Below are 57,671 nucleotides of genomic sequence, written 5' to 3'. Positions count from 1 at the left end.
TTGGCTATGGCGAATATCAGCCAGTTGCTTCTAATGCAACCGAGGTGGGGAGGTCGCAAAATCGCCGTGTAGCTATTATGGTTGCAAAGCGCAAAATGGATCGCCCCAAAATCAATGTGCAGCCGGCAGTGGCTCCTCAATAATATTGCTTCTCCAATAACAAACGAGTGATTATCATTGGCTAGATGTAGTGAGTTGAATAATAGTGCGATGTTTTTCCTCCAATATTTTTTCTCCCCAACGTAAATTATCGATGTGATTGAAAAGCTCATTGAAACTGCCATCTTCAATGGCGATTTTTAATCCGGTTGCTATTCGTTCGGCGAGTTTTTGGTTATCTTTGTGTACATAAAAATACACTGGATTGTCGTAGCGCAAGAATAAGTGTTTTTCCAGCACAATACCCTGGTCTGCGTAAGCATCCGCTTCGGCTTTCACCTGATAGACGCCCCGCGAAAAGTAATCAAACCGGTTTGATTTCAACATTTTGAATAAATTGAAATAACTCAAGCTTAATACCAGCGGTAAGTTATTTTCTTCCATGACTTGTCGATCTGGCCAATGCGAACCAATACCGCCTTTAAATTTGCGCAAATCATCAAGGTTTTTCACCGCTGAAAATTTTTCTGCATCCTGGGCGCGAATTAAAAACACTCGATAATCACTCAGGTTTTTGAGCAAGCGAATGTTGATCGGGCTCAAATCATATTTAAGGTCTTTGGTGAATGGCATCCAGGTGACGTCGACCTGGCCGCGCTCAATATCGCGCAATAACCGGTTGGTTATGGGCCTTACTGGAATAAATTTAAGTTCATAGTGGCCGTGGGTGGGCACTGTTTTGGTTAACGCCAGTTTCAATAAATTGCTGTAGTAGTAATCATCATGATCCTGTTTCAGGTTTTGCTCACAGGAGATCGTGACCTGTGTAACCGCAACTTTATTGGATGGCAGTTCTTTGGCGAGCAAGCCAGACGTAAAGATAATTAATAGAAGGCCGATATTAAGGGTTGGCCTTATGGATAGAGAACGATTTCTGGACATCATTACCACGTCAGAATGTGCTTGCCGATAAACGGCATTCTGGTTTTTGGCTGCGAAAAGGCAGGGCTTCAGTTAATTCTAGCTTCGATATTCCGGTTTACTATTGAGAAGTGTTAACGCGCTGCTATAGCCAAAATAATAATGCGATGGTTAATCTTGGTTAGGGAGCTTGAACTTGTCTATCGCTGGGCAATACTAAATATCCGCTGGCTGAAAAATAAGCGGCGAAAAAACTGTATCGCAACGACTGGCGATAATGGATTTTGCGGATGATAATTGTGCCAATGATAGTCGTTATTGTCCGGCATAGAGATTGCTTTAAGCAGTATCAGTGCGATTATTAATGGTTAATGTGTCTGGTATTTGACGCCAGCGAGGTTCTATCCGTGCGGATCTTGGCAATTGCAAATCAAAAAGGCGGGGTAGGTAAGACGACTACCACTGTGGCGTTGGGCGGGCTTATCGCCAGCGCTGGCTACCGGGTACTGCTATTGGATATAGACCCGCACGGTTCGCTCTCAACCTGGTTTGGTATCGATCCCGATAACCAGGCGTTGAGTAGCTATACGCTGTTCCAGGAACGTAAGGAACTTGGTTATCAATCAGTAAAACGGTTGGTGTTGCCTACACAATTTGCAAATATTGAGGTTATCCCGGCCACCACCGCGCTGGCCACATTGGAGCGCCAGGCAATCGGCCAGGATGGCATGGGGTTGGTGCTCAGTCGCGCCCTCGGGTTATTGGCGGATGATTACGATTATGTTCTGATTGATACGCCACCGCTTTTAGGCGTTTTGATGGTTAACGCCCTGGCCGCCTGTCAATATCTGGTTATTCCTGTACAAACCGAGTTTCTGGCATTGAAAGGCCTGGAGCGAATGGTAAATACCCTGAATATGATGTCTCGCTCTCGTAAAAAGGCGCTTGATTACACTGTAGTACCAGTGATGTTTGACCGTCGTACCCAGGCATCCGTGACCAGTTTGCGCACTATTCGCAATACTTATCCCGAGCAGTCATGGCCGGGTCATGTCCCGGTGGATACCCGTTTTCGCGACGCGAGCAAGGCAGGTATTCCGCCCCATTTGTTTGATCCGACAAGCAGGGGTGTTGAGGCGTACACATCACTCTGGCACTGGTTGGAAAAAAAATTCAAACAACGTGAATCAACTGTGCCATCGACTATTCCATTGGTGGCCAGCAAGGCAGGTGCAGTGTCGTGAGCTCTAAACAATCATCGGGCGACGGGATTGAGTCACCCGATGACATACTTAACAGTTATCTGGATGATCTGCTCGGTGGTGAAGATCCATTGGGTTTTGCATTAGAGGCACTGGATACCCAGATAGCACCGCTTGCTGCCAACGCAGGTTCGGCGCGGGTAGTACCATTGCCGACGAAAAAAACGGTTGAAAAACCGGTTGAGAAAATACCAGCAGAAAGGTCGGAAAAATCGCGCCTGCGCGCCGAGTTACCTCATCGTGCTTCAGCGGAAACACAATCAAAAGCGCCACCAAAAACATCTTCCAGGCCGCGCTCAGTTACCCAATCAAAGTCTTCTTTTGCTGACCCTGAAATTGTTCAAACCCAGGAACAAAAGCTAAAGCTGGAAAAACTGCTGCAATCTGCCCGCACGCAATTGCTGGTAGAGACGCCAGCAGAAGTGCCAACCCGAATAGAAACAAAAACCAGCTTTATCAACAATCCGGAAGAAATTCAGGATTGGATCATTGAAACACCCGAAATTACTATTGCACCTGAAATAACGCCGGTTATTGAGCTTACTCCCACAGAACACTTACAGCCCACTCATTTTCAGCTGGAAGGTTTGGAGTGGCTTGAAAATGGTCGCCCACAATGGGCGCAATCGCGCTTTGATGTATTGCTATTCCAGGTATCAGGGTTAACTTTGGCGGTACCGTTGATTTCCCTCGGGCAAATCCAGCCATTGACCGATGAGCTAACGCCATTGTTTGGCCAGGCCGATTGGTTCATGGGATTGCAACCTACGCCCGCCGGAAAGATCCGTACGGTTAACACTGCAAAATTTGTGATGCCGGAACGTTACGATGAATCTTTTGTGAAGACCGCAAAATATGTCGTTTCTATCGATGGTGTGCCTTGGGGATTGGCGGTAGATTCCGTAAACCAACCAATTACACTACAGCCTGACGATGTGAAATGGCGTGGTGATCGCAGCAAGCGCCCATGGCTTGCCGGTACGGTTAAAGAGCATATGTGCGCATTACTGGATATTCCTCGTATCGGGCAAATGTTGATCGATGCGGATAAGAATTTTATTCCAGCCCAAGTATTTAATTAGTGCTTCGGCAAAAGTGGCATAGGAAAAGTCCTCGGCTATAGTTATAACGACATTTATCGATTTGCCGCCCGCAGCAGGTGGCTCCAGAGGAATATGACGATGGCAACTGATGTAGCAAAAAACAAGAGTACGGATGATCCGGTATTGCAGTGGGTGACATTTCGCCTGGACGGTGAAACCTATGGCATCAATGTAATGCAGGTGCAGGAAGTGCTCCGTTATTCGGAAATTGCGCCGGTACCAGGTGCGCCATCTTATGTGCTGGGTATTATTAATTTGCGCGGCAACGTTGTGACTGTTATTGATACCCGTCACCGTTTTAATTTATCCAGTGGCGAAATTACCGATAATACCCGTATAGTCATCATTGAAACGGATCGTCACGTCATTGGCATTTTGGTGGACAGCGTTGCCGAAGTGGTTTACTTGCGCCAGTCAGAAATTGAAATGGCACCAAACGTCGGTAACGAAGAAAGCGCGAAATTTATCCAGGGTGTGTGCCACAAGAACAATGAATTATTAATTCTCATTGATTTAAACAAGTTGCTGACCAGCGAAGAATGGTCAGAGTTGGAAGATGTATAACCGCTGATTTGCGTGCAATTATTTTTACGGATATGAAAAGCACCGGAATAACCCGATGACATTGTTGGAAATTGGTTTACTTGTTTGTTTGACGATTAGCGCGATTGCTCTTGCGGTCGCGCTTTTTACTTTTAAACGCCTGCGTCAGCAAGCGCTGGATACTGAAAAATTAATCCAGCGTTTAACAAAAGAAGTTGCTGCATCCAGTAGCGGTTCTGTTGGAATGGGGCAACGTTTGCTGGCGATGGAAAAACGCCTGCAAACATCCGGCGATAAAAAACCGGAAAAAATCGATTACTACAATGACGATGAATTCCAGCCTTATTCGCAAGCGGCACAAATGTTTAAGATGGGAATGGATGCTGAAGAAGTTGCGCGACGCTGTGGTTTGTCGCGTGCAGAAGCGTCCTTATTAGAGATGATGCAAAAATCCAGTCGATAACATTGTTGCGTTTGTGATTGCATAAAAAAGGAGATCATTTGATCTCCTTTTTTATTGGCTGGTTTTACAGTTGATCAATAGTGGAATGATTGGCCGCTCACACCCAGCGAATCATCACTTAATAAATAAACATAGGACGGCATTAATTTATCCGGTGTTTTTACCGTTTCCGGATCTTCAGCGGGATACGCAGCAGCGCGCATCGCCGTGCGAGTTGCGCCGGGGTTGATGCTGTTGGCGCGAATACGCGTTGCGCCTTCCAATTCATCATGAAGTGTTTGCATAAAATTTTCGGCAGCAGCTTTGGATGCCGCATAGGCGCCCCAGAATGCACGGCCTTTAAACGCAACGCTGGAGCTCGTGAACAGAATGCTGGCATTATCCGCACGTTCGAGCAGTGGCAATAATGCCTGGGTTAACATGAAAGGTGCGTTGACGTTAATTTGCATGCAGCGCAGCCAGGCGTTAACGGAATAATTGGAGATGGGTGTGCGCTCGCCCAAATCGGCGGCGTTAAATAAAATGCCGTCTAATTTACCGAAGGTATCTTCAAGCGCATTACACATATCGTCATAATCTTTTTCCTGCGCGCTTTCAAAATTGATTGGGTATATCGCTGGTTGGGGATAACCCTCTGCTTCAATTTCGTCATACACCTGCTCAAGTTTGCTCATGGTACGACCGGATAAGATCACGGTAGCACCGCAAGCAGCAAATGTCTTTGCCGCAATTTTACCGATACCGTCACCGGCGCCGGTAACCAGAATAATTTTATCGGCGAGCGAATCGGGATGGATTACATAATCTTGTGGGATTTGAATCGTCATGGTTTTCCTGTCACAAATATTTTTCAATAATCGGCCAGATTTCATCGGCGTGATTTACGTAATAATCGGCATTCCAACTGGCGGGATCTTCGCTTTCATCCACATAACCATAAGTTGCCGCAATCGTGATACTGCCTGCACCCTTACCGCAATCAATATCGCGTTTGTGATCACCGATATAAATAATTTCCTGCGGGCTGCAATTGAGTTGTTTCCCCGCCAGGAATAACGATTCCGGATCGGGTTTGCTGCGCGATACGTGGTCCGGGCAAATAACACTCAGCGGAGCAGGGTGGATATTCAACGCGGCCATTAACGGCAATGTGTAAGTCGCCGGTTTATTCGTGGCGATGCCCCACAAAATATTGTTGTCAGCCAGTTTATCCAGCAACGCGGAAATGCCTGGAAAAGGTTTGGTGTATACCGCAATGTGCGCTAAATACAATTCCAGTAAACGTTGGCGTAATGGTTCAAATTGTTCGTTATTTTCTTCAATGCCAAACGCCAGTTTAATCAGCGCTTTGGAGCCGTTGGAAACGCCGGCACGAATCGTTTCTGCTGGCAATGTCGGCCGGTTCTGCTCGACCAGTAATTGGTTTACGACAACGATGAAATCCGGTGCGGTATCCAGCAGGGTTCCATCGAGGTCAAACATCACTGCGCGTATCGGTTTTGCCATTATTCAACAACCTTTTTAGCGTGGATCAAATAATTGACACTCACATCGTTGGCATCGAGCTTGTAGTGTTTGGTGAGCGGGTTGTAAGTCATACCGGTAATTTCTTGCAGTTCCAATCCCGCAGCGCGCAACCATTGGGCTAATTCAGAAGGACGAATAAATTTGCTGTATTCGTGCGTGCCTTTGGGTAAGAGTTTTAAAATATATTCAGCACCGAGAATGGCAAACGCATAGGCTTTGGGGTTGCGATTGATGGTGGAAAAATACACATCGCCACCGTCCTTCACCAATTGTGCGCAGGCTTTTACTACAGACGAGGGATCAGGAACGTGCTCCAGCATTTCCATGCAGGTTACTACATCAAATGCACCGGGCATTTGTGCGGCTTTATCTTCAGCGGTTATTTGCTCGTAAGTGAGTGCGACGCCGGTTTCCAGTGCATGCAAGCGCGCCACTGACAGCGGCGCTTCGCCCATATCGATGCCGGTAACCTCTGCACCGCGCAGTGCGAGTGATTCGGCCAGGATGCCACCGCCGCATCCCACATCGATTAATTTTTTTTGTGCGACCGGTGAGCGTTGATCGATAAAATTGGCGCGCAACGGGTTAATGTCATGCAGTGGTTTGAATTCACTGTTTTTGTCCCACCAGCGGCTGGCGAGTGCTTCAAATTTTGCTATTTCGGCGGTATCGACATTGGCCATAATCTGTATCTCTGTTGAATTTAATGGGTGGCAATTTGTTTCCGCCACCAATTGGCTTTGCCTAAAATTTCGCGCTCATTCAGCGTTTGTAATTCGCGATTTTTGAGCAAACATTTTCCTTCTACCCAGACATGGGTTACCGCTTGCCCTGAATGGGTGTAAACGAGTTGCGATGCGGGATTGTAAACCGGTTGCATCGCGAGTTCGCCCAAATCGATGGCGGTAATATCAGCCGCTTTGCCAATTTCCAGGCTGCCGATATATTCCTCCAGGCCGAGCGCTTTGGCTCCATTAAGGGTGGCCATCCGCAACGCAGTATGGGCGCCCAGCGCTGTGGCATCCCCGGCAACGGCTTTGGCGAGCAGCGCCGCGGTTTTAACTTCGCTGAATAAATCCAGATCGTTATTGCTGGCGGCGCCATCGGTGCCTATCGCAACATTGACGCCTGCTTTTATCAGGCGATCAACCGGGCAAAATCCGCTCGCCAGTTTTAAATTGGATTCCGGGCAATGGATAACATGCGCACCGCTAGTCTGGAGCAGATGTATATCGCTGTCATCAATTTGGGTCATGTGTACGGTTTGTGTAAGCGGTGAGAGCAAACCCAGATCCATCAGGCGCTGGCTGGGTCTGCAACCGTATTGCTTGATGGAGTCGCTAACTTCCTGTGCCGTTTCATGCAGGTGAATATGGATGGGCATATCCATTTCATGGGCTAATACGGCGATCTTTTGCAAGGGCGCATTGGATACGGTGTAAGGTGCATGCGGGCCAAATGCGATATTGATTAAATGATTGCCGCGAAATGTATCGTGCAGGCTTAATCCCTTGCTCAGGTATTCGTCCGGACCCAGGCCCCAGGCGGTCGGAAAATCCAGGATCGGGAAGGCCAATTGGCAGCGAATACTGGCATCCAGACAGGCTTGTGCCGCTTGCTCGGGGTAAAAATACATATCGGCAAAACAGGTGGTACCGGTCTTGATCATTTCGGCGATGGCCAGGTCAGTGCCGTCGCGCACAAAATCCTCGCTTACCCAGCGGCCTTCGGCGGGCCAGATGTGATCGTTGAGCCAGGTGTGCAGTGGATGATCATCGGCATAACCGCGCAGCAAGCTCATCGCCGCGTGGCCGTGGGCATTTACTAATCCGGGGATCACCGCGTGGCTGCCCAGGTTAATGATTTCGCGCGCGTGGTAGCGCTGCTCGGCCCCTTCGGCGGGAATGATCGCCAGTATTTTCCCCTGATGGATTGCCAGGGCACAATTTTCCAGTATCCGGTTTTCGGGAATTACCGGGATTATCCAGCGCGCTTTTATCAGTAAATCAATATCAGGCAGGGTAGTAGACATAATGAGCAGTCAGGATGAAAAGCAGGGGCGGACAGTATACTGGAATGACAGGCTTCGGCCATGCCCGATTTGGGTATTTCACGGATTGTGATTTTGATGATGAGAATTGATTCCCTATCTGCATAACCACCGGATTTTATGGTACCATCGCGCCCCTGAATTGTGCCTCAGACGCATTTTTAGCCAACCCGCTACTGGGGTAGCTGTTTTTGCCTCTAATCGATTTATGCCCAGTTACGGCGCTTTTTGCGCAATAGCTGCCAATCGATACCGCCAATTTTAACTAACCAACATAAGACTAGCCGAAGCCTTAATAAAAAAGGAAAGCTGTATTCCCATGGTCGAATTCGCCAAAGAAATATCACCGGTCAGTATTGAAGACGAACTCAAGCAGTCCTACCTCGATTACGCCATGAGCGTTATCGTTGGCCGCGCCTTGCCCGATGTGCGCGATGGCTTGAAACCTGTGCACCGTCGTGTGTTGTTCGCGATGAGCGAACTGAACAACGATTGGAACAAGCCTTACAAAAAATCTGCCCGTGTGGTGGGTGACGTAATCGGTAAATACCATCCCCACGGCGATTCGGCGGTGTACGACACTATCGTTCGTATGGCCCAGCCATTCTCGTTACGTTACATGCTGGTAGATGGTCAAGGTAACTTCGGTTCGATTGACGGCGATAACGCGGCAGCCATGCGTTATACCGAAATCCGTATGGCCAAGATCGCCCACGATTTGCTGGCCGATCTGGATAAAGAAACTGTCGATTTCGTGCCCAACTATGACGGCACCGAACAAATCCCGGCAGTTTTGCCAACCCGTATCCCCAATTTATTGATCAATGGTTCTTCTGGTATCGCCGTGGGTATGGCGACCAATATTCCACCGCACAACCTGAAAGAAGTCGTGCAGGGTTGTTTGGCGGTGGTCGATAACCCGGACGTTACTATTGATGAACTGATGGAATTTATTCCAGGCCCCGATTTCCCAACAGGCGCAATCATCAACGGTCGCGCAGGTATTGTTGAAGCTTATCGCACTGGCCGCGGTCGCGTGGTGATGCGTGCGAAAGCGGAAATTGAACGCGATGATAAGTCCGGCCGCGAAACCATTATCGTCACTGAAATTCCATATCAGGTTAACAAGGCCCGGTTGATTGAGCGCATTGCCGAGCTGGTTAAAGAAAAGAAAATTGAAGGCATTAGCGAGTTGCGCGATGAGTCTGACAAAGACGGTATGCGCATCGTTATTGAAGTTAAGAAAACCGAATCCGGCGATGTACTGCTGAACAACTTGTTTGCACAAACGCAATTGCAAACAACCTTTGGCGTAAACATTGTCGCGCTGGATGATGGCCAACCAAAAATTCTGAATCTGAAAGAGTTGCTGGTTGCTTTTATCAAGCACCGCCGTGAAGTGGTTACCCGCCGTACCGTTTATTTGCTGCGCAAGGCACGTGAGCGCGGCCATATCCTGGAAGGTTGGGCGGTGGCAATTTCCAGCATTGATGAAGTGATTGATTTGATCAAACGCTCATCGTCGCCCGCCGAAGCAAAAGAAGGTTTGATTGCGCGCGGTTGGGATGCAAGCGCCATGACTCCATTTGTGGAGCGCGCTGGAAAAGATGCTTGCCGCCCTGAAGATTTGGGACCTGAGTTTGGAATCCGCGATGGCAAATATTATTTGTCCGCTGAACAAGCCCAGGCAATTCTGGATTTGCGTTTGCATCGCCTCACCGGGATGGAGCACGACAAAATCCTGGCCGAGTACGAAGAGAAGTTGGCGCAAATCGCCGAGTTCCTCGAAATCCTGGGCAATGCAGTGCGCTTGATGGAAGTTATCCGCGAAGAATTAACGCAAGTTATCGCTGACTATGGCGATGCGCGGCGCACAGAAATTATTGCTTCTACGCTCGATTTAACCACTGAAGATTTAATCAACGAAGAAGATCGTGTAGTGACGATTTCCCACGGTGGTTATGCGAAGAGCCAACCACTGGCTGACTATCAAGCCCAGCGTCGCGGTGGCATGGGTAAATCGGCAACTGCAGTGAAAGACGAAGATTATGTTCAGCATCTGTTGATCGCCAGCACCCACGACACTGTTTTGTTATTCACCAACGCTGGTAAGGTTTACTGGTTGAAGGTTTACATGATTCCGGTAGCGGGGCGCCAGGCACGCGGTCGCCCGGTTGTGAACTTATTGCCGCTGGAAGAGGGCGAACATATCACCTCGATTTTGCCGGTTAAATCCTACGACGATGATCATTTTATTTTCATGGCCACCGCCAACGGTACCGTGAAGAAAACAGCGTTGACACAATTTGCGCGTCCGCGCAGCGTTGGTCTGCGCGCGATTGAATTGGATGAAGGCGATACCCTGGTCGGCACGGCAATTACCAACGGTGCATCGGATGTAATTCTGTTCTCCAGCTCCGGTAAAGCGGCGCGTTTCCGTGAATCACAAGTTCGTGCAATGGGCCGTACTTCGCGCGGTGTTCGCGGTATCCGTTTGGCCGAAGGCCAGCGCGTCGTGAGCATGGTAATTCCATTAGCGGGCGGCCAGGTGCTGACCGTGAGTGAAAATGGTTACGGCAAGCGCACTGAAGTCGGCGAGTTCCCGGCAAAGGGGCGCGGTTCACAAGGCGTCATCGGCATGCAAACGACTGAACGTAATGGTCAGTTAGTAGGTGCGGTACAAGTATTTGATGGCGAAGAAATCATGCTGATTTCTGATCAGGGCACCATGGTTCGCACCCGTGTTGATGAAGTATCAGTGCTTAGCCGTAATACCCAGGGTGTGCGTTTGATCAAGCTGAAAGATGGCGAGCGCATGCAAGGTCTGGAGCGTATCGAAGAAAGTGCAGATGAAAATGCCAAGCGTGAATTGGCAAATGCCGAAGGCGGCGACGTTGAAGAGTTGCCAGATGATGTAGCCGCAGAAGATTCTGCTGGCGATGACTCTTCAGACGAGTAATCAAGCGAGGCGATTATTCATGTCATCTGAAAAAACGGAAGCAGAAAAATTACTGGAGTTGCGCAATAAAATTGACGCAATTGATGACGAGATCGGCCGGTTGATCTCGGCGCGTGCATCTTGCGCCCAGGAAGTTGCTGAAGTTAAAAAGGCCAATCTTCCCGCCGATGCCAGTATTCTTTTTTATCGCCCGGAACGCGAAGCCCAGGTTTTGCGTAAAGCGATGGAAAACAATACTGGCCCATTGAGCAACGAAGAAGTTGCGCGCTTGTTTCGCGAAATTATGTCGGCGTGCCTGGCGTTGGAAAATCCGATCAAGGTCGCTTACCTCGGCCCTGAGGGGACATTCACCCAGCAAGCGTCGTTAAAGCATTTTGGTCACTCCGCGGTGGTCATACCGTTCTCTGCCATTGACGAAGTATTCCGTGAAGTGGAAGCCGGTGGTGTCAACTACGGCGTTGTGCCGGTAGAGAATTCTACCGAGGGCGTGGTTAACCACACCCTTGATAATTTTATGGGCTCCAACCTTAAAATCTGTGGCGAAGTGGAATTGCGTATCCATCACAATTTGATGGTATCTGATGTGACCAATGTGAGTAGCATCAGCCGCATTTATTCACACTCGCAGTCGCTGGCTCAATGCCGTAAGTGGCTGGATGCACATTATCCAAAAGCTGAACGTATTGCGGTGAGCAGTAATGCGGAAGCGGCAAAGCGTTTGAAAGGCGAGTGGAATGCAGCTGCTATTGCGGGTTCCATGGCGGCGGAATTGTACGGCTTGAAAATGATTGCCGAAAAAATTGAAGACCAGCCTGATAACTCCACACGTTTTTTGATTATCGGCCAGCAAGCGGTCCCGCAAAGCGGCGTAGATAAAACATCAATTGTTGTCGCTATGCGCAATGAGCCGGGTGCTCTGCATAATTTGCTCGAGCCATTCCATCGCCACAACATTGATCTCACGCGTGTGGAAACCCGCCCATCACGTACCGGTGCCTGGACGTATGTATTTTTCATCGATTTTGTTGGTCATGTGGATGATCCATTGATTAATGCCGTGATGAAAGAAGTGGCGTCCCGCTGTGCCGATTTGAAATTACTCGGCTCTTATCCCAAAGCGGTGTTGTAATTTGTATGTCAGCGCCGTTACTCAATAAATTTGTCGTCGTAGGGATTGGCCTGATTGGCGGAAGCCTCGCAAAAGGTTTAAAGCAGCGTGGTGCCTGTGTAGAGGCTATCGGGATCGCACGCAAAACGGAAACCTGTGCTGAAGCAGTAAATTACGGCATTGTTGATCGCGCTTATACCTCGCTACAAGAAATTGCGAATGAGTTAGGGGCTGGCGATGTTATTTTTATCGCGGTACCAACGCTTTCCGTAAATTCCGTCTTCGAAGAAATCAAAGAATTTATTTCGCCTGAGGTAACTATTACGGATGGCGCGAGTGTTAAAGGCAGTGTGCAATTGGCTGCTGAAGCGGTGTTTGGCGCAGTTCCTCCGCAATTGGTGTTGGGGCATCCGATTGCCGGCTCTGAAAAAAGTGGTGTTACTGCCGCTAATCCCAACCTGTACGAGCATCACCGGGTTATTTTGACCCCGTTCGCGACCACGGATGGCACACACGTGGAATTGGTAACACGTATGTGGCAAGCCGTAGGGGCTGAAGTGTTATCGATGTCAGTTGAAGAGCACGATGAAGTCCTGGGAGCCACCAGCCATTTGCCCCATGTTATTGCATATTCACTTGTCGATACGCTTGCCCGGGATATCAATAATCCCAATATTTTTCGCTATGCCGCCGGTGGTTTCCGCGATTTCACCCGCATTGCCTCCAGCGACCCGGTAATGTGGCATGACATCATGCGCGCGAATAAATTGGCGATTTTAAAATCGATGGACTTATTTATCGATAATCTGTCCCGCCTGCGCAGCGGGATTGAACAAGGTGATAGCGATTACTTGCTGGATGTATTTAGCCGGGCCAAGGAAGCCCGTGATGAATTCACGTTGATGCTTGCCCGGCGGCAAGCGGCGCCCAAAGAGGATTGATCACTGATAGCTATTTACACAAACTTTCCGGAATAAACTTAGAAACATTTAGTCATTAAACCCTACGTCGCAGATCTATATAATTGCTGCTGATTTTTAAACACTTTGTGTAAATCCGACGCCGTTTTCAAATTGGTATTTATTGAATGTCAAACTACAACTTGACTCACCTCAAGCAGCTCGAAGCTGAAAGTATCCATATCATCCGCGAAGTCGCGGCTGAATTTGATAATCCTGTAATGCTTTATTCGATTGGTAAAGATTCAGCGGTGATGATGCATCTCACCATGAAAGCTTTCTTCCCCGGTAAACCGCCGTTTCCGCTGTTGCATGTGGATACCACCTGGAAATTTCGGGAAATGATCCAATTTCGCGACCAGCGTGTAAAAGACCTCGGTTGGGACTTGATTGTGCACATCAACCAGGAAGGTGTTGATATGGGCGTTGGCCCATTCACCCATGGCAGTGCCAAGCATACCGACATTATGAAAACCCAGGCCCTGAAGCAAGCGTTAAACAAATACGGTTTCGATGCGGCCTTTGGTGGCGCGCGTCGCGACGAAGAGAAATCGCGTGCGAAAGAGCGTGTTTATTCGTTCCGCGACAAAAACCATCGCTGGGACCCAAAAAACCAGCGCCCTGAGTTATGGAATATCTATAACGGTAAAGTAGACAAGGGCGAAAGCATTCGCGTATTCCCTTTGTCCAACTGGACCGAGCTGGATATTTGGCAATACATTCATTTGGAAAATATTCCCATTGTTCCGCTGTATTTTGCCGCCAAACGCCCCGTTGTGGAGCGCGATGGGGTAATGATTATGGTTGATGACGACCGTATGCCCATAGGTCCTGACGACAAAGTCGAGGAAAAAATGGTGCGTTTCCGTACGCTGGGTTGTTACCCGTTAACCGGTGCGGTTGAATCCGAAGCGACTACGCTGCCCGAAATTATTCAGGAAATGCTGCTGACGACTACGTCAGAGCGGCAGGGCAGGGTTATTGATCACGATAGTTCCGGATCTATGGAGAAGAAAAAACAGGAAGGTTATTTCTAGTTTTTCTTTGCCCCTGTTTTTTTACGTCTTGCGAATGTAAATAGAGAATTTTATGAGTCATCAGTCAGAATTAATTGCACAGGATATTAATGCTTATCTTGCGCAGCATGAGCAAAAAGAACTGCTGCGGTTTTTAACCTGCGGTAGCGTGGATGATGGTAAGAGCACCCTGATTGGCCGCTTGCTCCACGACTCCAAAATGATTTATGAAGATCAATTGGAAGCAATCAAATCCGACAGTGTAAAACATGGCACTACCGGCGAAAAAATAGATCTGGCATTGCTTGTGGATGGCCTGCAAGCAGAGCGCGAACAAGGCATTACGATTGACGTTGCCTACCGTTATTTTTCTACCGCAAAACGTAAATTTATTATTGCCGATACTCCCGGCCATGAGCAGTACACGCGCAACATGGCAACGGGTGCATCCACCTGTGACCTTGCGATTATTTTGATTGATGCGCGTTATGGCGTTGTTACCCAAACCCGTCGCCATAGTTACATTGCATCGTTATTAGGTATTAAACACATTGTTGTTGCCGTCAATAAAATGGACTTGTTGGATTTCGATCAAACTGCCTTTGAAAAAATCAAGCAGGATTATCTGGATTTTTCCAGCAAGCTGGCGATGAAAGATGTGATGTTTGTACCTATCTCGGCGTTGGATGGTGATAATGTCGTCAATCGCTCGGAGCGCTCGCCTTGGTATCAAGGTCAAACGCTGATGGAAATTTTTGAGAGCGTTCCTATCGCAGGTGATAAAAACTTTACTGATTTCCGCTTTCCGGTTCAGTACGTTAATCGTCCCAACCTGGACTTCCGCGGCTTTTGTGGCAACGTTGCTTCAGGCGTTGTAAAAGTTGGCGATCAGGTTCGCGTTCTGCCCTCAGGAAAAACCAGCCACGTTAAATCCATCGTGACGTATGATGGCAACCTTGACGAGGCTTTCACCGGCCAGGCTGTGACATTGACCTTGACCGATGAAGTTGATGTTAGTCGTGGCGATGTGTTGGTGTTAGCAAAAGACGATGTTCCTCAATCCAATTATTTACATGCTCATTTGGTGTGGATGACTGAGAAGGCGTTGGTTCCGGGCACAGAATACTGGTTTAAATTTGCCAGTAAATTGGTGACTGGAGAAATCGAAGCTATTAGTTGCCGCATCGATGTAAACACCCAGGAACAAACGAGTGTTAGCCAATTGCAATTAAATGACATTGCAATTGTTGATCTTCTATTAACCCAACCTGTCGTAGCTGACGCGTACAAACAAAATCGTGCAACTGGTGCATTTATTGTCATTGATCGTTTAACCAATTTGACGGTAGGGGCTGGCATGGTTATTGATCAACTGGCATCCAAAGCGGTTGCACAAACAAATTACAGTGAGTTTGAATTGGAATTAAATGCCCTGATTCGCAAGCATTTCCCACATTGGGGTGCCGCTGATCTTGGTCGCCTGCTGAAATAATTCAATCTTCGTTCCTGTAAATAAAAAAACCCGACATGTTCGGGTTTTTTTTCACATTTTTTCTGCGAAAACTGTAGTCAATATCCCACAAGACGAGTGGCAGATATCTACTATTTGATCATTTTCTTTCTGCATATCTTATGTTCGCGCTCAACGGTAAATCTTCCGGCGCAAAACTGTTGTTTATTTATTTTGATTTTTTAATACATGGAGTTCTTTATGAAAAATTTGTTATCCGCTATTTCTTTTGTGGTGTTAATGATTTGTGGTGTTTCAACTGTCTGGGCGGTTGAAGCAGCACCAGCAGAAAAAACCACTAAAGCAGAAACCAAAACTACCATTAAGGCTGAAACTGCAGTTCCCAAAAATGTAGTCAACATCAACACGGCGGATGTTCAGGAGTTAACCAGGCTTAAGGGAATCGGTGAAAAGAAAGCGGAAGCCATTATTGCCTGGCGTAAAGAAAATGGTAATTTCAAAACGGTTGAAGATTTGTTGGAAGTAAAAGGTATTGGTGAGGCTACGTTGGAAAGCAATCGAGCGAATATAAGCATCTAGAGTGTTTGCCTTATGCCAAGGCGTTAATGAATGAATTTTACGGTGTTTTTTGCTTTAATAGAGGCCCGGACTTAAGCGTCCGGGCTTTTTTCTTTTTAAGAGGTCAAGAAATGTCCGAGCTGGGGCCAAGAATTGTTGTTGCCATGGATTTTGATAATGCAGATCAATGCCTTGCAATGGCAAAGCGATTATCACCGGAATATTGCCGCCTGAAAGTTGGAAAAGAACTTTTTACCGCCTGTGGTCCTAAAATAGTTGAACAACTTATGAGCCTCGGTTTTTCGATATTTTTGGATCTGAAATTCCATGATATTCCAAATACGACAAGCAAAGCTGTAAAAGCTGCCGCGGATTTGGGGGTATGGATGGTAAATGTGCATGCCTCAGGCGGTGAGAGAATGATGAAAGCTGCTAGAAACATTCTGGAACAGCAATCAGGTCATAAGCCTTTGTTGATAGCGGTCACAGTTTTGACCAGCATGGAGGCTTCAGATCTCAAATCTATTGGAATTGAGTGTAGCCCGGAAGAACAAGTGTCAAAGTTGGCACGATTAACGCATGAATGCGGCTTGGATGGAGTAGTGTGTTCAGCTCAGGAGGCTCAATTAATGCGATCCCAATTTGGTGGCCAGTTCTGTTTGGTAACTCCCGGTATTCGCCTGGAGTCTTCCCCCGTTGATGATCAACGTCGAACGCTTACTCCCGCTGCCGCTATTGCTGCGGGCAGTAGTTATCTGGTTATTGGTAGGCCAATTACTCAATCGGCAGATCCAATCGCGACTTGCCAATCTATCGTCCAGTCGCTTGTGTGATGTGTTGAGGAAATTTACTCATGAGTAATAACAAGCCAATGGTGGTAACCATTGATGGCCCAAGTGGTTCAGGAAAGGGCACGCTTAGCCAAATGCTGGCCAAGCATCTTGGTTACCACTTATTAGACAGCGGTGCCTTGTATCGTTTAGTTGCGTTGGCCGCGATGAAACGGAGTATTGATTTAACAAATGAAGTGTTGGTTGCCGCTATTGCGCAAAATTTGAATGTTGAATTTAGTGTGAAGGGCGAATCAATGCTTGTGTTGTTAGATGGTGAGGATGTGACTGATGCTATCCGCCAGGAAGTTGTAAGCATGGGTGCATCCAAGGTTGCCGCACATCCGGCTGTGAGGGCTGCATTATTGGATCGTCAGCGCGCATTTGCCCGGGCCCCGGGTTTAATCGCTGATGGTCGTGATATGGGGACGGCAGTATTTCCTTCAGCGCCCACAAAAATATTTTTAACTGCAAGCGCCGAAGCGCGGGCAGAGCGACGCTTTAAGCAATTGCAGGCAAAAGGCGAAGTGATTGATATGGCTAAATTGGTGGCAGATATTCGTGAGCGAGATGAGCGTGATTCAAAACGTGCGGTATCGCCCTTAGTGCCTGCGGCAGATGCCACAATTATTGATAGCACCAATATTGGTATTGCAGATGTTTTTGCTAGGATGCTGGCATTAATCAAACAGAATTGACGATCAATTTTTTGCAGTGTCAACAAATGGTAAAAATATTTCTTTAGTTTGCATCGGCTACAAATTAAAGATTTATGTGAGTCTACCAGTAGAACTAAATATAGCAGCGGGCTTAGAAATAGTTATTTTTCAGATGGGATTCATATATGACCTTAACTTGTTTTAAAGCCTACGATATTCGCGGAAAATTGGGTGAAGAGCTCAATGAGGATATTGTGTACCGTATTGGTCGTGCTTATGCGCAATATATAAAACCAAAAAATGTGGTGGTGGGTGGGGATGTCAGGCTTACGAGTAAAGCCTTGAAAACGGCATTAAGTAATGGCTTGCGTGACGAAGGTGTTGATGTAATCGACATTGGTATGTCCGGGACGGAAGAAATTTATTTCGCCACCAGCCACCTTAAAACTGATGGTGGGATTGAAATTACAGCTAGCCACAATCCAATCGACTACAACGGCATGAAGCTTGTCCGTGCTGGCTCAAAGCCAATCAGTGGTGATACTGGTTTAAATGAGATAAAGCGCCTGGCAGAGGTTAATCAATTTCAGGTGGCCGACTTTTCGGCGCGTGGAAGTCTCACAGAAGTAAATATTCTCGATGCTTATGTGCAACACCTTTTGTCTTATGTTGATGTCTCTGCGCTAAAACCGTTGAAGTTGGTTGTTAATGCGGGAAACGGTGCGGCGGGCCATGTTATAGACGCAATTGAAAAATATTTACCCTTCACATTTATAAAAATCAATCACGAGCCTGACGGCACTTTTCCTAATGGTATTCCCAATCCTTTATTATTTGAGAACCGTGCTTCAACCTCTGAAGCGGTAATCCAGCATCATGCAGATATGGGAATAGCCTGGGACGGTGATTTTGATCGTTGTTTCCTCTTTGATGAGAAAGGCGAGTTTACCGAGGGGTATTACATTGTTGGATTGCTTGCGGAAGCATTTTTATTGAAGAATCCAGGTGCAAAAATTATCCATGATCCGCGATTGACTTGGAATACGCTTGATATAGCGTCTGTTAATGGTGGCCAGGCTATTCAATCCAAAACCGGCCATGCGTTTATTAAAGAGCGCATGCGCACAGAGGATGCTGTTTATGGTGGTGAAATGAGTGCTCACCATTATTTCCGCGATTTTTTCTATTGTGATAGCGGCATGATTCCCTGGTTATTGGTTTGTGAGCTTCTTTGTCGCAAACAACAAACCCTATCTTCCATGCTCGCTGACCGTATTGCGAAATTCCCTTCACCCGGTGAAATTAATAGCCATGTAGCCGATGCAAAAGCTGCTATTGAAAAAGTGCTTGCGCACTACGAAGCGGATGCAAAATTTATCGATAAAACAGACGGTATAAGTCTGGAATTTGATGATTGGAGATTTAATTTGCGAATGTCCAATACCGAGCCTGTGGTGCGCCTGAATGTAGAGAGCAGGGGCAATAAGCAGTTAGTCGAACGAAAAACAACAGAAGTCCTTCATTTACTTAATAGCTAACTAACAAATATTTAATAGGGCGACAATTATGCAAGTTAAAAAAGCTGTGATTCCAGTGGCTGGTTTGGGAACTCGTATGCTTCCTGCAACTAAAGCTATCCCCAAGGAAATGCTGCCAGTTGTTGATAAACCGTTAATTCAATATGTAATTGAAGAGGCGGCTGCAGCGGGAATCAAGGAAATTGTACTGGTCACGCATGCGAGTAAAAATGCGATAGAAAACCATTTTGATACCAGCTTTGAATTGGAGGCTCAACTTGAGGCGCGTTTGAAGCGTTCGCTACTTGCAGAAGTTCGTTCGATTACACCTCCTGGTTTGACAGTTATTTCTGTGCGTCAGGCTGAAGCAAAAGGTCTTGGTCATGCAATTTTGTGTGCAAAACCTGTTGTAGGTGATGAGCCTTTTGCCGTGCTCCTTCCTGATGTGCTGGTTGATAATGCGGAATCAAATCTCAGGCAAGATAACCTGGCAGGTATGACCAGGCGCTTTCAGGAAACTGGAAATAGCCAGATTCTTGTGGAGCAGGTTCCTCACGATCAAGTTGATAAATATGGTGTTGTTGATTGCTCTGGAGTGGAAATTCCATCTGGGAAAACTGCCGCAATTAAAGCAATGGTAGAGAAGCCTCCGGTAGATGAAGCGCCTTCGAATATGGCTATTGTTGGGCGTTATGTTTTGTCCAAAACGGTTTGGGATTTGTTGGCAAAGACCCAGCCAGGTGCAGGTGGTGAAATTCAATTGACCGATGCATTGGATGCATTGTTGGGCTTGGAAACCGTCGAAGCTTATCAGTTGATTGGCCGTAGCCATGATTGTGGAACCAAGCTGGGTTATCTCATGGCGAATGTTATTTACGGTGAGCGCCATAACGATGTCGGCAATAATTTCAAAACATTTTTGCAGAAGCGTTATACGAAGTAACTGGCACCGGATTATTCCGGAAATGTAATGATGGATAAGGAGTGCTAATTGATTATTCCCGTCATACTCGCAGGTGGATCCGGGACAAGGCTGTGGCCTATGTCCCGTCAACATTACCCTAAACAGTTGTTAAAACTGTTTGGTGATAAAACAATGTTGCAGCAGACGTTATTGCGGCTTGAAGGTGTGGCAAATCTTGCTCCTCCGATAGTTGTTTGTAATGAGGAGCATAGATTCATGGTTGCTGAGCAATTGCATGAAATTGCTCAAGCGAAAGCCTCTATTATCCTTGAACCAGTTGCGCGTAATACCGCCCCTGCATTGGCGTTAGCTGCATTACACGCAAAGACCCTGGCAGAGAATCCAATTCTTTTAGTGTTGTCTGCTGATCATATGATCAAGGATGTCGGTGCATTTCATGTTGCTCTTGAAAATGCCATCACTGCGGCAAAGGCTGGGCATCTCGCTACTTTTGGTGTGAATCCAACCAGGCCTGAAACCGGTTATGGTTATATTAAAACTAAAATGGATTCTGCAGCTGCAACTGGAATTTTTTATCCGGTGGTTCAATTCGTTGAAAAGCCTGATTTGGTAACGGCTGAAAAATATCTCGCTGAAGGTTGCTACTACTGGAATAGTGGCATGTTTGTTTTTCAAACAGAGGTTTTTTTAAATGAGTTGCAAGGGCAGAGCCCTGATGTGGTTGTAGCAGCGGAGCAAGCTAAAGTATGGGCGGTCCAGGATTTGGATTTTATCCGTGTTGATCGCGAATCTTTTGCCCAGGCGCCGAATATTTCTATTGATTATGCATTAATGGAAAAAAGTAAGAACGTTGTTTGTATTCCGTTCAATGCAGGATGGAGTGATGTTGGAGATTGGAAATCATTTTGGGATCTGTCTGATAAAGATGCGTCGGGAAATAGTTTGATTGGTGACAGTATTGATATTGGTTCCAGCAACACGTTGGTTTTTTCCCAGGACAAATTGGTTGCAACCTTGGGGGTTAGCAATCTGATGATTGTTAACACTCCGGATGCCGTTTTAATTGCTGATCAATCCCAGGCCCAGCAAGTTAAATCTCTCATCTCCCAAATAGAAAAGCAAAAGCGTTCCGAGCATCTGCAGCATCGCGAAATATATCGCCCATGGGGTTGTTACGATGTAATTGATAATGGGGATCGCTATCAGGTTAATCGAATTCGGGTTAAGCCTGGTGGTAGTTTGTCCTTGCAGGTGCATCATCATCGTGCTGAACATTGGATTGTTGTAAAGGGCACTGCATTGGTACAGAAAGGTGATGAAACCTTACTGCTTTCTGAAAATGAATCGACGTATATCCCTGTGGGGACAAAACATCGCTTGAGTAATCCGGGCAAGATTCCCCTCGAAATTGTTGAGGTTCAGTCGGGTCCCTACCTTAAGGATGACGATGTGATTAGATATGAAGATAGTTATGGGCGATCTTAAATTTGTCGGGAGTAGCAAATGAAAGTAACAGTTTTTGGTACTGGCTATGTTGGATTGGTGACCGGAGCGTGTCTTGCCGATGTTGGGCACGACGTACTTTGTGTCGATATTGATCAACAAAAAGTAGATAACCTGAACTCAGGTATCATTCCCATTTATGAGCCTGGCTTGGAGCCAATAGTTAAACAGGCTGTGCAAAATAAGTTGCTCGCATTTACGACAAATATGGAAGCTGCTGTTAAGCATGGGGAGTTGCAATTTATTGCCGTTGGTACTCCGTCTGGCGAGGATGGATCTGCGGATTTGCAGTATGTTGTTGCCGTCGCAAAAACAATTGGCGAGCGAATTACGGATTATCGTGTGGTTATCAATAAGTCTACTGTCCCGGTGGGTACTGCCGAGGTGGTTGAAAAAGCACTTGCTGAGCAACTGCAAAAGCGGGGAGTAAACATCGAATTTGATGTTGTTTCCAATCCGGAGTTTCTTAAAGAGGGCGCTGCTGTTAATGATTTTATGAAACCTGATCGAATCATTGTTGGCAGTCGAAGCTCACGGGCTGAAGCATTGATGCGTGAACTTTATGCGCCTTTTAATAGAAGTCATGATCGTATGATTTTTATGGACATTCGTTCGGCAGAGCTCACCAAGTATGCTGCAAATGCGATGCTCGCAACCAAAATAAGCTTCATTAATGAGATGGCTAATCTGGCTGAACGTCTGGGGGCTGATATTGAAAAGGTGCGTAATGGTATTGGTGCAGATCCTCGTATCGGTTACCAGTTTATTTACCCCGGATGTGGTTATGGCGGCTCCTGTTTTCCGAAGGATGTTAAGGCGTTAATTAACATAGCTAAAAACACCGGCTATCAAGCTGGTTTGATGGAAGCTGTTGACCAGGTAAATAATGAGCAAAAAACAAAATTGTTCGATTATATTGATCGGCATTTTAAAGGGGATTTGCGTGGTAAGATTTTTGCGCTGTGGGGGTTGTCGTTCAAGCCAAATACTGACGATATGCGCGAGGCTCCAAGTCGAACCCTTATGGAGGCGCTGTGGGCTCGTGGAGCCAAAGTCCAGGCTTATGATCCGGTGGCAATGGAAGAGACGCAAAACATATATGGCTTGCGTGATGATTTGAAACTTGTTGGAACCAAAGAGGCGGCACTGGAAAGGGCCGATGCTTTGGTGATATGCACCGAGTGGAAAAACTTCAGGGCGCCAAACTTTGATTTAATCAAGGGGGCGTTACGTGAGCCTGTGATATTTGACGGGCGCAACTTGTATGAGCCAGAAAGAATGAGCGGCCTTGGTGTCCAGTACTACGCTGTAGGTCGTGGCTTGAGTGTTATACAAAATTAATTATTAAAGTTGACTGATCTTGCGCCTATGCAGGATCAGTCTTTTAGATAGCAATATGATCCCTCCTTGTGAGTCACCTCTAGCTGTTCTTGCAGTCTAACCTATTGAAAAATAAAGCCCATTCTGCTAGCATCCCGCGCCTGCTAAATAATCTGCTTTCTTTTTTTAAATTTAAGTAGTGTTATTGGCAGCGGTGATAACTGTAAAACCCAGTCTGAGGGAGTTATTGCCTTATATTAATTGACCCGCGTGCCAGACCGTGCGGAGCAGGTAGGGTGTGGTTTTCATGCCTGTACCTCTAATTTATAGGTAATACCATGAGTATGAACGAAAGTTTTGCAGAGTTATTTGAAGAGAGTTTAAAGACTGTAGATATGGTGCCAGGCACCATCGTTACTGGTGTAGTAATCGATATCGATAAAGATTGGGTTACTGTACACGCAGGCCTTAAGTCTGAAGGTGTTATTCCCGCAGAACAATTCCGTAACGAACTGGGTGAGTTGAACCTCCAGATCGGTGACGAAGTACAAGTAGCTCTGGAAAGCGTTGAAGATGGTTTCGGTGAAACCAAACTGTCTCGTGAAAAAGCCAAGCGTGCTGAAGCCTGGAAAATTCTTGAAGCCGCTCACGTTGCTGAAGAAGTTATTAAAGGTGTTATCAACGGTAAGGTTAAAGGTGGTTTCACCGTTGACGTTGCTGGTATCCGTGCCTTCCTTCCTGGTTCACTGGTAGATGTTCGCCCTGTGCGCGAAACTACCCATCTCGAAGGTAAAGAGCTGGAATTCAAAGTAATCAAGCTGGATCAAAAGCGTAACAACGTGGTTGTTTCCCGTCGTGCTGTACTTGAACAAGCTAACTCTGTTGAGCGCGATGAATTGCTGGCTACCTTGCAAGAAGGCCAGGCAGTTAAAGGTATTGTTAAAAACCTTACCGACTACGGTGCATTCGTTGACCTGGGCGGTGTTGACGGCTTGTTGCACATCACTGACATGGCTTGGAAGCGTATCAAGCATCCAGGTGAGATTGTGAATGTTGGCGACGAAATCGACGTTAAGGTGTTGAAGTTTGATCGCGAACGCAATCGTGTATCTTTGGGCCTGAAGCAACTTGGTGAGGATCCGTGGGTTGCTATCACCAAGCGTTATCCGGAAGGTGCCCGTGTTAAGGCTAAAGTGACCAACCTGACTGATTACGGTTGTTTCGCTGAGCTGGAAGAGGGCGTTGAAGGCCTGATCCACGTTTCTGAAATGGATTGGACCAACAAGAACATCCATCCTTCAAAAGTTGTTCAATTGGGCGATGAAATTGAAGTTATGGTTCTGGATATCGATGAAGAGCGTCGTCGTATCTCCCTCGGCCTGAAACAATGCCAGGAAAATCCATGGGATGCGTTTGCTCGCACCTGTGCGAAAGGCGACAAGATCAGTGGTAAGATCAAGTCAATCACCGACTTCGGTATCTTCATTGGTCTGGATGGCGGTATTGATGGTCTGGTTCACTTGTCAGATATCAGCTGGCACGAAGCAGGCGAAGAAGCTGTTCGCAAGTACAAGAAAGGTGACGAGCTGGAGACTGTGGTATTGGCCATCGATCCAGAGCGTGAGCGCATTTCTTTGGGTATCAAGCAACTGGAAGCTGATCCATTCTCTGAATACGTTTCAGTGAATGACAAAGGTGCTGTTGTTAAAGGTATCGTGAAAGAAGTTGAAGCCAAAGCTGCTGTAATCACCCTGGCTGATGATGTTGAAGCAGTATTGAAAGCATCTGAGTTAAGCCGTGAGAAAGTAGAAGACGCGCGCAACCTGTTGAAGGTTGGCGATGAAGTTGAAGCTAAAATTATTGCGGTTGACCGTAAGAATCGTAGCATCAGCTTGTCTGTGAAATCTAAAGATGTAGAAGACGAGAAGGCTGCTCTGAAAGAACTTTCAAGCAAGCAGTCAGATCAAGCTGCCCCTACTACTTTGGGTGACCTGATCAAAGCTCAAATGCAAAGCAAAGAGTAATCTTTGAATAACAGCGGTTGGCTAGTGCTGGCCGCTGTTGCTTTCAGGTCTGTGCTATACATAGTAAATTGATTTTATTTGTTCTGCGTAACTCTATATTTTCTGAAAAGTTGTGTTGTGTAATCCCGTCATTAATAAGAGAAGCAGGTTATGACCAAATCAGAATTGATTGAATATATTACTGAAAAGCAAAATCAATTAACTATTAAAGACGTTGAAATGTCTGTAAAACTGCTCCTTGATTATATGTCTGATATTCTGGCATCTGGCGAACGAATTGAAATTCGTGGTTTTGGCAGTTTTTCGCTTCATTATCGTGCGCCTCGCACCGGGCGAAATCCAAAGACCGGGGAAGCTGTGGTGCTTGAAGGTAAATATGTACCTCACTTCAAGCCTGGTAAAGAGATGCGTGATCGCGTTAATGAGAGTATTGGTAAGTAGGTTTTTTTAGTTTCCTGGTGTTTTCCCTCCTGTTCTTGTTGTCCTCAAGATGCTAGGCCGGCGGTTGTTTTTGGAGCCTGACTTATGTTGATAAAATTGCTTGAGGCTTCGCGTACCGCTAAACGAATCATTTCTTTGTGTTATGACTCCGTTGCAATTGTTATCGGGGTTTATCTTTCCAATTGTTTGCGGTTGGGTACGTTTGATTTAGCGATTACCCAAAAAGAACTGGCCGCATTATTAATAACGCTGGTTGCCAGTCTTACAATATTCATCCGTTTGGGGATGTATCGCGCCATTTTGCGGTATATGACGCAGCCTGCCATTGTTACTATTATCATTTGTGTACTCCTGTCTGGTGTTACCCTGGCTGTTTCAGGTTTTCTTACTTATTCAAAAATTCCTCGCTCAGTGCCCTTTATTTACATCGGTTTGATGCTGGTGTTAATCGGCGGTCCGCGCCTGCTGATTCGCCATATCATTTTAAAAATGGGGGCCTTACCTCCTGCCGATATGGTTCCAGTAATTATTTATGGTGCGGGACGAACAGGGCACCAGCTTATGCTGGCCTTACAGGACACAGGCTATAAGGTGGTTGCATTTGTTGATGATAATTCATCGTTGCATGGAACTTTGTTGGCCAATATTAAAATTTTCTCGCCTAAAGCTCTGCCCCGCTTGATCTCTGCCTCATCTGCAACCAAGGTCTTGTTGGCGCTTGGTCGGACCGCCCACAGTGTGCGCCTTGAAATTATTAAGCGCTTGGAGAAGCTGCATATTAATGTGCAAACCATTCCAGATATGGGAGATGTTTTGTCAGGAAAGGCGCGTATTGAAAATATTCGTGATGTAGATATTGATGATTTGCTTGGGAGGGATTCCGTTCAGCCTTTGCCCGATTTAATGGAAGGCTCGATAACCAATAAAGTGGTGATGGTAACAGGAGCCGGGGGCTCGATTGGTAGCGAGTTATGTCGACAAATTATTGATTTTAAGCCTGCAAAAATTATTTTACTGGATCATAACGAATATAGCCTATATGCCGTAGAGCAAGAGCTTGAAGCGCGTAATGTTCATTCAATTCCGGTTGTACCGCTATTGGGGTCGGTTCAAAACACTAACTTTTTGCGTTCGGTATTCAGGCATTATCGAATAGAAACTGTGTATCACGCAGCTGCTTATAAACATGTTCCATTAGTTGAGTCCAATATTGTTGAGGGGATAAAAAATAATGTATTGGGAACACTAAATTGTGCTGAAGCAGCGACGGAAGCGGGCGTTGGATTATTTGTACTTATTTCTACCGATAAGGCTGTTCGTCCAACCAATGTAATGGGGGCCTCAAAACGTTTGGCGGAATTGATATTGCAAAGTATTGCCAGGCGTCAGCAGCTTACCCGGTTTGTTATGGTTCGTTTTGGGAATGTGCTGGGTTCCTCTGGTTCGGTGGTGCCTTTATTTCGCAAGCAAATTAAATCCGGTGGGCCAGTTACTGTAACTCATCCTGAAATTATTCGTTATTTTATGACGATACGGGAAGCATCCCAATTAGTAATCCAGGCGGGAACTATGGGCAAAGGTGGTGATGTTTTTGTGCTGGATATGGGAGAACCCGTTAAAATAGTTGATCTTGCTCTGCGTATGATTCATTTATCGGGCTTATCTGTTCGTGATGTTGCTAACCCTGAAGGTGATATTGAAATTCAATATACCGGCTTGCGTCCTGGGGAAAAGCTATTTGAAGAGCTGCTCATCGGTGATAATGTTTTTGCCACAGAGCATCCGCGAATTTTTAGGGCGTTAGAACAGTCCGTTTCATGGCATGAGATGGAAATTTTTCTAAATAATTTGAATACTGCATGTGAAAATGATGACGCAAAAAGAATTAAATCAATGTTGCACGAAATGCCTTTGGGGTATGGTGGCGAGCTGGTAGCGTTGGAGGAATATCCAAGGGCTTTGCCATTAACCGGTGTCAATTAGGTCTACCTGCTTTTAGCTTGATTGCAATAATCATTAGTGGAGTGTAGGCCAAAATAAGTGCGACAAAGGGATTTAATATGCCCCTCATCATCAATAGTGCAATCGGAAAAAGCCAGCCAATATTTACAAGGCAAACGAGGGATGTAGCCTTAGTATGTGAATTTAACTTCAGTGCAAGTTTTTGGTAGCTGTGGCTTCGATGTGGTAAATAAAATTTTTGACCAGTTAATAATCTAATGCTTAGTGTATAAGTTGCATCTACGATAAAAACTGCCATTGAAATTAACCATGCGGCAGCGATATCAATCGATCCAATGCTGGTTTTTATTGCAGCAAAACCAAAAATAAATCCCAAAAATAAACTCCCCGTATCGCCCATAAAAATTCTGGCATTCGGGAAATTCCAGTAGAGAAATCCTGCACAGGCCATGCCTGTTATCACTAATAGTTTTACGATAGCTGGATTGTTATTTGTCTGGTGCAGAAATATTCCCATCATCAAGCATACGCAAATAGCCTGGATGGTTGCTATTCCATTAATTCCATCCATGAAGTTGTATAGGTTGCATTGCCATACAAGCGCAATTACGCATAAACCGCTTAATGCGATCATGCCCACATCCAGATTATTTAATTCATGCACACAAATCATTACGGCAATTAATGATAAAAAGAATTGAATTAATAGGCGCACTCTAACGCTGAGGCTCATGAAGTCATCAAGTGCTCCCAGGATTGCGATAAGAGTAAATAGTATGAGTGGTGCCCAGGGTAGGGCTGATCCATAAACTCCCGCACCTGCGCTAATCAAAATTATTGCTGTAACAATGGCTATTCCACCGCCGCGTGGAGTTGGCAAATTATGGGAGCTGCGATCACTCGGGATATCCATTAACCGTTTACCTAATAGCTGAATAATTATCCTGGATAAAAAAAATGAAAGGGCAAATGAGAGTAGGCAGAGCGCAATCCAGTTATTCATAGGTTTGATAAAGCTGTGGGTTGATGGTTGGTCATTTTACGCTATTCGTTGCTATTCTTTTGTATTTGGATTTGCACCAAAAAAGATCTTGCTTGTGATTGTTTGTCGTTAAATGGTGCGTTTGTCCATTATTGCATATATCCAATTATTTATATCTTGCTGAAAAATAACGTATTTACATTTTTGGATTAATGTTTGCTTATAGGTGATTCATTTTTTATTTAAGTAGCGATGATGCTTTTTTTCGCCCTTTATAAGTGCAAATTTTGTTTTTAAAAACGAATGGCAATGAAATTCAAGGCATTTCTCGGGTTCTACTGTTTCAATATGAAGCATGGCAATGATGCAGGAGCTTTGAGTCGCCACGCAAGATAATAACCATCATGGGGTAAATATGAAGAAGATATATCTTATTTCGAGTTCTCTGTTAGCAGGGCTGGCTAGCGCTAGTCCTGCGTTGTGGGCACAAGAACCCAGCCTCAATGGCGCTAATACGGCGTGGATTTTAACCTCCACCGCGCTGGTTTTGTTCATGACGTTGCCCGGGCTTGCACTGTTTTATGGTGGCTTGGTGCGCGTTAAAAATATTTTATCGGTGCTTATGCAATGTTTTGCAATCGCATGCATTGTATCGTTATTGTGGTTGATTGCTGGTTATAGCTTGGCATTCGGCGCTGGCAACTCATGGATTGGCGATTTCAGCATGGTGTTTATGGCGAGCATTACAGAGGATGCGCTTTCCGGTGACATCCCGTTAAGTTTGCATGCGATGTATCAAATGACGTTTGCGATTATTACTCCTGCACTTATCGTTGGTGCTTTTGCAGAGCGAATGAAATTTTCATCCATGCTGATTTTTTCGGCCTTGTGGTTATTCGCAGTTTATATCCCTGTGTGTCACTGGGTATGGTCGAGTTCGGGCTGGTTGTTTGCGAAGGGGTTGCTGGATTTTGCTGGTGGTACCGTAGTACACATAACGGCAGGTGTAGCAGCATTGGTTGCGGCTGTAGTTATTGGAAAACGCAATGGCTTTCCCACAACAGCAATGCCTCCACATAATATGACCATGACAGTGACTGGCGCAGGAATGCTATGGGTGGGTTGGTTTGGTTTTAATGCAGGCAGTGCGTTGGCTGCTAATGGAAATGCAGCGATGGCGATGCTGGTAACCCATATTTCCGCAGCAGCGGGGGCATTAGCCTGGATGGCTATTGAGTGGATTCGTTTTCGTAAACCCAGTGTTTTGGGTATCGTAACCGGAATGGTGGCAGGGTTGGGCACTATTACGCCGGCATCCGGTTATGTTGGCCCCGGTGGTGCTTTGGTTATTGGTCTCTCGGCAGGCATTATCTGTTTCATCATGACTCATTTGGTAAAAAGAGTTTGGAAAATTGATGACTCTCTCGATGTGTTTCCGGTTCACGGTATCGGTGGTGTGCTTGGTACTATTCTCGCGGGAATTTTTGCTTCAACAGAATTGGGTGTGTTCAGTGGCCAGGGATTTGCGTCGGGCATCAACTCCATGGGTGAACAAGTTGGTGTTCAATTGCTTGGTGTTGTAGTGACTTTCATTTACACCGCAATAGTTACTTATGTGCTGCTTAAAGTAACGGGTATTTTAACTTCTGGTTTGCGTGTCACTAAAGAGGAGGAAACCATTGGTTTGGATTTGAGCCTGCATGAAGAGGATGGCTACAAACTTTAATTTGAATTGCTAGAAAAAAAAGGAGCTACGGCTCCTTTTTTGTTTTTGTCAGTCGTTGGTATAGGGTGTTATCGAAATGCTATGAGCGCTGCTGTAACAGCAACATTTAATGATTCGACACCGTTATTCATAGGAATGCAGACTTTTTCATCGCTCAGTTTTTCAATGTCTGTTGATACTCCCTCAGATTCATTGCCAAGCACATAAATGCAAGATGCAGCGGGGGAAAACTTTTTAAGCTCCACGGTTGCGTGCGATGACAATACGCAAACAGTAGTGCCTTCTTGCTGGAAATCTTTGAGTGCTTCTTTTAGATCGCTACACCTTAATAGTGGTGCACGAAATACTGTGCCCGCACTTGCTTTGATAACCAACGGGTCAATTTGCGCGTTGCCTTTCTGGGGGAGCAAAATTCCGTCAATGTTTCCGGCACAAGCCGAGCGAATAATCATGCCGAGGTTTTGCGGGTTTTGAACTCCATCAAGTGCTAACAATGTGTATTTCTTTTGGCGATTATGAGCAATAAATTCATCGTAGAATTGATAACCGCGCAATTGCAAATCTGCAGCTACCCCTTGGTCTTGCGCTGCATTTTTAGATATCCGCGATAACGCCTGGCGCTCATGAAAAATAATTTCTGCACCTTTTAATTTTGCCAGTTCAATTATTTCATCAATAATCCCGGCCGGTTTATTGCTTTTTGCCAGATGCAGGCGGTAAATGTAGGTCGCTGAATCCTGGAGTGCTTCAAGTACGGTTTTGCGCCCGTAAACTGTCATCAAGGAATCAAAAAAACGTTTTTTTTCCAGATAGGCGGGGCTATCTTCGCGCGGTTTGTTCATTGCGGATACCGATCGTTATTCACTGCAGAGTTGTTTATAAGCTTGCACTGCGGGTACCAGGCCCATAGCGATAGCATCAACTGTTAATGCGTGACCGATAGAAACCTCCAATAATTCGGGTACCTTGCGGAAATATCGAAGATTATCCAGATTTAAATCATGCCCGGCATTCAGGCCTATACCAATGCTTTGCGCATGAATGGCTGCGGTGCGATAAGTTTCGAACAGCTGGTTAAAGTATTCACCTTGCAGCTTGAAGTGTTCGGCGTAGGGCCCGGTGTACAGCTCTATTCGATCTGCACCTATAGCTTTTGCCAGGCTGATTTGTTCTATATCCGGATCCATAAACAAACTCACCCTAACCCCAAAATCTTGCAGCTCATGAATTAACGGGCGAAGTTTTTCGCCGGCAATTTTTAAATCAAATCCATGATCTGACGTTAATTGGTCATTTGAGTCTGGGACCAATGTACATTGATGTGGACGCACATCTTTGACCAGTTTAATGAAACCAGGAAAGTCACCGACGGAATCGGCGTAAGGATTTCCTTCGATATTAAACTCGATGTCGGGGTATCCGTTGACCAATTCACTCAGTTCATAAACGTCGTGTGGACGAATATGGCGTTGATCGGGGCGAGGATGTACTGTTAATCCATCTGCACCGGCTTTTATACAAATTTCACCGTGGGTGACTACATTGGGGTAATTGCCAGCGCGTGAATTGCGAATGAGTGCAATTTTATTCAGGTTAACGCTAAGTGCAGTTTTATTGGCTGTTTTCATTTGCGGGCACCAAAGCGTCTTTAAAGCGGGAGGTTCTTTGCACTGGCATGGCGTTGTCCACTGCAATCGAATGGGTGCGAGTAGCACTGATTATGTGTATCGCTTCATTCGGAGCTTCAGGGAATGGCCTGTTGGCACCGCGTGGGGCCCGGCCAATTTTTTCTACCACGTCCATGCCTGCCACTACTTTTCCAAATACGGTGTAACCTGGAGCGGTTTTGGTCCTATCAAATCCTTCGTTGTTTTTCAAATTAATAAAAAACTGAGAGGTAGCACTATCAGGATTTGATTGCCTTGCCATTCCAACGGTTTTGTATTTATTCGCCAAGCCATTGCTGGATTCATCTTTAATAGGTTTGTTTGTCCTTTTTTCCCTGTAATCATCACTCATCCCTCCACCTTGAACTACTACGCCGGGAACTATGCGGTGAAAAACGGTATTGTCGTAGAATTTGCTATCCACATAGGTTAAAAAATTCTGCACAGTAATAGGCGCTTTTTCCGGATAGAGCTCAATAACAAATGTGCCGCGATCAGTTTTGACTGCGACGAGCGTGGCTTCTTCTGCATGCAAGCTTGCGTTAATGAACAAACTTGCCAGTAAGATTGATGAGAAAAAAGACTTGATCATGAGGAGCCTAAAATATTCAGTGTTACCTAAAAATATCCACTACAAATAATTAACGCCATTCAGATTTGCGCTTGCGACGACCAAGTCCTTGCAAAACGAATGAAAGAATTACGCCGCCCAATACTAATCCACCACCATAAACCCAATGATTAAAACGATCAGTGTTTTTGAGTTTTTCATTATCGGCTTTAACTACATCTGCATGGGTTTGCAGTAATTGATTTTCCTTCAGCAAGCGTTGGTGTTCATCTTCCAGGTTAAGGGCTGTCGTCGCTGCCTGGCGCATGTCTTCAGTATCCGTGAGGAGTTGCTGGTGCTCTTGTTGGATTTTAGTTAATTGAGCTTTCAATTGTGTATTTTCAGTTTGTAATGCAACGACATCTTTTGAGGCGCCGGAAAGCGCTGCCAATTGCATGGCAGCAGTAGGTTTGTCAGTAAGGTTTTGGCTGCGTATCCAGCCCTCAGTGCCGTCCGGTGTGACTACCAATGACCACAAATTGTTATCAGTGCCAGTTTCTTCGCGAATAAAATTTAATTTAGTGCCGCTACCAACGCCTTGTTGTAATACGCTTGCTTGTGGGTTTTTATCACTACGAACAGGAACGTAAATAACATCAGAAACATATCGGTCTACTGCAAATACAGAAGAGCTGATGAGCGATAGTGCAAGAATCGAGAGTGTAGAGCCGGGTAAGGGAATATTTTTCACAGTGATTCCAATCCTTAAGCAAAAGGTAAAGAGAAAATTTATGGCAATACTTTATTGAAGGGCTTAACAACCACGTTGGCGAAAATGCCGGCGGTACAATAAGGATCTTGATCAGCCCACTTTTGTGCCGCCTCTAATGAGGGAAACTCTGCGATAACCAGGCTGCCAGTAAAACCGGCATCGCCCGGATTTCCATTGTCGATAGCGGGATGAGGTCCGGCTACAAATAAACGACCTTCATCGTTAAGTTGCTGCAATCTTGCTAAATGGGCAGGGCGAGTGATTTTGCGTTTTTCAAGGCTGTTTGGATGGTCTTGGCAGATAATGGCGTAAAGCATGTCACTCGTCTCTTGTTGGTTCTTCAGTAAATCGTGAACTGTTTTCTATTAATTGGCACTGCCATCATTAATCACTTCTTCAAGTGTCAAATGGGTTAACAGGCGAATGCTGCGAAATACATAAAACAGTGTGCCCATCATAATGATCATCATGGGTAACGCAATTACCGGATAGCTGAGTGCCGTCATTTTACCTAATTCCGCATTAAATTCGGCAGTACCTGCGGGGCTTACCAGAATTAATTTTGCCAGTACGTAATTGAGTATTGAGGACAGAAAAAATGAGCCGGCAATCAGTAACGAAGCATTGATCAACGTGCGATCAAATTGTTTTTGGGTATTGTAATGGGCGAGAGCTTCATTGACTTTTTGAATTTTCAGGACTTTATCGTTATAGATAAAAACTTTAACCAACGGGTAGCGCGTTTTAATAGAAACCAGGGTGATAACTCCCAATATGCCGGGAATTGCAGCTTCCTTAATCGCAAAATATTCGGGCGGCAGTTTCAGCAGGCTGAGTCCGCCCGTTAACAACACACTAACCACACCTAACGCAGAAAACACATTTAATTTTTTATTGATCGCAAAATCGCGCAGGCCATAACCGATAGGAAAGGCGAGGGCAACAATTAACCCCCAGGTCGCACCCAAATACTCATCGGTACTCAATTTGGTCAGAATTAATGTAGGGATTACAATATTCATAAGCAAATTGGCTAAAAAACTTTCTTTTTTAACCGCAGGCTGTGAATTAGCCGTTTGTTGTTTAGCCTTATCGGCTACCATGCTCGAAGTTTCTTCAGTGTGTTTGTCTGTCATGACCAATCCGGGTGTATTGCCAAAGTCGTGGAGTTAGTGTGATTTTTGATCTGCATAGCCATACTTATTTTTCTGATGGCGCCTTGAGTCCGGAGGCTTTGGTCGAGCGAGCAAAAGCGCGCGGCGTTTCCGTGCTGGCGATCACGGATCACGATACCATAGCCGGTGTTGATCTTGCACATAAAGCCGCTGTTAAAGCTGGTATTCAACTCATTAGCGGTATCGAATTCTCCAGTCAATGGGGTAAAGGTGGCGTACATATCGTCGGCCTTGGTGTGAACCCGGCTTCGCCCGAACTACAAGCGGCAATAGATTTTCAGGTGCAGGCGAGAGCTGCGCGCTCATTAGCTATTGGTGAGCGTTTGTCGCGTGCCGGATTTCCTGATGCCTTGGCGGCGGCCAAGGAGATTGCGGGTGCTGGTACGCTAGGGCGACCCCACTTTGCGCAATATCTGGTGAAAGTTGGTGCGGTAAAAACTATTAATGCTGCTTTTAAGAAATATTTGGGGGCTGGCAAGCTTGCCGATGTTAAATACCAGTGGCCGTTGATGGATCAGGTAATTGGCTGGATTCACGCCGCGGGTGGTGTTGCGGTATTGGCCCATCCCGCTAAATACGAGTTAACCCGTACGAAAATGTGCGCATTGGTGGATTCTTTTGTGGCCGCGGGTGGCGATGCTGTCGAGGTAATTAGCGGTCTGCAGCCAGCGAGTGTGACCCGGGATTTAATAAAAATTGTGAATACCCGATCCCTGTATTCATCTTGCGGATCGGATTTTCATGTACCTGACCAGCCCTGGCAGGAACTGGGAAGTTTTGGGGTTTTGCCTGATGAAGCAAAACCTGTATGGAATTTGCTAGGGTTTTAACAGGCAAATTATTTAGTGGGAGGCGTCGATGCGCGGAATCCACTGTAAAGCGAGTAGAGAGTTGATCATGGCCCAGTTTTTTCAGATTCATCCGGAAAATCCGCAACACCGTCTCATTGCTCAGGCGGCCGATATTATCCGTAAAGGAGGTGTCGTGGTGTACCCCACGGACTCAGCCTACGCATTGGGATGCCATATTGGCGATAAAGATGCCCTTGAGCGAATTCGTACGTTGCGCAAATTGGATAAGAACCACAACTTCACCTTGATGTGCCGCGATCTCTCGGAGTTGGCGACCTATGCAAGGGTAGATAATCAGGCATTTCGGTTGATAAAAAACCATACGCCGGGAGCTTATACCTTTATCCTGGAAGCGACGGCAGATGTCCCGCGCCGATTACTTCACCCAAAACGCAAAACTATCGGTTTGCGCGTCCCGGACAACCTTATTGCATTGGCTCTATTGGAAGAATTGGGTGAGCCACTGATGACTAGTAGTCTACTGATGCCGGGCGAGGATTTACCGATGACGGACCCTTATGACATTCGCGATACCCTTGAGCATTTCGTAGATTTGGTAATTGATGGTGGTTATTGCGGCCTGGAGCCCACAACAGTGGTGGATCTGACTGGCGATGTTCCCAGGTTGGTACGTCAAGGTAAAGGCGACTTCTCACCTTTTGAATCTAACTGATTGATCTTTATTGATATTATTTGTTCCCGTCACCGGCTGTCCCATCCCCCTTTTAATGGCTATAATGCCGCCCTTGCCTTGAGCCCGCGAAGGGCTCTACTCATTTTATTTAAATCTGCGAGTTAACCGAGTGAGTGAAACCCCTGATAGCGTTGTTCCGCCAGAAGCTCCCGTTGAGCATGAGCCAGCGGAGGTAACCGAGGCGGGCTCAGTGGCATCCGATGCTGGTGGACAGAATCGCCCCCAGCAGGGGGAAATGCCCTTTGCTGTCGTACATGGGAAGGCATACACACAACTGCCGCAGGATCTTTATATCCCTCCGGATGCGCTTGAAGTATTCCTTGAAGCGTTTGAAGGACCCCTGGACTTATTGCTCTACCTGATCCGCCGCCAGAATATCGATATCCTTGATATCAATGTGTCTGAAATTACGTCTCAATACATGGCGTATGTTGAGTTGATGGAATCCCATCAGTTTGAGTTGGCGGCAGAGTATCTGGTGATGGCAGCCATGCTTGCTGAGATTAAATCGCGAATGCTCCTGCCTCGTTCATCTGAAGAGCAGGAAGAGGAAGAAGATCCGCGTGCATCGCTTATTCGCCGTTTGCAGGAATATGAGCGGTTTAAACAAGCTGCCGAAGACCTGGACAAAGTCCCCAGGGTTGGCCGTAACGTATTTCCTGTGTCCGCTACAGGGCCTGATCGCAATTTGACGCGACTTGAGCCGGATGTGGAGTTGCAAGAATTATTACTGGCGTTGTCGGAAGTATTGCGTCGCGCTGATATGTTTGAAAGCCACCATGTGTCTAAAGAGAAATTGTCCACACGTGAGCGAATGGCCCAGGTTTTGGATACCCTGGCGCACCAGCACTTTGTACCTTTTGTAAGCCTGTTTACGGTGGAAGAAGGGCGCCTTGGTGTAGTGGTTACCTTTTTAGCGGTAATGGAATTGATTAAGGAATCGCTGGTTGAAATTGTCCAAAGCGAATCTTTTGCTCCTATTCATGTAAAAGCCAGAACACAATGACAAACGAAACAAATAACGACGAAGAATTGGACTCCCTGGATACCGAAGACAGCGGCGCCCAGTTGTTTGAGGAACCGGTTATCGAGGAAGAGTCCGCTACCGTTCCCGTTACCCAACTGCCGGTTGATGCGGCACTACTGCGTAAAATTCTCGAAGGGGCAATTCTTGCTGCTGGCCAGCCAATGACTATCGCGCGCCTGCTGGAATTATTTGATGAAGAAGTGGCGCCAACTAAAGATGACATTGCAGTTGCGCTCGCTGATATCCAGGCTGCTTGTGAAGATCGTGGTTTTGAATTAAAAGAAGTTGCATCAGGTTGGCGTTTCCAGGTTCGGGACAATCTCGCACCCTGGGTTAATCGCTTATGGGAAGAGAAACCGCAAAAATATTCGCGCGCATTACTCGAAACCCTGTCGTTGATTGCTTATCGTCAACCGATCACCCGTGGTGATATTGAGGAAATTCGCGGCGTAGCAGTGAGTTCGCATATCATTAAAACGCTGTTGGAACGTGACTGGGTGAAGGTGGTAGGGCATCGCGATGTGCCAGGGCGGCCTTCACTCTATGCGACTACCCGACAATTTTTGGACTACTTTAATTTAAAGAGTTTGGAAGAGTTGCCATCACTGAGTGAAATCCGTGATCTGGATGAATTAAATCCTGTATTGGATTTGGGTGAGGCAGGTCTAGGTGAAAAAGATACAGATCCACCGATACCTGATGCAACACCGGCACCCAACACTATCAGTGAGCGACAAGACATCGATGAAGCTGCTTTGTACGAAGAGGGATTTGTTGATGGTGAAGAAGCATTTGTTGATGTAGAAGATGAAGCTCCAGTAACACCGGAACCTTCAACGACGGATGAAGATCAAGAGGATCAAGGCAGTCATTAAGCTGCGTATTTATTAATTCTATGGTGAAGAAAATCGACCAGGATAAACCAGAAAAATCTACCAGGGCTGTGAAGCCAGTAGTGGCCGGAAAAGGTGCGGGCGCTAAACGTAACCATGAAAAACCGGTGCGCGGAGAAAAACCCGCAGTTAGGAAAGAAGAGAAATCTACTGTTAAAAAATCTGCACCAGGTCCGCACCAAAAAACGGCGGCTGACGGGCGTAAATCACCGGCCAAAGTAGAAGCGCCAGCAAAAGTAAAAACTGCTGATGAAAAAGTTGTACCAGGTGATGAAAAGCTGCAAAAAGTATTGGCTCGCGCTGGTATAGGTTCTCGTCGCGAGATGGAGCGCCTTATTGAGGCGGGCCAGGTAAAAGTGAATGACCGAATCGCCAAGCTGGGTGACAGGGTCACATCAAAAGATAAAATTTTTATAAATGGCCAGCGCATTGTATTGCGCACCGAATTAACTCGCCGCCGTGTAATTTTGTATAACAAACCGGAAGGTGAAATTTGTTCCCGTTCCGACCCTGAGGGCCGCCCAACAGTTTATGACCGTTTGCCAGCAATAAAAGGCGAGCGCTGGATTTCTGTTGGCCGCCTGGATTTTAATACCAGTGGTTTATTGTTGTTCACAAATGATGGTGAGTTGGCTAATAAGCTTATGCACCCGTCTTCAGTTATTGACCGCGAATACCTTGTACGTATTCAAGGTGAGGTTACTGATGAGATGAAAGAACAGTTGTTGGATGGCGTGTTATTGGATGACGGTGTTGCCCGATTTACTGATATCGTCGATGGTGCAGGTGAAGGAAAAAATCGCTGGTTTTATTGTGTAGTAATGGAAGGCCGCAACCGTGAAGTGCGCCGTTTGTGGGAATCGCAAGGTGTTAAAGTGAGCCGCCTGAAACGCGTGCGCTACGCAAATATTTTCATTCCATCCCATGTGCGTGTGGGGCAGTGGATTGATTTGACTGAGCGTGAGATTCAGGATTTGTGCATGACCGCAGGATTCGATAGTTCAACTTACACCCGGATTATGCAGCCTACTCGCGATGAGGCAATACAGTTGCTGCGCCACGATAAAAAGTTACGTGCAGCTTCAGCGGCACCTCGTCGTCCGAAAGCGCCACCACGCAAGCGTCCTCCCGTTGTTGAATAATTTGAATGCAACCGAAATAAAAAAGCCGCGTAACTACGCGGCTTTTTTATGCTCGATAAATTTATTGGATTGTTAGCACATCATCACTGCTAACCACTCGGTTTCTGCCATTGGCTTTTGCCTGGTAAAGCGCTGTATCTGCGCGCTCAAATAAATCATTAATGTGTTCTTTGGCTTTGCCCGGCTTACGTGTGGCAATGCCAATGCTGACTGTTGTGCTGATTGCTTTACCATGATAACTAATCCGGGTTTGGGCAATTTGCTGGCGAATTCGCTCGGCAATAATTTTTGCACCATCGGCATTGGTTTTACCAAGTAATACGACGAACTCTTCACCGCCATAGCGGAAGGTAATATCGGAACCGCGACAAACGGATTGAATGCCTTTAGCGATTTCGCACAACACTAAATCACCGCGGTGGTGGCCATAGTCATCGTTTATTTTTTTGAAATTATCCGCATCAATTAATAGGAGTGATAGCTCATGATCATGACGCTCAGCCAACTGCAATTCACGGCTCAGTGCAGAATCCAGCGCAGCGCGATTTCCTACTAATGTGAGTGGGTCCAACAGGGCCAGGCGCATTGCTTTTTGATAGCGAAGGGCGTTGCGCAATGGATAAATTAGCGAGCCAAGTAAAAGCTCAAGTGTGATCAGTTCAGTTTCTACAAAGCGCTTGCTGCGGCTAAAAATAATTTCGCCTAGATAACCTTCATCTGTGGTCAGACGATAATCGCAATGGTGTAGGCATTCGCGGCCAATCTTCTGATCAGGATTGGCGTTGGCGAATTTGAATACCAATCCCGAAATACTCACGGCTGATTGGATATGTTTATAAAACAAAGTGAGAACTTCTGCGGGCTCCAGGCTCATTTGCAGGGCTTGGCCAAGACGAACCCTGGTCGCCAATTCTTGCTCGGGCGTTAACGGGGTCAAAGGGAGATTGCTTGTGCCGTTTGCCACATTGGCTCCGATCACCATAGTCATATCCCGCATAGTAATTACCTGTTTGTTGAATTTATATCCGCCCATTGCCGCTTCAACGGATTCAGGCGTCTGTAACAGGCAAATTGCGAAAACTGTGCCATTCCGTTTTGAAGTTTATTTTTTTAATAAAAACAACGAATTATAATTTTTTCTCCGATAGGGCAGCGGCAATAAGCCGCCAAAAAAATTATTGGTTATTCGATGTATTGCGGAAAGAGCTTGCCGCCAGTCAAAAGATTGTCGCTTTGGTGGTAAACGTAAAGCAGCAAAACAGGTTAGGGATTTTTAATGTGGGGAAGCAGTATGCAGAGGTTTAACCCGCCAGTTGGTCGATTCTCTGCCCAAATGCGCCCTTGATGAAGTGAAACGCTGCGCTGTGCGATAGCAAGCCCTAAACCGTAACCGCCACTCTCGCGGGCACGGGCTTCATCAGTGCGATAGAAAGGCTGGAAAATACTTTCAAGGGCATCAGCGGGAACTCCGGGGCCCTGGTCCATAATTTCTACCCGATAGTATTCGCCATCGCCGGTTTCTGATAATTGAATAAATATTTCGGCGTTAGCCGGTGTGTATAACAATGCGTTGCGTAATGTGTTTTCAAATACACCGACGAGCATGTTTCCATGTGTCGCAACCAGCGCCTCTTCAAGGGCGCATTTAAATCGAATGTTGATATTTTTTTCGTAAGCATCAGCTTGATAATTATCCATCAGGGTTTGCAGCAGGCTTACCAAATCCAATACATCATCAAGTACCCAACTGTCTTGCCCTTGAACCGGGAGTGTCAAAATATCGGTGATGATATCGTTCAGGTAATCCGCTGCTTGTTTGATTCTATCCAATTCATGGTCAACGATACCATGGCTGCGTTGCCGCGCTAATGCCAGTGCAATTTGCAAACGAGCCAGCGGTGTACGTAATTCATGGGAAACATCTTTAATTAATCGCTTCTGCTCCTGCATCGCTTTTTCTAATCGTTCCGTCATGTGGTCAAAGTCGCGCCCCAGGGCCGCAATTTCATCTTTACGCCCGTGAAATTGATCGCCGATGCGAACACTTAAATCCCCACGCGCAATTTGCTGGGTTGCTCTCTGCAATGTATTGATACTACGAGTGAAATGACGTGCAAGAAAAAAGCAGGCAGAGCCGCTGACCAGAATAGAGACCAGCAATAATGGCCAAATGTTATCGAGAAATAGTTCCCAGATAATATCGCGATCCTGGCCTTCATCACGGCCGGAAGAAATAGTAATCAATTTCACACTGTTGCCATCATTCAGGGTTATGTAACGGCCAAACAATTTGCGATTGCGATCCTGGACTTTATCAAACGGATGTTTTGCGGTGAGGCGTGGAGCAAGAAACATAACTCCGGGAGGCAAGGGGCGATCCAATAAATCGCGGTTTTCCCTGTCGATTACATAGACAAAACGCGTAGACCAATTGGGCATGGAACGAAGGTCTTGCACCAGTTGGCGTGTATTGCGGTTGACGGCATTGCCGACCATTTGAAATAACAATCGTTTGGCCGGATCATCATCATTGATTTCACTGTTGTGTTGTAAATTGCCGTCCGGGGTCATATCAAACCAATGGACGACAATGTTGGTACCCACAATAATGGCAGCAGTTATCAGCCAAAACGTAAAAAATATTTTTAAATAAAAACGAGTCATTAATTCACAGAGTCATCATCGTTCATGGTCAGCATATAGCCTGCACCGCGCACGTTGATAATCAGATCCTTGGACGAACCTGCGGCAGTAATTTTTTTGCGGATGTTACTCACGTGTACATCAATACTGCGATCATAAGGTGTTAATTTGCGATTCAATGCTTGTTCAGTCATATCATCTTTACTTATCACCTGGCCCGCACGGCGAACAAGAATTTCCAGTACGCTGAATTCGGTTCCGGTAAGAGGTACTTCCTGATTTTCCCACGTGGTTGTACGTGTTCCCAAATGCAAGGAAAGTTTGCCAGAACTCAAACGTTCAATATTTGTCGGGTTGGTTTCTTTCTGGTTGGCACGACGCAATATTGCACGAATGCGCGCAACCAGTTCGCGAGGGTCGCAAGGTTTGGACAAGTAATCATCCGCACCAATTTCCAAACCAATCACACGGTCAACAGTATCGCCTTTGGCGGTCAGCATAATGACGGGAGTTTGATTGTGTTGACGCAAGTTTTTCAAAACATCAAAGCCATTGCGAACCGGCAACATGACATCCAGAACGATGGCTGAGTAGCTGTTTTTCAAGGCTAGTTCCAATGCGGTTTGGCCATCAAAAGCGGTATCAATTGCGAAACCTTCAGTGTGCAAATATTCGCTAAGCAGTTGACTGAGTTCTTTATCGTCGTCAATAAGGAGAACCTTGAGCATAGTGATTTTTCTACCCCTGTTGATTAAGGCGCTGAGTGTGCACCAGCCCCCGATGAGAGTCATGATTCTTTGGAATTCATTAACCAATCTTAACATTATAGTGCCCATAATGAATTCACAGGCTCTGAAATGCAGAACCCGAGTATCCATCAGGTTATTGGGCCTGACTTTATGATGACCAGAGGAATTTAAGTATGAAATCGTTCAAATTGTTAGCGGGTAGTGTGATCTTTTTAGGTTCAATGGCGTTGGCAATTCCGGGGTTTGCCGGTGAGCGCGGAGCTAAGGGTGAGTGGCGGCATCATGGAGGTTTTGAAGGTCATGGTGGCAAGCGCATCGAAAATTTACTGGATTTAACTGACGCCCAGAAAGCAACGCTGAAAACCCAGCGTGACGCGCAGGAAAGTACACGTGAGGCCCGGCAGGCTAAAATTGCGGCGGCGCACGATGCTCTGGCGGCGGCAGTAGAGGCGGGCGCTAATGACGCAGAGTTGAGCGCGTTGGCAGAGACCCTGGGTAAATTGCATGCCGAACAGGTATTGGCTGGAGCCAAGGCTCGCACTGCATTTATTGGGGTGCTGACCGACGAGCAGAAGCAAAAGCTGGCTGAACTTAAGGCCAAGCGTGAAGAGCGTCGAAATGCACGTGAAGATCGCCATAACCGCTCAAACTCGCCCGGCGATGTATAACTCACGCTTGTAAAAATACCCTGCGATTAAAACCCCGGCTTGCCGGGGTTTTTATTTGATGCGTGTTTTTGGGCGTTTTTACTTGCTCCAAACGCCTAATCTTGGGAAAATCCGCGCCGTTTTTAACCATCCCATTTCCATAGTTGTTAATTATCCTGATCCCGAGGTTATTGTGGCCCAGATTGGTCTGTTTTTTGGCAGTGATGAAGGTAATACCGAGCGCGTTGCCTACCGTATTCAAAAGCGTTTAGGTGAAGATGTTGTTGATGTGCGCGATATCGCTGATGTAACCCAGCTGGATTTTGCTAACTACGACAAAATTATCCTCGGTATCCCCACATGGGATTTCGGCCAGATTCAATCTGATTGGGAGGAGTTTTGGGATGACGTTGCCGCGGTAGATTTCTCGGGCAAGCAGGTCGCCCTATTCGGTTTGGGTGACCAATTCGGTTATGGTGATTATTTTCTTGATGCGATGGGAATGTTGCATGACGTAATCATTCAAACCGGCCCTGAAATCGTCGGCCATTGGCCAACGGACGGTTATGAATTTGAAGCATCCAAAGCTGAAATTTCCGGTACTGGAATGTTTGTTGGCCTGGCATTGGATGAAGACCAGCAGGAGAATTTGTCGGCAGATCGTTTGAATCGCTGGTGCACGCAAATTCATGGCGAGTTCGGTTTGGATATACCGATTGAATTACTGGATGATTAGATCAATCCAGGTTGATAAAAAATTTAAGAACAGAGGGCACTAATCAGGTGCCCTTTGTTTTTAATCAGGTGCCATTTGTTTTTTGGTCGAAAGAATTGAAATAAGAATAATCAGGCCTCGGCAACAAAAACTGCCCGAATGGGGGCGGGATGGCCCTCGGCAGTGAGGGTGGGGTTTTCCGGGTGCAAAAACTCCGGCAGTGAATGAAAGCGCATCCATTCTGTTGCCCGTTGTTCTTCGGTGGTTGTGGGGCAAACGTCTACAACGCGCGCATTGTTGAATCCCATTTTGCGCAACCAGGAAATCATGGTATCGCAACTCGGCAAAAACCATACATTATTCATCATGCCGTAGCGGCCTTCCGGAACCAGTACATCGCCCAATTCTCCGTCGATTACCAGCGTTTCCAATACCAATTGCCCGCCGGGACGCAAGGTATTTTTCAATTCCAGCAAATGATCCATCGGTGAGCGGCGGTGATAAAAAACTCCCATGGAAAACACGGTATCAAATGCCTGTAGTTTTTCGGGCAAATCTTCAATGCCCAGAGGCAAAACATCGATGGGATAATCGTTGCCCGCAAAATGTTTAATCATATGGAATTGCACAATAAAACGCGGTGATGGATCAATTCCAATTACGCGTTTTGCACCGGCTCCCAGCATACGCCAGCAGTGATAGCCGTTGCCGCAACCAATATCGAGGATCAAGCGATCTTTTAACGGTGCGAGGTGGGGCAAAACACGGTCCCATTTCCAATCTGACCGCCATTCGGTATCGATATGGATGCCGTGAATAAAATATGGGCCTTTGCGCCAGGGAATTAATTCTTGCAAAACGGATTTAATCTGCGCGCGGGTTTCTTCGTCGCAATCAGCTGTTTGGCCGATACGTACTTCACTGTTGAATTCATTAACACTCGAATTTAGCGCCGGTAATTTTTCCAGCGACGCTTTCCATCCCGGTAAATCGCCATAGCGCTTTTCGCAAAGCCCTGCAGCAATTTGTGTTGGCAGTTTCTCTGCCCATTCTGCCAGTTGCGTGTCTTTCAATGCATGCAGCAGGTGATCGTAATTAATGCGTGTCACAGATGAATAGCCTTGTTTATACAGAAGGAAATTACTTAATCGCGATAATTGATGCAAAATTAAAACATTGGAACCATACATCCACACTGCTGAAACCCGCATCGCGCAAACGTTGACGATGAGTGTCCAGCGTCTCGGGAATTAAATAATCTTCAATTGCGCTACGTTTCTGGGCAATTTCCAAATCGCTGTAACCATTGGCACGTTTAAAATTATGATGTAGCTCAGTCATCAGTTGTTGGTGTGGTTCATCATCAAAAACGACTTTTTCCGACAGGATTAAAACTCCACCGGTGTTCAACCCGTTGCAAATATTGCGCAATACATCGAGCCGCTCGGCAGTCGCAATAAATTGCAGTGTAAAATTCAAAACAGCCATTGAAGCATTTTCTATTTTCACTGTTTGAATCGGTGATTCAACCAGTTCAACTGCGACTTCGCCACTATCGGCTGCGATGACTTGCTGGCAGCGCGCAATCATCGCAGCCGAATTATCGACGCCGATAATTTTACAATTCGCCGCTTGAATCCGGTGGCGCATCGCCAGGGTGGCGGCGCCAAGGGAACAGCCGAGGTCATAACAATGGCTATCGGCCTGGGCATAACGTTCTGCGAGATTACCGATCATGTTAATAATGGTGGCATAACCGGGAACAGAGCGCTTGATCATATCGGGAAATACATCCACAACTCGTTGATCAAACGCAAAGCGGCTGACTTCTGACAGTGGGTTGGCGTAAATGGTGTCCGCTTGGTTTTTATGCATGCTATTGACTGGTTTTTGGCGTTGGTGAGAAGAAAAACATAAGAAACACATTGTACCTCTCACAATGAATGACAACAAATTCCTGTTTTCATAAAACTGTCATATTTCCCGCTGAATATCTGCAGTCAAGTTCATTTATAGGGGGCGGTCACCTGTTTCAGTGGTGAATATCCCGATAAATGAGAAGCCCGATTCATTACCGTTATAAAGTTGTCATTTATGTCTTTGCAGAATACGGTGTTTACCCAAATCACGCTGCAAAAGGAATTACGTCGTCTTATTGAATTTAAACTCCTCAGGCCGGTGTTCCAGCCCATTATGGCGATGGAAAACCCGCGCATTATTGGTTACGAAGCATTGATTCGTGGACCGGAAGATAGCCCGTTGCATTTTCCCGACATGCTATTCGGTGTTGCACGCGAATCACGATTATTGGCGAGCCTCGAATTTGCGTGTCGCGAAGTGTCGTGCGAACGATTTGCCGAATTGAATTTACCTGGCAAATTATTCCTGAATATGAGTCCCATTGCATTTACCGACAGCCAATATCGCGATGGCGTAACCCGGGAAATATTGCAGCGTGTGGGCTTGAGTGCAGAACGCGTTGTATTTGAACTCACCGAAAGCCAGCCGCTGGATGAAGTGGATTTATTGCGTGCTGCATCGGATCACTTCCAGCGGCAAGGTTTTGCCGTTGCGTTGGATGATCTGGGGGCTGGTTATGCCGGTTTGCGCGTATGGAGTGAATTGCGCCCGGATTACGTAAAAATTGATCGTCATTTTATTTCCGGTATCGATAAGGACCCGGTAAAGCGCGAATTCGTGCGAGCCATGCTCGATATCGCCCATCGCATTGGCCATAAAGCAATTGCTGAAGGCATAGAAACCGAAGCAGAATTCAGCACGTTGCTAACGATGGGTGTTGATTACGCGCAAGGCTATTTTATTGCCCGCCCTGAACCCGTGCCGCCAATGCGACTATCGCAACATGTTGCCACCCTCGCGGGACTTACCTTGCGTCGTTACCAGGACCATTTTGCACGTACGGTTGGAGAAATTGTGGTGGATTCTGTTTATGTATCGCCAACCGTTCCCGCAGAACACCTGGTTAAGATGTTTCGCGCTGATGTGCGCTTGAATTGTGTTCCGGTTGTAGACAACGATAAGCCCTTGGGTATGGTGAGCCGCGCTGAAATACTGAATATTTTTTCGCACCGTTTTTCCCATGAACTCCATGCACAAAAACCTATCAGGGAATTCATTAGCCCTTCATCTATTATTGTCGATGTTGGTACCGATTTAAAATCGGTCGGCCAGCTAGTCAGTGAAGATCCACAACAGAATTTAAGTGTGGATTTTATTGTGTGTGATGAGGGGCAGTATCGTGGTGTTGGTAAAGTCAGGGATCTGCTGCGTTCAATTACCGAAGAGAAATTACGTATAGCGCGTCATAGTAATCCGTTATCGCAACTGCCGGGAAATGTTCCATTGTATGAATGGATTGATCATTTACTAATCCACAAAAAAGAATTTGTAGTGGCTTACTGTGATATCAATCATTTCAAGCCTTTCAATGATGCATTTGGTTACGGTGCCGGTGATGAGGTCATTTTGCTGCTTAGTAAAATTCTTTGCGCCGCCGTGGATGTACAGCAGGATTTTATCGGGCATGTGGGGGGCGATGATTTTATCCTGGTGTTGCGTAGCGAAGATTGGCGGCGACGCTGTGAAACTGTTTTAAACGAATTTATTGCTACCAGTGCGACCCTGTTACCGGAGGAACAAATGGATTACTGGAGTTTTGATCGCCAGGGACATCGCCAGAAATTTGGTCCACTCACTTTGGCAATTGGTTGCGTTAGCCCGGATGTAGATGCTTGCAAAACCCATCATCAGGTATCCCAATTACTTGCTGATGCAAAACACAGTGCGAAAGTGCAGGGGGGCAACCAATTGTTCTACTCGCGCCGACGTACTCTTCATTCATAAATATCCCGCAACAACACGGTTTACGTGCAGGTAAAAGCTAGCGAGCTGCCAATCCTGCGCTATCCTTAGTCTGATTTCCCCTAAGGAGGCGGACGAATGGCTGATCTTGGCTATTACAAGATGCACGCACTGATCATCGATGACTTCGAAAATTTTCGCGGCACACTCAACAAAATGCTGATGGATCTGGGGATTGGCAATGTGGATTCCGCAGCCAGTGGTGAAGAGGCCCTGCGTTTTTGCAAAGCGCGCTCCTACGATTTAATCCTCTGTGACAATAATTTGGGCAAGGGTAAAAGTGGTCAGCAAGTTCTGGAAGAATTGCGCTCTACAGTGAACCCTTGTTCAGATAGTCTTTTTATTCTGGTGTCAGCCGAAAGTAGTAAAAGTATTATTATGGCGGCTTATGATTATGAGCCTGATGCCTATCTGGCCAAACCGATAACGCCTAAAGCACTTGACCAACGGTTAAGTCGTTTGATCGAGCAACGTGTCGAACTGAAATCGGTATTGGCTGCGCAAAAATCCGGCGATCCTGCGGCGGCTATTGCAGCCTGTAAAGACCTGATTGCGAAAGGCAGCCGTTACACCAATGCCTGCCAGAAAATTCTGGCACAGTTGTATCTGGACAATAATGAAATCGCGCAAGCAGAAGCAATTTATCGCAGTGTATTGGATGTGCGTGAATTGGAGTGGGCGCAGCTTGGGATGGTGAGAACCAAGCTTGCCCAAAATGATTTATTGGGAGCGCAGCAGTGGTTGGAAAATATTCTGCAATCCAGCCCGTTGTGTATGAAGGCTTATGATTTGCAGGCGGAAGTTTTTAAACAGCAAAATGATCTGGAGGGATTGCAAAATATACTCAGCAAAGCGACCGAGTTATCGCCGTTATCGATTTTGCGTCAACAAGCCCTGGGGGATGTAGCCCAGCAAAATAACGATTTGGTAACAGCGACCAATGCATTGAAACGCGCTGTGAAACTGGGCGAGCATTCCTGTTTTGATAAGGCATCTGTTCATTCGCTGTTTGCACAATCGACCATTGATTTATTTTCCATTGATAAAGAACTTGCCAAACCGATGGTGCGCGATGCTATTAGTTGCATTAATAGCCTTGAGGATAATTTTGGCAAATCCAATTTGCGTAAAGTGGAATCACTGTTATTGGAAAGCCAGTTACAAGTGTGTAATGGCGACCAGCGCCGTGCGCAAGAAGCTCTTGCCAGTGCCCAATCTGCATTGGGTGCTACAAAAGATGATTCAGCATTGGATGTGCAAATTGAAATGGTACGCGCATTGCGTCTACTGGGTAAAACAGATGAAGCACAGCAGCAATTAACTGACCTGCTGCAGCGCTATGCGGGCAGCGAGGACAAATTGCAAAAACTGGATGTGTTATTGGACGAACCACGGAGCGAAAAAAACAAGCTTATGGTCGCTGAGATCAATAAAAAAGGTATCTCTTTATACAATGCCAAAGATTTTTCTGCCGCCGCCGATGCGTTTAAAACTGCACTGCAAAAATTACCTAACCATATAGGCTTGCGTCTGAATTATGTGCAGGCAATGATCGATAAATTGAGATTGAAGTTTGATAAATCAGTGAATGAGAAAGTGCTGCAAACGCTTACAAAAACCAACGCCATTATTTCACAGCAACATCCCCAGTATCAGCGCTTTCGCCAATTAAACGATGTCTATACTGGCCTTGCGCGGGCCAATGAAAAAGACAAACGAGGTTAACGTGGACTCATCTTCCGATAAAGAAACATTGCCCGCCGAGGACAGTCAGATGCCGCCAATTGATTTCTCGTTTGTATTGGCTTCCAGTGTGCATGATATGAAAAATTCGCTGGGGATGTTGCTCAACACAGTGGCAGCAATGGTAGAAAGTTCGCCGCCGAAAGATGCCGAACAAGCAAAGTTTTTCTCTACCCTGGAGTATGAAGCTGCTCGCATTAATGGTGAATTGGTGCAACTGTTATCACTCTATCGGATGGACGAAAAAACATTGGTTGTTGTTATCGATGAACACCATGTTGCCGATATTATTGAGGAGCAAATCGCACGCAATGATACGCTGTTGCGTTCGCGTGATATTCAGGTTCAAGTTGATTGTGACCCTGACCTTGGCTGGTATTTTGATAATGAATTGATTGGCGGTGTATTGAATAATCTGGTCGTAAATTGCGCGCGGTATTGCCGCAACCAATTATTAATACGCGTCATAGAGGAAAATGGATTTTTATGTATTGCGGTAGCTGATGATGGCCAGGGCTATCCGCAAAGTATGTTGCTGGGGTCATTGCCTCAGGCGGCGGTATCGTTCGGTTCAGGCAATACCCGTTTGGGATTATTATTCGCGCGCAAAGTACTGGAGCTGCACAAGTCCAAAAAGGGGCAGGGGTACATGACTATTGCCAACGATGGGCCTCTCGGTGGCGGTGTATTAAAACTGTATTTACCGTGAAAATGATTTGCGTTGTAACCGACGCGCAAGTGTTGAAATCACTGCATAGCTATTGCATCATTCAAACCCGTTTTGACACTGGCGTTAAGGTTAAAGTTTATGCTTAAAATCCGCTTTAAAGATAATAAATACAATGCGGTATGGTTGGTGGAGCCGAAGATTACCATTGGCCGCTCGGCGACTAACGCATTGGTAATTGATGACCCTTTAGCCAGCGATATTCATCTTGAAGTGCTCGTTGATAATGAGCACCTTACCCTGCGCAATTTGATTCCAACCCAACCGGTATTGGTTAATGGCCAGCCGGTAAATGGTGCCTGCGAATTAAAACCGGATGACGAGATAGTTCTGGGGGCAGTTGAGCTGCTGGTTATAGATCCTAAAAAAGAAGCCAGAATTGCTGTTGAAGAGTCATCTAATGCAACGCAATTACGCGCACCCAAGGCGACTGGCTGGTCGCTAAAGGCTAATCATTCTGCGTTGGCAAATCGTGTATTCCCATTGAAAGAGCTCAATGTTATTGGTCGCGCAAGTGAATGCGATATCAGTCTGTCAGCAGCGCACTTGTCCCGTCGTCATGCGCAATTACAAGTGATTGACGGTATGTTGTTTGTTAAGGACCTGGACTCTGCCAATGGAACCTATCTGAATGGCAAACGTGTGGCCGAGGCCCGTGTAAAGCGCGGCGATGAGTTGCGTTTTGATGCGCTTAGTTTTGGGGTCATGGGGCCTTCAGATGATCTGGCAAAAACAGCCGTACGTAAGGCTGCACCCGCGAGGCCCGACATTATTGAGACGAAACGTCCCGAGCTTGCCAAAGGGCCCGCAGTAACGCGTTCATCTTCAATTAACCGTACACCTGGCAGCAATAATTCGCCAAAAACAACCCCAGAAGAACGCAATAAAGGAAAGTTTGGGCTAATCTTTTTGGGCGTGGTAGCTGTTGTGGTTATAACGGCAGTAGTTTTAACACGTAAATAAGTCTTTAAGCTTTCCGGGTAATGGTCGATAACCTGTGAGATGCCACAGACACGTGTTGCTCACAGGTGACTTTATGAATATTTCTTCGCTTAACAATCCGTCTAATGCCAACTCCTCTTTGACTAATATATTGGGTCAGCCTGGTACTGCTGCACAAAGTTCCACCCAGAGTAAGGCGCAAAAGGTAGAGCAACTACCGGAAGGTTTATCTTTACAAGACAAGCGTCAGACGGCGTTGCAAATCGTCAATCGGACTTTGACTGCCGCCTATGAAAAAATCAGCTCGCGCGGCCAATCAGCCAGTGCCGAATACGAAAAAAATGAACCGCTAACGGCAGAGAAAGTTGCCGGTAATATCCTGGGCTTTATTGAGCGTCGCTTACAATTAGATGTGGCTGAAGGTGCTACCCAGGAACAATTGCAAGCGCGCCTGGAGGCTGGCTTATCCGGATTCAAAAAAGGTTTTGCGGAAGCAAGTGAAAAGCTGGAGGCGCTTAGCTTGTTGTCTCCGGAAATCAAGACTGACATCGGCAAAACGTATGACCTGGTACTTGAAGGTGTCGATGAGTTGCGCAAAAAATTCATCGATTCCACTAACCCCACTGATAGTAAACCGACTCCACCAAACACTGGTGAAGTGAAAACCTCAACCAAACCAGCGACCAAGCTGGATGTCCCTGATTTTTTACCGGCGGCTACCAGCAGTTATCTTGGTTACGGTAATTATGAGTATGGTCGTGCACGCGAATTCAGTTTTGAGTTGACGACTAAAGACGGTGATAAAGTTACGATCAAAGCTACTTCAAGCGAAGGTTTGGCTGTTGAAGCGGGGCGTGCAGGGCGTGGTAATAATTCTGTGGGCGCGCTAAATGCGAGTTACAGCTCAAGCGAATCGTTTTCCGTGAATGTAGAAGGCGATTTAAGTGAAGAGGAATTGGGGGCGATTAACGATTTGTTAGGTCGCGTTAACGATTTGGCCGGACAATTTTTTGCGGGCAATCTGGATTCTGCATTTGAACAAGCAATAAACCTCGGTTATGACGATGAACAAATTGCTACTTTTTCGTTGAACCTGGCTCAAGCGGAAATACAACAGGTTACCCAGGCTTATCAAAGTGTCGGGCCGGCGCGCGGAACTGACGACAGTAAACCGAATTTGTTGAGTGAGCAATTATTGCCTTTAGGTAATTTTATTAAAGACTTGCTTGATAGCCTTGATAAAGCATCAATATTTGACCAGCCACAAGCGTTGTTAGGCAATGTTGCTGAAAAGGTAACTGGTGCTGGCGAAATAGAAGAGCAGCAAGGCAAACGTTTCCGTGATTTTATGGATCAAATCCTTGCGCTTGAGTTGCGTTAAGTTTTTTATTATCCCCGATATTGATAAACTGCATTCTTTAACCGGAATGCAGTTTTATGAAAACAGTCTACCTCTATTCCACTGCAGGCTGTCATTTGTGCGATCTAGCCTGGGATATTCTTGCTCCGCTCATCAGTAATTTGCCATTGCGTCTGGAAGAGGTAGATATTGCCGAATCCGATGAGTTAATTGAGCGCTACGGGGTGCGAATTCCAGTATTGAAATTTAACGATTTTGAGGAGGAGCTTGGTTGGCCTTTTGATACAACACAAGCATCAATATTTTTGCAAAAATTTTCATATGAATGATGTAAAAATATAAATGCTACTCTGTATTAAGACGACTCCAGACCCAAAGTATTCATGGTTTCAGCAACCCAACGCAGTGAATCCACATAAATCTTTGCCAATTTTTCTTGTGTTAAGCCTTTGGTAGCAAGGGCCTGCCAATCAATTTTCTCCCATTCCCCTTGCTCATGGGATTGAACCAATTGCAACACCATGCCTTCAGGGCCTGAATGATTAAGCATCGCTTTGTTGAGCGATTCACTTAAGGAAAGATTTGCTAATAATTCTTCCAGTGGTGTATCCAGAAAAGCATCCAGTGTTGACAATAATCCTACCGTAAAAAAGGCATCTGGCCGATGGTGTTGATTGAGTTCGCTGGAGATAAGCTCACACATGCGCGCACGAGTAAGCGCTGCAATACTCAATTCGTGTGGCTTACCACTTAAATTGGAGAGCGCCAGTAAATTCACCCAGTTTCTGAGTTTATTTAGTCCAAGCAACATAATGGCTTGTCGTAGTGATTCTACATCGCGGGATAAACCGAACGCCGCCGAATTTACCAGGCGCAGCAGTTTAAAACTCAGGAGTGTATCGCGCGCAATCATGCGTTCGATCTTTTCAATGGGAACGTCAGGATCATGTAGGGCTGACAGTAATTGCAATACGGATTGTTTATTTTCCGATATTTTTTTGCCGGTAATGACTTTTGGCTTTGCCAGGAAGTAACCCTGAAATAAATCGAAACCCAACGCTTTGCAACGTTCAAACATTTCGTAGGTTTCAACTTTTTCCGCGATCAGCGTAATACCAAACGGCTTTAAATAATCAATGTGGTGCTTTAATTTTTCTGCCGATAAATACAAAACATCCAGTTTGATAATGTCGGCGTAAGCCACCAGGGTTTCAGTTTCCTTTGTTAATTCAAAATCATCCAGCGCGATGGTATAACCTTGATCGCGCAATTGCATGAGTGAATGCAGCATTGCTGCATCTACCTTTTGCCCTTCCAGGACTTCGATAACCAATTTTTGCCGGCTGAACGGGGGCGGTGTATCTATTAGCGTGCGGGTGAAATTCACAAATGCTTTGTGTTTGCCAACAACTTGCTCAATAGATAATTCTGTGAACGCATTAAGTAATACTTGTGAGCTGGCTGCATCTCCATCGCGAGTTCCAATTTGGGTCAGTTCACTGTTGCGACATAAAAGCTCATACGCAACAACTTGCATGTTGCCGTTGAAAATCGGTTGACGTGCCAGTAACGGAATCGCTTCGGTCATAAAAAAGATCAATTTGTCATTGTTGTCATTGTTGTTAATGTTGATCAGCCAATCATGGAGTTGGCAACTATAGAAGTGTAGACCTTAACTTTCAGCTTACCAGCATTTTCCAGGATGTTAACCGGTGCGAGACAATATTCCGGGACAATGCATTCCGGAATATTGCTAATCAATGTGGGTTATCCTGAATTATCTTGATCGGCCCGGGTGCGATTTGTATTTTCCAATTCACGAATAAGTAATTCGTCTGGCCCTGCACTGCCGCGCATTAATTGTTGTGTGCGATGGCAAAGTGATGATGTTGCGCGGTTGGTTGCAATGTACCAAATTATGATTACAAGGCAGGGCAATACAGGTAATAAGATGAATAAAACAAGTGCACCAGAATCTATCCTGTGAGACAGGACGCTGGCCCATAAATTCAATGCATAAAAATAGATTATAAAAATCGCCACGATAAACTCCCTGGTTATCAGATTGTTCGCAGCGAAATCAAGGGCATTAAAAACACAAAGGCCGCAGAGTTGTCGCTGCGGCCTTTGGGTATAAAAATAAATACTTTTTACCTTCTCGTCCGCCATGGCAAAGCAAATCGTGCAATCGCAATTGATCGCCACGCGTAATGTTTGCTTGCAAAACGAGGTGTATACATAAGTAACATTCGGTCAGGGGTAAAAAGGAATTCGACTCTAATCGATTTTATAGCGGGCGACAATCAATTTCGTAATAAAAAAACAAATGAATTCAATGGCAGGGATCGCCCGCGTTTTTTTAATTACCTGGATAGCTGATTAATGTTGGGCAGAGCAATTACTTATTGCCTATACTTTTTATTGTTTATTCAATGCCTTGGCAAGCGCAATTAGGGTAGGGGTATGTCCAAGTTACTGGATTCAATAGATCAACGTACGCGCCTGGTCGGTGAAAATCGGCTGGAGCTGCTTATGTTTCGCTTGGGGGGCAGGCAGCTGTTCGCCATCAACGTGTTCAAAGTGCAAGAGGTTGTAAAGGTTCCCAGGCTGCGTCATGTGCCCCATAGTCATCCGCATATATCGGGTGTTGCACATTTGCGTGATCAGGCAGTTCCGGTTATTGACCTGCGCGCGGCTATTGGGATGAGCCCGCTTAAAGACATCGAAAATGCAAATTTAATTGTGGCCGAGTACAACCGTTCGGTGCAGGCCTTTTTAATCGGTGCTGTGGACAGGATCGTTAATTTAAACTGGGAATTGATTTTACCGCCTCCAAAAGGCACTGGTCGTAGCCATTTCCTTACCGCAATTACCCGTATTGACGATCAGCTGGTTGAGATTCTGGATGTGGAGCGGGTACTTGCGGATATCATCCCGTATAACACCCGTGTTTCAGATGAGGTGCTTGATTCAGATCTGGTTGCCGAGGCTCGCCGTCGCAAACTAAAAATCCTGCTGGCGGAAGATTCTCCTACTGCTGTTAAACAAGTCAGGGAAACGTTGGGAAATCTTGGTATTGAGGTACTGTCAATGCAGGATGGCCTGCAGGCGCTTACACATTTGCGTCAGTGGGTTGCAGCTGGCCACAAAGTGACTGATGAAATTCTAATGCTGGTCACCGACGCCGAGATGCCGGAAATGGATGGGTATCGCCTGACTGCGGAGGTGCGCAAGGATCCCGCGTTGCAAGATTTGTACGTGGTGCTGCACACATCGTTAAGTGGTAGCTTTAATAAGGCGATGGTAGAGAAAGTAGGATGTAATGATTTCCTCTCCAAATTCCAGCCGGACGAACTGGCGAAGGTAGTACAAAAACGCTTGCGTGAATTTTTAGGCGCGAATAAAAATTGATTCTTTGACAAGCTGTCAACAATAAAACGCCGGCACAATGATGCCGGCGTTTTATTTTCCAGAGCTGTAAGTTCAGAGAGCCGAACTCTCACACATTCAGGAGCAGGGCGTCAATTACAGGTGACGGGTTGCCTCTGCCGGCGTAACAAAATTTGTTTCTTGCCCCAGTCGATATGCATATATCACCGAGAAAGACAGTATGTTTTGTACGTAGCCACGCGTTTCTTTATAGGGAATGGCTTCAATCCATACGTCATAAGGAAGCTGCGAATTCTTTTCTTTGTTGAGCCATTTCTTAACACGCGATGGGCCTGCGTTATAAGCAGCAGCGGCAAGTATTCGATTGCCATCAAATACATCCAGCAAGTGATTTAAGTAGCGACTGCCTAAAGCGATATTTTTTTCCGGTGTGATTAAATCATTCGGTGAAAAACTCAGGCCATTTTTTTGCGCTGTATGTTTGGCTGTTGATGGCAATAATTGCATTAGGCCCACCGCACCGGCGGTGGATTTTGCATCGTGCATAAACGCACTTTCCTGGCGTGTCACCGCGAAAATAAACAGCGGGTTTACCGAGGTTTGTTTGGCGGCACGGTTAACGTGATCTTTGTAAACAATCGGGAAGCGTACTTGCAGTTCATCCCAGGATTGGGCTTCAGCCATTAACTGGATGCCATGGCGATACCAACCCCATTTTTCCGCAAGGCGCCCGGCGATAATCATTTGTTCTGTGGGCATGCGACGCGCACTGTGAAAATACTCGCGGCTAGCCGCGGCTAATTCGTTGCGCATAAAAAATTCGCGCGCGCGTTGCATACCTTGTGAATTTTCAACCGCGCGAATTTGTTGTTCAGTTACGCTGAGTGGCCTGTCTAATAAATGATAAGTGCCGCCGGTTTTATCGGCCGCCAGAAAACCGTAGAAGCTGCGAGCGGGCGCAACGCTTTGGTAAATCGCCATGGGCGTTTCACCATTTATTTCTTTGATATCAAGCTGCTCCATGGTGCGCGCTTGCCAATAACGCCAGCGCTCGGATTTGCGTGCATCTTCTGGTAAACGGGCAAGCCATTCATTAACGCGCTCCCAATCCTGTTTGCGCAACGATTCGCGCAATAACCACTCTAGCAAATCAGTGCGCGTTAAATTGGGTGTAGATGCTGCTAATTTTTCAGCATCTGCTTCGTGATCCTGGCGCAACAAGCGCAATGCAATTTCATATTTGATATCAATACGATCTTCATCGCTGAATAATTGTTGTGCGTCATACTGATGCCACAATGCCAGCGCTTCTTTGGCATTGGTACGGGCGAGTTTTTCAAGTCCGTGCAGAATAACTGCTTTCATTTGTACAGACTGTTTGGAGAATTTTGCAGTTTGTTTAAGCAACCGTGGATTGGCATCTACTTCCTGCATTAATACTGCAGCAGGGCGAACACTGGTTGGTAATAAATTACTTAAATAACTCGCCATACTTTTGTTGCCGGCTTTGACTGCTTTTTTGTGTCGCTCCCAAATTAACTCCGGTGTCATCAGGCCAGCTTTTTTCCACTCATCAAAAACCGGGTCACACGATTTTGATTGGGCTTTATCAATATTCCATAGTACTGCTACATCCTTAAGTGCCGTTTTATCGCCAGTTGCCAGGCGCGCACGCACGTGCAGGCAGGTGAGTTCAGGGTCAGTTAAACGTGCATCGTAAAAATGCAGGTAATCGCTCCAGCGCTCGCGCTGTGCCAGGGTTCGCAACCAGCGGTGGGTGAGACGTTCCGATAAATAAGAATCCGGATAACGGGTAAAAAATGATTGCACTTCTATTTTGGGAAGTGTGATTAAACGATCAGTGAGCTCCTGGTATTCAAGATAAGGCAGCAGGGGATAATGTTGCAGTTGTTTTACCAGGCGTTGGTATTCGCCCATATTTTTAGCGTTTAGCGCTTTTTGCGCTTGCGTATATCGTTGTCGCTCCAACTGGCGTTGATCCTGTTTTGCCGGGGCTGCTTTTGCGGCAGGAGTCGTTGCTGCTTCGGCGCTGATCAAGGTCATACTGCCGATGAATACACTGGCACTGAGTGTGACTGGCCAAAGTATTTTCGAAAACCTCATGGGAACCTCAATTTATTATAAAACCGTGCGGGTTGGTTCTGGCTGGCTGG

Annotated in this window: 55 protein-coding genes (1 of these 55 only partly in view); 35 read left to right on the top strand and 20 right to left on the bottom strand. The window is 46.1% G+C overall.

The genetic code is table 11. The annotated features are described in order from the left end of the window. A protein-coding gene (motD, locus tag A596_RS09145; protein WP_039913857.1) for a flagellar motor protein MotD crosses the window boundary here: on the top strand, positions 1–143 show its end. It extends 718 nt beyond the left edge of the window; only the last 143 of its 861 coding nucleotides appear in the window; its start codon lies off the left edge, out of view; the stop codon is at positions 141–143. Between the two features lie 31 nt (positions 144–174). Here motD and A596_RS09140 read toward each other — a convergent pair whose 3' ends face one another. After that, positions 175–1,041: a substrate-binding periplasmic protein gene (locus A596_RS09140; RefSeq protein ID WP_052417358.1), complete on the bottom strand. Its 867-nt coding sequence runs from the start codon at positions 1,039–1,041 to the stop codon at positions 175–177. A 386-nt stretch (positions 1,042–1,427) separates the two neighbouring features. Between A596_RS09140 and A596_RS09135 the strand changes: the two genes are divergently transcribed. From A596_RS09135 to A596_RS09120, 4 genes are all read left to right on the top strand, one after another. Further along, positions 1,428–2,264 carry a ParA family protein gene (locus tag A596_RS09135; RefSeq protein WP_052417357.1) on the top strand — a complete coding sequence of 279 codons (837 nt, stop codon included), beginning with the start codon at positions 1,428–1,430 and terminating at the stop codon, positions 2,262–2,264. Further along, positions 2,261–3,364, top strand: a complete 1,104-nt coding sequence (locus A596_RS09130; protein ID WP_039913856.1) for a chemotaxis protein CheW — start codon at positions 2,261–2,263, stop codon at positions 3,362–3,364. The genes A596_RS09135 and A596_RS09130 overlap by 4 nt, the downstream gene beginning before the upstream one ends. A gap of 99 nt (positions 3,365–3,463) precedes the next feature. Further along, entirely contained in the window at positions 3,464–3,949 is a 486-nt protein-coding gene (locus A596_RS09125; protein ID WP_039913855.1) for a chemotaxis protein CheW, read from the top strand. Between the two features lie 55 nt (positions 3,950–4,004). Continuing rightward, positions 4,005–4,391, top strand: a complete 387-nt coding sequence (locus A596_RS09120; protein WP_039913853.1) for a DUF2802 domain-containing protein — start codon at positions 4,005–4,007, stop codon at positions 4,389–4,391. 74 nt (positions 4,392–4,465) lie between these two features. On the opposite strand, the gene A596_RS09115 is transcribed toward A596_RS09120, so the two are convergent. From A596_RS09115 to A596_RS09100, 4 genes are read right to left on the bottom strand one after another with little or no spacing between them, the layout of a single operon-like run. Continuing rightward, a complete protein-coding gene (locus A596_RS09115; RefSeq protein ID WP_039913851.1) occupies positions 4,466–5,218 on the bottom strand; it encodes a YciK family oxidoreductase in 753 nt (250 codons plus the stop codon). Positions 5,219–5,228: 10 nt separating this feature from the next. Continuing rightward, the gene (locus A596_RS09110; RefSeq protein WP_039913849.1) at positions 5,229–5,897 is read right to left on the bottom strand and encodes an HAD family hydrolase; all 669 of its coding nucleotides are present in this window, start codon (positions 5,895–5,897) and stop codon (positions 5,229–5,231) included. Further along, positions 5,897–6,601 (bottom strand): bifunctional 2-polyprenyl-6-hydroxyphenol methylase/3-demethylubiquinol 3-O-methyltransferase UbiG, encoded by a 705-nt coding sequence (gene ubiG, locus A596_RS09105; RefSeq protein ID WP_039913847.1) that lies wholly within the window; start codon positions 6,599–6,601, stop codon positions 5,897–5,899. The genes A596_RS09110 and ubiG overlap by 1 nt, the downstream gene beginning before the upstream one ends. A 20-nt stretch (positions 6,602–6,621) precedes the next feature. After that, entirely contained in the window at positions 6,622–7,950 is a 1,329-nt protein-coding gene (locus tag A596_RS09100; RefSeq protein WP_039913846.1) for a TRZ/ATZ family hydrolase, read from the bottom strand. A 337-nt stretch (positions 7,951–8,287) separates the two neighbouring features. Here A596_RS09100 and gyrA point away from each other — a divergent pair, with 337 nt between their 5' ends. The 15 genes from gyrA (at position 8,288) to A596_RS09025 (ending at position 27,241) form a co-directional block, all read left to right on the top strand. Beyond that, a complete protein-coding gene (gyrA, locus tag A596_RS09095; protein WP_039913843.1) occupies positions 8,288–10,927 on the top strand; it encodes a DNA gyrase subunit A in 2,640 nt (879 codons plus the stop codon). A gap of 19 nt (positions 10,928–10,946) precedes the next feature. Next, on the top strand, positions 10,947–12,056 hold the full coding sequence (pheA, locus tag A596_RS09090) for a prephenate dehydratase (RefSeq protein ID WP_039913841.1): 1,110 nt from the start codon (positions 10,947–10,949) through the stop codon (positions 12,054–12,056). Between the two features lie 5 nt (positions 12,057–12,061). Continuing rightward, a complete protein-coding gene (locus A596_RS09085) occupies positions 12,062–12,976 on the top strand; it encodes a prephenate dehydrogenase/arogenate dehydrogenase family protein (RefSeq protein ID WP_039913840.1) in 915 nt (304 codons plus the stop codon). A 146-nt stretch (positions 12,977–13,122) separates the two neighbouring features. After that, positions 13,123–14,031, top strand: coding sequence for a sulfate adenylyltransferase subunit CysD (gene cysD / locus A596_RS09080; RefSeq protein WP_039913839.1), 909 nt, complete (start codon positions 13,123–13,125; stop codon positions 14,029–14,031). 52 nt (positions 14,032–14,083) lie between these two features. Beyond that, positions 14,084–15,502, top strand: a complete 1,419-nt coding sequence (gene cysN / locus A596_RS09075) for a sulfate adenylyltransferase subunit CysN (RefSeq protein ID WP_039913837.1) — start codon at positions 14,084–14,086, stop codon at positions 15,500–15,502. Positions 15,503–15,721: 219 nt separating this feature from the next. Next, entirely contained in the window at positions 15,722–16,060 is a 339-nt protein-coding gene (locus A596_RS09070; protein WP_039913835.1) for a ComEA family DNA-binding protein, read from the top strand. Between the two features lie 110 nt (positions 16,061–16,170). After that, positions 16,171–16,872, top strand: a complete 702-nt coding sequence (pyrF, locus tag A596_RS09065; protein ID WP_039914548.1) for an orotidine-5'-phosphate decarboxylase — start codon at positions 16,171–16,173, stop codon at positions 16,870–16,872. Between the two features lie 20 nt (positions 16,873–16,892). Next, entirely contained in the window at positions 16,893–17,567 is a 675-nt protein-coding gene (cmk, locus tag A596_RS09060; RefSeq protein WP_039913834.1) for a (d)CMP kinase, read from the top strand. Between the two features lie 146 nt (positions 17,568–17,713). Then, a complete protein-coding gene (locus tag A596_RS09055; protein ID WP_039913830.1) occupies positions 17,714–19,066 on the top strand; it encodes a phosphohexomutase domain-containing protein in 1,353 nt (450 codons plus the stop codon). 28 nt (positions 19,067–19,094) lie between these two features. After that, a complete protein-coding gene (galU, locus tag A596_RS09050; protein WP_039913827.1) occupies positions 19,095–19,988 on the top strand; it encodes a UTP--glucose-1-phosphate uridylyltransferase GalU in 894 nt (297 codons plus the stop codon). Between the two features lie 48 nt (positions 19,989–20,036). Next, positions 20,037–21,455 carry a mannose-1-phosphate guanylyltransferase/mannose-6-phosphate isomerase gene (locus A596_RS09045; protein WP_039913823.1) on the top strand — a complete coding sequence of 473 codons (1,419 nt, stop codon included), beginning with the start codon at positions 20,037–20,039 and terminating at the stop codon, positions 21,453–21,455. Positions 21,456–21,473: 18 nt separating this feature from the next. Further along, a complete protein-coding gene (locus tag A596_RS09040; RefSeq protein WP_039913821.1) occupies positions 21,474–22,814 on the top strand; it encodes a UDP-glucose dehydrogenase family protein in 1,341 nt (446 codons plus the stop codon). Between the two features lie 323 nt (positions 22,815–23,137). After that, positions 23,138–24,817: a 30S ribosomal protein S1 gene (rpsA, locus tag A596_RS09035; RefSeq protein ID WP_039914544.1), complete on the top strand. Its 1,680-nt coding sequence runs from the start codon at positions 23,138–23,140 to the stop codon at positions 24,815–24,817. 150 nt (positions 24,818–24,967) lie between these two features. Then, positions 24,968–25,258 carry an integration host factor subunit beta gene (ihfB, locus tag A596_RS09030; RefSeq protein ID WP_039913819.1) on the top strand — a complete coding sequence of 97 codons (291 nt, stop codon included), beginning with the start codon at positions 24,968–24,970 and terminating at the stop codon, positions 25,256–25,258. A gap of 192 nt (positions 25,259–25,450) precedes the next feature. Beyond that, positions 25,451–27,241 (top strand): polysaccharide biosynthesis protein, encoded by a 1,791-nt coding sequence (locus A596_RS09025; RefSeq protein ID WP_235425658.1) that lies wholly within the window; start codon positions 25,451–25,453, stop codon positions 27,239–27,241. Here the strand turns inward: A596_RS09025 and A596_RS09020 are convergent. Further along, positions 27,234–28,223: an MraY family glycosyltransferase gene (locus A596_RS09020; protein WP_039913817.1), complete on the bottom strand. Its 990-nt coding sequence runs from the start codon at positions 28,221–28,223 to the stop codon at positions 27,234–27,236. The two genes, A596_RS09025 and A596_RS09020, sit on opposite strands and share 8 nt — an antisense overlap. Before the next feature lie 394 nt (positions 28,224–28,617). Here A596_RS09020 and A596_RS09015 point away from each other — a divergent pair, with 394 nt between their 5' ends. After that, on the top strand, positions 28,618–29,928 hold the full coding sequence (locus A596_RS09015; protein ID WP_152600132.1) for an ammonium transporter: 1,311 nt from the start codon (positions 28,618–28,620) through the stop codon (positions 29,926–29,928). Positions 29,929–29,996: 68 nt separating this feature from the next. Here the strand turns inward: A596_RS09015 and rlmB are convergent, their stop codons facing one another. The 6 genes from rlmB to A596_RS08985 are packed head-to-tail and all read right to left on the bottom strand — an operon-like array spanning position 29,997 to position 34,053. Continuing rightward, positions 29,997–30,770: a 23S rRNA (guanosine(2251)-2'-O)-methyltransferase RlmB gene (gene rlmB, locus A596_RS09010; RefSeq protein WP_039913816.1), complete on the bottom strand. Its 774-nt coding sequence runs from the start codon at positions 30,768–30,770 to the stop codon at positions 29,997–29,999. Positions 30,771–30,785: 15 nt separating this feature from the next. Continuing rightward, positions 30,786–31,556, bottom strand: coding sequence for a pyridoxine 5'-phosphate synthase (locus A596_RS09005; protein WP_039913814.1), 771 nt, complete (start codon positions 31,554–31,556; stop codon positions 30,786–30,788). Next, on the bottom strand, positions 31,540–32,187 hold the full coding sequence (locus tag A596_RS09000; RefSeq protein ID WP_039913813.1) for a peptidylprolyl isomerase: 648 nt from the start codon (positions 32,185–32,187) through the stop codon (positions 31,540–31,542). The genes A596_RS09005 and A596_RS09000 overlap by 17 nt, the downstream gene beginning before the upstream one ends. Before the next feature lie 49 nt (positions 32,188–32,236). After that, positions 32,237–32,896 (bottom strand): TIGR04211 family SH3 domain-containing protein, encoded by a 660-nt coding sequence (locus A596_RS08995; RefSeq protein ID WP_235425657.1) that lies wholly within the window; start codon positions 32,894–32,896, stop codon positions 32,237–32,239. 38 nt (positions 32,897–32,934) lie between these two features. After that, complete coding sequence (locus tag A596_RS08990) at positions 32,935–33,234, bottom strand: YciI family protein (protein WP_039913811.1); 300 nt, start codon at positions 33,232–33,234, stop codon at positions 32,935–32,937. 48 nt (positions 33,235–33,282) lie between these two features. Continuing rightward, the gene (locus tag A596_RS08985) at positions 33,283–34,053 is read right to left on the bottom strand and encodes a VC0807 family protein (protein ID WP_039913810.1); all 771 of its coding nucleotides are present in this window, start codon (positions 34,051–34,053) and stop codon (positions 33,283–33,285) included. Positions 34,054–34,091: 38 nt separating this feature from the next. Here A596_RS08985 and A596_RS08980 point away from each other — a divergent pair, with 38 nt between their 5' ends. The 5 genes from A596_RS08980 to rluB all read left to right on the top strand — a co-directional run bounded on the left by A596_RS08980 (position 34,092) and on the right by rluB (position 38,699). Further along, positions 34,092–34,922, top strand: a complete 831-nt coding sequence (locus tag A596_RS08980; protein WP_039913808.1) for a PHP domain-containing protein — start codon at positions 34,092–34,094, stop codon at positions 34,920–34,922. A 67-nt stretch (positions 34,923–34,989) separates the two neighbouring features. Next, positions 34,990–35,616: an L-threonylcarbamoyladenylate synthase gene (locus tag A596_RS08975; RefSeq protein WP_039913806.1), complete on the top strand. Its 627-nt coding sequence runs from the start codon at positions 34,990–34,992 to the stop codon at positions 35,614–35,616. A gap of 211 nt (positions 35,617–35,827) precedes the next feature. Continuing rightward, a complete protein-coding gene (locus A596_RS08970) occupies positions 35,828–36,643 on the top strand; it encodes a segregation and condensation protein A (protein WP_052417411.1) in 816 nt (271 codons plus the stop codon). After that, on the top strand, positions 36,640–37,539 hold the full coding sequence (gene scpB / locus A596_RS08965; RefSeq protein WP_084128166.1) for an SMC-Scp complex subunit ScpB: 900 nt from the start codon (positions 36,640–36,642) through the stop codon (positions 37,537–37,539). Before A596_RS08970 ends, scpB begins: the two co-directional genes overlap by 4 nt. 296 nt (positions 37,540–37,835) lie before the next feature. Beyond that, on the top strand, positions 37,836–38,699 hold the full coding sequence (gene rluB / locus A596_RS08960) for a 23S rRNA pseudouridine(2605) synthase RluB (RefSeq protein WP_052417409.1): 864 nt from the start codon (positions 37,836–37,838) through the stop codon (positions 38,697–38,699). A 61-nt stretch (positions 38,700–38,760) separates the two neighbouring features. Here rluB and A596_RS08955 read toward each other — a convergent pair whose 3' ends face one another. The 3 genes from A596_RS08955 to A596_RS08945 all read right to left on the bottom strand — a co-directional run bounded on the left by A596_RS08955 (position 38,761) and on the right by A596_RS08945 (position 42,070). Continuing rightward, positions 38,761–39,696 (bottom strand): GGDEF domain-containing protein, encoded by a 936-nt coding sequence (locus A596_RS08955; protein WP_235425656.1) that lies wholly within the window; start codon positions 39,694–39,696, stop codon positions 38,761–38,763. A 266-nt stretch (positions 39,697–39,962) separates the two neighbouring features. Next, complete coding sequence (locus A596_RS08950) at positions 39,963–41,363, bottom strand: ATP-binding protein (RefSeq protein WP_039913803.1); 1,401 nt, start codon at positions 41,361–41,363, stop codon at positions 39,963–39,965. Next, positions 41,363–42,070 (bottom strand): response regulator transcription factor, encoded by a 708-nt coding sequence (locus A596_RS08945; RefSeq protein WP_039913801.1) that lies wholly within the window; start codon positions 42,068–42,070, stop codon positions 41,363–41,365. Before A596_RS08945 ends, A596_RS08950 begins: the two co-directional genes overlap by 1 nt. Positions 42,071–42,264: 194 nt before the next feature. Here A596_RS08945 and A596_RS08940 point away from each other — a divergent pair, with 194 nt between their 5' ends. Together A596_RS08940 and A596_RS08935 are read left to right on the top strand one after the other, a co-directional pair. Beyond that, positions 42,265–42,759, top strand: coding sequence for a Spy/CpxP family protein refolding chaperone (locus A596_RS08940; protein WP_039913800.1), 495 nt, complete (start codon positions 42,265–42,267; stop codon positions 42,757–42,759). Between the two features lie 172 nt (positions 42,760–42,931). Continuing rightward, the gene (locus tag A596_RS08935) at positions 42,932–43,474 is read left to right on the top strand and encodes a flavodoxin (protein WP_039914534.1); all 543 of its coding nucleotides are present in this window, start codon (positions 42,932–42,934) and stop codon (positions 43,472–43,474) included. A gap of 110 nt (positions 43,475–43,584) precedes the next feature. Here A596_RS08935 and cmoB read toward each other — a convergent pair whose 3' ends face one another. After that, the gene (gene cmoB, locus A596_RS08930) at positions 43,585–44,553 is read right to left on the bottom strand and encodes a tRNA 5-methoxyuridine(34)/uridine 5-oxyacetic acid(34) synthase CmoB (RefSeq protein ID WP_235425680.1); all 969 of its coding nucleotides are present in this window, start codon (positions 44,551–44,553) and stop codon (positions 43,585–43,587) included. 40 nt (positions 44,554–44,593) lie between these two features. Continuing rightward, positions 44,594–45,328, bottom strand: coding sequence for a carboxy-S-adenosyl-L-methionine synthase CmoA (cmoA, locus tag A596_RS08925; protein WP_039914531.1), 735 nt, complete (start codon positions 45,326–45,328; stop codon positions 44,594–44,596). Positions 45,329–45,547: 219 nt separating this feature from the next. On the opposite strand from cmoA, the gene A596_RS08920 reads away from it, so the two are divergent. From A596_RS08920 to A596_RS08895, 6 genes are all read left to right on the top strand, one after another. After that, positions 45,548–47,317, top strand: coding sequence for a bifunctional diguanylate cyclase/phosphodiesterase (locus A596_RS08920; RefSeq protein WP_039913798.1), 1,770 nt, complete (start codon positions 45,548–45,550; stop codon positions 47,315–47,317). 96 nt (positions 47,318–47,413) lie between these two features. Then, positions 47,414–49,060 (top strand): tetratricopeptide repeat-containing response regulator, encoded by a 1,647-nt coding sequence (locus tag A596_RS08915; protein WP_235425655.1) that lies wholly within the window; start codon positions 47,414–47,416, stop codon positions 49,058–49,060. Further along, positions 49,038–49,787: a sensor histidine kinase gene (locus A596_RS08910; RefSeq protein ID WP_235425654.1), complete on the top strand. Its 750-nt coding sequence runs from the start codon at positions 49,038–49,040 to the stop codon at positions 49,785–49,787. Before A596_RS08915 ends, A596_RS08910 begins: the two co-directional genes overlap by 23 nt. Positions 49,788–49,886: 99 nt before the next feature. Next, positions 49,887–50,768, top strand: coding sequence for an FHA domain-containing protein (locus A596_RS08905; RefSeq protein ID WP_039913795.1), 882 nt, complete (start codon positions 49,887–49,889; stop codon positions 50,766–50,768). A 73-nt stretch (positions 50,769–50,841) separates the two neighbouring features. After that, positions 50,842–52,128 (top strand): DUF5610 domain-containing protein, encoded by a 1,287-nt coding sequence (locus tag A596_RS08900; protein ID WP_039913793.1) that lies wholly within the window; start codon positions 50,842–50,844, stop codon positions 52,126–52,128. Between the two features lie 56 nt (positions 52,129–52,184). Continuing rightward, positions 52,185–52,436, top strand: coding sequence for a glutaredoxin family protein (locus A596_RS08895; RefSeq protein WP_039913791.1), 252 nt, complete (start codon positions 52,185–52,187; stop codon positions 52,434–52,436). 26 nt (positions 52,437–52,462) lie between these two features. On the opposite strand, the gene A596_RS08890 is transcribed toward A596_RS08895, so the two are convergent. Together A596_RS08890 and A596_RS23515 are read right to left on the bottom strand one after the other, a co-directional pair. Then, complete coding sequence (locus tag A596_RS08890; RefSeq protein ID WP_039913790.1) at positions 52,463–53,695, bottom strand: EAL and HDOD domain-containing protein; 1,233 nt, start codon at positions 53,693–53,695, stop codon at positions 52,463–52,465. A gap of 179 nt (positions 53,696–53,874) precedes the next feature. Further along, entirely contained in the window at positions 53,875–54,150 is a 276-nt protein-coding gene (locus A596_RS23515) for a hypothetical protein (protein ID WP_152600131.1), read from the bottom strand. Positions 54,151–54,570: 420 nt separating this feature from the next. Here A596_RS23515 and A596_RS08880 point away from each other — a divergent pair, with 420 nt between their 5' ends. Beyond that, a complete protein-coding gene (locus A596_RS08880) occupies positions 54,571–55,518 on the top strand; it encodes a chemotaxis protein CheV (protein WP_039913787.1) in 948 nt (315 codons plus the stop codon). Positions 55,519–55,632: 114 nt separating this feature from the next. Here the strand turns inward: A596_RS08880 and A596_RS08875 are convergent, their stop codons facing one another. Further along, complete coding sequence (locus A596_RS08875) at positions 55,633–57,621, bottom strand: transglycosylase SLT domain-containing protein (protein WP_039913786.1); 1,989 nt, start codon at positions 57,619–57,621, stop codon at positions 55,633–55,635. Positions 57,622–57,671: the final 50 nt, after the last annotated feature.

Origin of the sequence: Cellvibrio mixtus subsp. mixtus J3-8 (genome assembly GCF_000766945.1) — a bacterium.
GTDB lineage: Bacteria > Pseudomonadota > Gammaproteobacteria > Pseudomonadales > Cellvibrionaceae > Cellvibrio > Cellvibrio mixtus_A.
Note: the sequence above shows the minus strand (reverse complement) of the source record. Positions and strands in the feature narration are given on the sequence as shown.

Coding starts and splice junctions, on each gene's coding strand:
- A596_RS09140 (WP_052417358.1), bottom strand. CDS start 1,041: ATGTCCAGAAATCGTTCTCTATCCATAAGGCCAACCCTTAATATCGGC.
- A596_RS09125 (WP_039913855.1), top strand. CDS start 3,464: ATGGCAACTGATGTAGCAAAAAACAAGAGTACGGATGATCCGGTATTG.
- A596_RS09120 (WP_039913853.1), top strand. CDS start 4,005: ATGACATTGTTGGAAATTGGTTTACTTGTTTGTTTGACGATTAGCGCG.
- A596_RS09115 (WP_039913851.1), bottom strand. CDS start 5,218: ATGACGATTCAAATCCCACAAGATTATGTAATCCATCCCGATTCGCTC.
- A596_RS09110 (WP_039913849.1), bottom strand. CDS start 5,897: ATGGCAAAACCGATACGCGCAGTGATGTTTGACCTCGATGGAACCCTG.
- ubiG (WP_039913847.1), bottom strand. CDS start 6,601: ATGGCCAATGTCGATACCGCCGAAATAGCAAAATTTGAAGCACTCGCC.
- A596_RS09100 (WP_039913846.1), bottom strand. CDS start 7,950: ATGTCTACTACCCTGCCTGATATTGATTTACTGATAAAAGCGCGCTGG.
- gyrA (WP_039913843.1), top strand. CDS start 8,288: ATGGTCGAATTCGCCAAAGAAATATCACCGGTCAGTATTGAAGACGAA.
- pheA (WP_039913841.1), top strand. CDS start 10,947: ATGTCATCTGAAAAAACGGAAGCAGAAAAATTACTGGAGTTGCGCAAT.
- A596_RS09085 (WP_039913840.1), top strand. CDS start 12,062: ATGTCAGCGCCGTTACTCAATAAATTTGTCGTCGTAGGGATTGGCCTG.
- cysD (WP_039913839.1), top strand. CDS start 13,123: ATGTCAAACTACAACTTGACTCACCTCAAGCAGCTCGAAGCTGAAAGT.
- cysN (WP_039913837.1), top strand. CDS start 14,084: ATGAGTCATCAGTCAGAATTAATTGCACAGGATATTAATGCTTATCTT.
- A596_RS09070 (WP_039913835.1), top strand. CDS start 15,722: ATGAAAAATTTGTTATCCGCTATTTCTTTTGTGGTGTTAATGATTTGT.
- pyrF (WP_039914548.1), top strand. CDS start 16,171: ATGTCCGAGCTGGGGCCAAGAATTGTTGTTGCCATGGATTTTGATAAT.
- cmk (WP_039913834.1), top strand. CDS start 16,893: ATGAGTAATAACAAGCCAATGGTGGTAACCATTGATGGCCCAAGTGGT.
- A596_RS09055 (WP_039913830.1), top strand. CDS start 17,714: ATGACCTTAACTTGTTTTAAAGCCTACGATATTCGCGGAAAATTGGGT.
- galU (WP_039913827.1), top strand. CDS start 19,095: ATGCAAGTTAAAAAAGCTGTGATTCCAGTGGCTGGTTTGGGAACTCGT.
- A596_RS09040 (WP_039913821.1), top strand. CDS start 21,474: ATGAAAGTAACAGTTTTTGGTACTGGCTATGTTGGATTGGTGACCGGA.
- rpsA (WP_039914544.1), top strand. CDS start 23,138: ATGAACGAAAGTTTTGCAGAGTTATTTGAAGAGAGTTTAAAGACTGTA.
- ihfB (WP_039913819.1), top strand. CDS start 24,968: ATGACCAAATCAGAATTGATTGAATATATTACTGAAAAGCAAAATCAA.
- A596_RS09020 (WP_039913817.1), bottom strand. CDS start 28,223: ATGAATAACTGGATTGCGCTCTGCCTACTCTCATTTGCCCTTTCATTT.
- A596_RS09015 (WP_152600132.1), top strand. CDS start 28,618: ATGAAGAAGATATATCTTATTTCGAGTTCTCTGTTAGCAGGGCTGGCT.
- rlmB (WP_039913816.1), bottom strand. CDS start 30,770: ATGAACAAACCGCGCGAAGATAGCCCCGCCTATCTGGAAAAAAAACGT.
- A596_RS09005 (WP_039913814.1), bottom strand. CDS start 31,556: ATGAAAACAGCCAATAAAACTGCACTTAGCGTTAACCTGAATAAAATT.
- A596_RS09000 (WP_039913813.1), bottom strand. CDS start 32,187: ATGATCAAGTCTTTTTTCTCATCAATCTTACTGGCAAGTTTGTTCATT.
- A596_RS08990 (WP_039913811.1), bottom strand. CDS start 33,234: ATGCTTTACGCCATTATCTGCCAAGACCATCCAAACAGCCTTGAAAAA.
- A596_RS08985 (WP_039913810.1), bottom strand. CDS start 34,053: ATGACAGACAAACACACTGAAGAAACTTCGAGCATGGTAGCCGATAAG.
- A596_RS08975 (WP_039913806.1), top strand. CDS start 34,990: ATGGCCCAGTTTTTTCAGATTCATCCGGAAAATCCGCAACACCGTCTC.
- scpB (WP_084128166.1), top strand. CDS start 36,640: ATGACAAACGAAACAAATAACGACGAAGAATTGGACTCCCTGGATACC.
- A596_RS08955 (WP_235425656.1), bottom strand. CDS start 39,696: ATGCGGGATATGACTATGGTGATCGGAGCCAATGTGGCAAACGGCACA.
- A596_RS08950 (WP_039913803.1), bottom strand. CDS start 41,363: ATGACTCGTTTTTATTTAAAAATATTTTTTACGTTTTGGCTGATAACT.
- A596_RS08945 (WP_039913801.1), bottom strand. CDS start 42,070: ATGCTCAAGGTTCTCCTTATTGACGACGATAAAGAACTCAGTCAACTG.
- A596_RS08940 (WP_039913800.1), top strand. CDS start 42,265: ATGAAATCGTTCAAATTGTTAGCGGGTAGTGTGATCTTTTTAGGTTCA.
- cmoA (WP_039914531.1), bottom strand. CDS start 45,328: ATGCATAAAAACCAAGCGGACACCATTTACGCCAACCCACTGTCAGAA.
- A596_RS08920 (WP_039913798.1), top strand. CDS start 45,548: ATGTCTTTGCAGAATACGGTGTTTACCCAAATCACGCTGCAAAAGGAA.
- A596_RS08915 (WP_235425655.1), top strand. CDS start 47,414: ATGGCTGATCTTGGCTATTACAAGATGCACGCACTGATCATCGATGAC.
- A596_RS08910 (WP_235425654.1), top strand. CDS start 49,038: ATGAAAAAGACAAACGAGGTTAACGTGGACTCATCTTCCGATAAAGAA.
- A596_RS08905 (WP_039913795.1), top strand. CDS start 49,887: ATGCTTAAAATCCGCTTTAAAGATAATAAATACAATGCGGTATGGTTG.
- A596_RS08900 (WP_039913793.1), top strand. CDS start 50,842: ATGAATATTTCTTCGCTTAACAATCCGTCTAATGCCAACTCCTCTTTG.
- A596_RS08895 (WP_039913791.1), top strand. CDS start 52,185: ATGAAAACAGTCTACCTCTATTCCACTGCAGGCTGTCATTTGTGCGAT.
- A596_RS08890 (WP_039913790.1), bottom strand. CDS start 53,695: ATGACCGAAGCGATTCCGTTACTGGCACGTCAACCGATTTTCAACGGC.
- A596_RS08880 (WP_039913787.1), top strand. CDS start 54,571: ATGTCCAAGTTACTGGATTCAATAGATCAACGTACGCGCCTGGTCGGT.
- A596_RS08875 (WP_039913786.1), bottom strand. CDS start 57,621: ATGAGGTTTTCGAAAATACTTTGGCCAGTCACACTCAGTGCCAGTGTA.